This is a genomic window from Micromonospora sp. DT63 (genome assembly GCF_049841615.1).
Taxonomy (GTDB): Bacteria; Actinomycetota; Actinomycetes; order Mycobacteriales; family Micromonosporaceae; genus Micromonospora.
Map to the genome: position 1 here is coordinate 1 of NZ_JBNCKQ010000003.1, position 55358 is coordinate 55358.

General features: G+C 72.2%; 54 protein-coding genes, 3 tRNA genes and 1 pseudogene (1 of these 58 running past the window's edge). 31 read left to right on the plus strand and 27 right to left on the minus strand.

Translation table 11 applies throughout. The annotated features are described in order from the left end of the window. Positions 1-147: pseudogene (locus tag ACLQ27_RS12270) on the plus strand (non-reducing end alpha-L-arabinofuranosidase family hydrolase); the annotation flags it as partial. 68 nt (positions 148-215) lie between these two features. On the opposite strand, the gene ACLQ27_RS12275 reads toward ACLQ27_RS12270, so the two are convergent. The 4 genes from ACLQ27_RS12275 to ACLQ27_RS12290 form a co-directional block, all read right to left on the minus strand. Continuing rightward, a complete protein-coding gene (locus ACLQ27_RS12275) occupies positions 216-2687 on the minus strand; it encodes an ABC transporter permease (RefSeq protein ID WP_357491999.1) in 2472 nt (823 codons plus the stop codon). Beyond that, positions 2684-3442: an ABC transporter ATP-binding protein gene (locus ACLQ27_RS12280; RefSeq protein WP_234591262.1), complete on the minus strand. Its 759-nt coding sequence runs from the start codon at positions 3440-3442 to the stop codon at positions 2684-2686. The genes ACLQ27_RS12275 and ACLQ27_RS12280 overlap by 4 nt, the downstream gene beginning before the upstream one ends. Positions 3443-3553: 111 nt before the next feature. After that, positions 3554-4210 (minus strand): response regulator transcription factor, encoded by a 657-nt coding sequence (locus tag ACLQ27_RS12285; RefSeq protein WP_357491998.1) that lies wholly within the window; start codon positions 4208-4210, stop codon positions 3554-3556. Further along, entirely contained in the window at positions 4198-5424 is a 1227-nt protein-coding gene (locus ACLQ27_RS12290; protein ID WP_357491997.1) for a sensor histidine kinase, read from the minus strand. The genes ACLQ27_RS12285 and ACLQ27_RS12290 overlap by 13 nt, the downstream gene beginning before the upstream one ends. 169 nt (positions 5425-5593) lie before the next feature. Here ACLQ27_RS12290 and ACLQ27_RS12295 point away from each other — a divergent pair, with 169 nt between their 5' ends. Continuing rightward, complete coding sequence (locus ACLQ27_RS12295) at positions 5594-5812, plus strand: hypothetical protein (protein WP_357491995.1); 219 nt, start codon at positions 5594-5596, stop codon at positions 5810-5812. 49 nt (positions 5813-5861) lie between these two features. On the opposite strand, the gene ACLQ27_RS12300 is transcribed toward ACLQ27_RS12295, so the two are convergent. Together ACLQ27_RS12300 and ACLQ27_RS12305 are read right to left on the minus strand one after the other, a co-directional pair. Beyond that, positions 5862-6440: a DUF3455 domain-containing protein gene (locus ACLQ27_RS12300; protein ID WP_357491993.1), complete on the minus strand. Its 579-nt coding sequence runs from the start codon at positions 6438-6440 to the stop codon at positions 5862-5864. Positions 6441-6612: 172 nt separating this feature from the next. Next, the gene (locus ACLQ27_RS12305) at positions 6613-7473 is read right to left on the minus strand and encodes a helix-turn-helix transcriptional regulator (protein WP_357491991.1); all 861 of its coding nucleotides are present in this window, start codon (positions 7471-7473) and stop codon (positions 6613-6615) included. A gap of 85 nt (positions 7474-7558) precedes the next feature. On the opposite strand from ACLQ27_RS12305, the gene ACLQ27_RS12310 reads away from it, so the two are divergent. Further along, positions 7559-8320, plus strand: a complete 762-nt coding sequence (locus ACLQ27_RS12310; protein ID WP_425866846.1) for an SDR family NAD(P)-dependent oxidoreductase — start codon at positions 7559-7561, stop codon at positions 8318-8320. 67 nt (positions 8321-8387) lie between these two features. Beyond that, a complete protein-coding gene (locus ACLQ27_RS12315) occupies positions 8388-9881 on the plus strand; it encodes a sulfatase family protein (RefSeq protein ID WP_357491987.1) in 1494 nt (497 codons plus the stop codon). 100 nt (positions 9882-9981) lie between these two features. Here the strand turns inward: ACLQ27_RS12315 and ACLQ27_RS12320 are convergent, their stop codons facing one another. After that, positions 9982-10758, minus strand: a complete 777-nt coding sequence (locus ACLQ27_RS12320) for an AraC family transcriptional regulator (RefSeq protein WP_425866847.1) — start codon at positions 10756-10758, stop codon at positions 9982-9984. Between the two features lie 175 nt (positions 10759-10933). Here ACLQ27_RS12320 and ACLQ27_RS12325 point away from each other — a divergent pair, with 175 nt between their 5' ends. After that, positions 10934-11617, plus strand: a complete 684-nt coding sequence (locus tag ACLQ27_RS12325; protein WP_357491983.1) for an alpha/beta fold hydrolase — start codon at positions 10934-10936, stop codon at positions 11615-11617. Between the two features lie 17 nt (positions 11618-11634). Here ACLQ27_RS12325 and ACLQ27_RS12330 read toward each other — a convergent pair whose 3' ends face one another. After that, positions 11635-12066, minus strand: coding sequence for an SRPBCC family protein (locus ACLQ27_RS12330; protein ID WP_357491981.1), 432 nt, complete (start codon positions 12064-12066; stop codon positions 11635-11637). A gap of 39 nt (positions 12067-12105) precedes the next feature. Continuing rightward, positions 12106-12579 (minus strand): MarR family winged helix-turn-helix transcriptional regulator, encoded by a 474-nt coding sequence (locus ACLQ27_RS12335; protein WP_425866848.1) that lies wholly within the window; start codon positions 12577-12579, stop codon positions 12106-12108. Positions 12580-12905: 326 nt separating this feature from the next. Between ACLQ27_RS12335 and ACLQ27_RS12340 the strand changes: the two genes are divergently transcribed. Then, positions 12906-13235, plus strand: a complete 330-nt coding sequence (locus ACLQ27_RS12340) for a hypothetical protein (protein WP_357491978.1) — start codon at positions 12906-12908, stop codon at positions 13233-13235. 168 nt (positions 13236-13403) lie between these two features. Then, the gene (locus ACLQ27_RS12345; protein ID WP_425866849.1) at positions 13404-14477 is read left to right on the plus strand and encodes a hypothetical protein; all 1074 of its coding nucleotides are present in this window, start codon (positions 13404-13406) and stop codon (positions 14475-14477) included. A gap of 177 nt (positions 14478-14654) precedes the next feature. On the opposite strand, the gene ACLQ27_RS12350 is transcribed toward ACLQ27_RS12345, so the two are convergent. Together ACLQ27_RS12350 and ACLQ27_RS12355 are read right to left on the minus strand one after the other, a co-directional pair. Continuing rightward, entirely contained in the window at positions 14655-15752 is a 1098-nt protein-coding gene (locus ACLQ27_RS12350) for a M23 family metallopeptidase (protein ID WP_425866850.1), read from the minus strand. Beyond that, positions 15749-16276 carry a hypothetical protein gene (locus ACLQ27_RS12355; protein ID WP_357575769.1) on the minus strand — a complete coding sequence of 176 codons (528 nt, stop codon included), beginning with the start codon at positions 16274-16276 and terminating at the stop codon, positions 15749-15751. The genes ACLQ27_RS12350 and ACLQ27_RS12355 overlap by 4 nt, the downstream gene beginning before the upstream one ends. A 318-nt stretch (positions 16277-16594) precedes the next feature. Between ACLQ27_RS12355 and ACLQ27_RS12360 the strand changes: the two genes are divergently transcribed. Genes ACLQ27_RS12360 through ACLQ27_RS12395 form a run of 8 tightly spaced genes read left to right on the plus strand, consistent with a single transcriptional unit; the run spans position 16595 to position 24657 of the window. Continuing rightward, a complete protein-coding gene (locus ACLQ27_RS12360) occupies positions 16595-17023 on the plus strand; it encodes a hypothetical protein (protein ID WP_425866852.1) in 429 nt (142 codons plus the stop codon). Between the two features lie 11 nt (positions 17024-17034). After that, complete coding sequence (locus ACLQ27_RS12365; RefSeq protein WP_234591575.1) at positions 17035-17337, plus strand: hypothetical protein; 303 nt, start codon at positions 17035-17037, stop codon at positions 17335-17337. A gap of 31 nt (positions 17338-17368) precedes the next feature. After that, a complete protein-coding gene (locus tag ACLQ27_RS12370) occupies positions 17369-18115 on the plus strand; it encodes a hypothetical protein (protein WP_234591574.1) in 747 nt (248 codons plus the stop codon). Continuing rightward, on the plus strand, positions 18115-19404 hold the full coding sequence (locus tag ACLQ27_RS12375) for a hypothetical protein (protein WP_357575770.1): 1290 nt from the start codon (positions 18115-18117) through the stop codon (positions 19402-19404). The genes ACLQ27_RS12370 and ACLQ27_RS12375 overlap by 1 nt, the downstream gene beginning before the upstream one ends. Beyond that, positions 19401-20873: an SCO6880 family protein gene (locus tag ACLQ27_RS12380; RefSeq protein ID WP_357491966.1), complete on the plus strand. Its 1473-nt coding sequence runs from the start codon at positions 19401-19403 to the stop codon at positions 20871-20873. Before ACLQ27_RS12375 ends, ACLQ27_RS12380 begins: the two co-directional genes overlap by 4 nt. Positions 20874-20885: 12 nt before the next feature. Next, positions 20886-22349: an ATP/GTP-binding protein gene (locus tag ACLQ27_RS12385; protein ID WP_357575772.1), complete on the plus strand. Its 1464-nt coding sequence runs from the start codon at positions 20886-20888 to the stop codon at positions 22347-22349. Next, positions 22346-24148: a type IV secretory system conjugative DNA transfer family protein gene (locus ACLQ27_RS12390; protein ID WP_357491964.1), complete on the plus strand. Its 1803-nt coding sequence runs from the start codon at positions 22346-22348 to the stop codon at positions 24146-24148. Before ACLQ27_RS12385 ends, ACLQ27_RS12390 begins: the two co-directional genes overlap by 4 nt. Continuing rightward, entirely contained in the window at positions 24145-24657 is a 513-nt protein-coding gene (locus ACLQ27_RS12395) for a DUF4913 domain-containing protein (RefSeq protein WP_357491962.1), read from the plus strand. Before ACLQ27_RS12390 ends, ACLQ27_RS12395 begins: the two co-directional genes overlap by 4 nt. Before the next feature lie 33 nt (positions 24658-24690). On the opposite strand, the gene ACLQ27_RS12400 is transcribed toward ACLQ27_RS12395, so the two are convergent. Continuing rightward, positions 24691-25914: a hypothetical protein gene (locus tag ACLQ27_RS12400; RefSeq protein WP_425866855.1), complete on the minus strand. Its 1224-nt coding sequence runs from the start codon at positions 25912-25914 to the stop codon at positions 24691-24693. A 424-nt stretch (positions 25915-26338) separates the two neighbouring features. On the opposite strand from ACLQ27_RS12400, the gene ACLQ27_RS12405 reads away from it, so the two are divergent. From ACLQ27_RS12405 to ACLQ27_RS12430, 6 genes are all read left to right on the plus strand, one after another. Continuing rightward, positions 26339-26665 carry a hypothetical protein gene (locus ACLQ27_RS12405; RefSeq protein WP_357491958.1) on the plus strand — a complete coding sequence of 109 codons (327 nt, stop codon included), beginning with the start codon at positions 26339-26341 and terminating at the stop codon, positions 26663-26665. Positions 26666-26806: 141 nt separating this feature from the next. Continuing rightward, entirely contained in the window at positions 26807-28123 is a 1317-nt protein-coding gene (locus tag ACLQ27_RS12410) for a glycosyltransferase family 4 protein (RefSeq protein WP_357491956.1), read from the plus strand. Then, positions 28120-29448 (plus strand): hypothetical protein, encoded by a 1329-nt coding sequence (locus ACLQ27_RS12415; RefSeq protein ID WP_425866857.1) that lies wholly within the window; start codon positions 28120-28122, stop codon positions 29446-29448. The genes ACLQ27_RS12410 and ACLQ27_RS12415 overlap by 4 nt, the downstream gene beginning before the upstream one ends. Next, on the plus strand, positions 29445-30353 hold the full coding sequence (locus ACLQ27_RS12420; protein ID WP_357491951.1) for a hypothetical protein: 909 nt from the start codon (positions 29445-29447) through the stop codon (positions 30351-30353). The genes ACLQ27_RS12415 and ACLQ27_RS12420 overlap by 4 nt, the downstream gene beginning before the upstream one ends. A gap of 3 nt (positions 30354-30356) precedes the next feature. After that, on the plus strand, positions 30357-31778 hold the full coding sequence (locus ACLQ27_RS12425; protein ID WP_425866859.1) for a hypothetical protein: 1422 nt from the start codon (positions 30357-30359) through the stop codon (positions 31776-31778). A 27-nt stretch (positions 31779-31805) separates the two neighbouring features. Beyond that, entirely contained in the window at positions 31806-32375 is a 570-nt protein-coding gene (locus ACLQ27_RS12430) for an NUDIX hydrolase (RefSeq protein ID WP_425866861.1), read from the plus strand. 112 nt (positions 32376-32487) lie between these two features. On the opposite strand, the gene ACLQ27_RS12435 is transcribed toward ACLQ27_RS12430, so the two are convergent. Continuing rightward, positions 32488-32560, minus strand: a tRNA-Arg gene (locus tag ACLQ27_RS12435). A gap of 35 nt (positions 32561-32595) precedes the next feature. After that, positions 32596-32686: transfer RNA gene (locus tag ACLQ27_RS12440), tRNA-Ser, on the minus strand. Between the two features lie 461 nt (positions 32687-33147). On the opposite strand from ACLQ27_RS12440, the gene ACLQ27_RS12445 reads away from it, so the two are divergent. After that, entirely contained in the window at positions 33148-34308 is a 1161-nt protein-coding gene (locus ACLQ27_RS12445; RefSeq protein ID WP_425866863.1) for a hypothetical protein, read from the plus strand. Here ACLQ27_RS12445 and ACLQ27_RS12450 read toward each other — a convergent pair. Continuing rightward, positions 34269-35039, minus strand: a complete 771-nt coding sequence (locus ACLQ27_RS12450; protein ID WP_234582583.1) for a CPBP family intramembrane glutamic endopeptidase — start codon at positions 35037-35039, stop codon at positions 34269-34271. The two genes, ACLQ27_RS12445 and ACLQ27_RS12450, sit on opposite strands and share 40 nt — an antisense overlap. Positions 35040-35183: 144 nt before the next feature. Here ACLQ27_RS12450 and ACLQ27_RS12455 point away from each other — a divergent pair, with 144 nt between their 5' ends. Continuing rightward, positions 35184-36299: a globin domain-containing protein gene (locus ACLQ27_RS12455; protein ID WP_357491898.1), complete on the plus strand. Its 1116-nt coding sequence runs from the start codon at positions 35184-35186 to the stop codon at positions 36297-36299. A 69-nt stretch (positions 36300-36368) separates the two neighbouring features. On the opposite strand, the gene ACLQ27_RS12460 is transcribed toward ACLQ27_RS12455, so the two are convergent. Next, positions 36369-37898 carry a peptide deformylase gene (locus ACLQ27_RS12460; protein ID WP_425866865.1) on the minus strand — a complete coding sequence of 510 codons (1530 nt, stop codon included), beginning with the start codon at positions 37896-37898 and terminating at the stop codon, positions 36369-36371. Between the two features lie 332 nt (positions 37899-38230). Between ACLQ27_RS12460 and ACLQ27_RS12465 the strand changes: the two genes are divergently transcribed. Continuing rightward, complete coding sequence (locus ACLQ27_RS12465) at positions 38231-39013, plus strand: IucA/IucC family C-terminal-domain containing protein (protein WP_234582692.1); 783 nt, start codon at positions 38231-38233, stop codon at positions 39011-39013. A gap of 45 nt (positions 39014-39058) precedes the next feature. Here ACLQ27_RS12465 and ACLQ27_RS12470 read toward each other — a convergent pair whose 3' ends face one another. Then, positions 39059-40888, minus strand: coding sequence for a hypothetical protein (locus tag ACLQ27_RS12470; protein ID WP_425866867.1), 1830 nt, complete (start codon positions 40886-40888; stop codon positions 39059-39061). 211 nt (positions 40889-41099) lie between these two features. Between ACLQ27_RS12470 and ACLQ27_RS12475 the strand changes: the two genes are divergently transcribed. Next, the gene (locus ACLQ27_RS12475) at positions 41100-41810 is read left to right on the plus strand and encodes a class I SAM-dependent methyltransferase (RefSeq protein ID WP_357491892.1); all 711 of its coding nucleotides are present in this window, start codon (positions 41100-41102) and stop codon (positions 41808-41810) included. A gap of 64 nt (positions 41811-41874) precedes the next feature. Here ACLQ27_RS12475 and ACLQ27_RS12480 read toward each other — a convergent pair whose 3' ends face one another. Further along, positions 41875-42417: a YbhB/YbcL family Raf kinase inhibitor-like protein gene (locus tag ACLQ27_RS12480; protein WP_234582588.1), complete on the minus strand. Its 543-nt coding sequence runs from the start codon at positions 42415-42417 to the stop codon at positions 41875-41877. 143 nt (positions 42418-42560) lie between these two features. On the opposite strand from ACLQ27_RS12480, the gene ACLQ27_RS12485 reads away from it, so the two are divergent. Further along, positions 42561-42716, plus strand: coding sequence for a hypothetical protein (locus ACLQ27_RS12485; RefSeq protein WP_425866870.1), 156 nt, complete (start codon positions 42561-42563; stop codon positions 42714-42716). Between the two features lie 3 nt (positions 42717-42719). Here the strand turns inward: ACLQ27_RS12485 and ACLQ27_RS12490 are convergent. Beyond that, positions 42720-42809 (minus strand) — tRNA-Ser (locus tag ACLQ27_RS12490). A 332-nt stretch (positions 42810-43141) separates the two neighbouring features. Between ACLQ27_RS12490 and ACLQ27_RS12495 the strand changes: the two genes are divergently transcribed. Beyond that, positions 43142-44119 (plus strand): NAD(P)H-quinone oxidoreductase, encoded by a 978-nt coding sequence (locus ACLQ27_RS12495; RefSeq protein WP_425866872.1) that lies wholly within the window; start codon positions 43142-43144, stop codon positions 44117-44119. On the opposite strand, the gene soxR is transcribed toward ACLQ27_RS12495, so the two are convergent. Beyond that, complete coding sequence (gene soxR, locus ACLQ27_RS12500; protein ID WP_357491886.1) at positions 44102-44557, minus strand: redox-sensitive transcriptional activator SoxR; 456 nt, start codon at positions 44555-44557, stop codon at positions 44102-44104. The two genes, ACLQ27_RS12495 and soxR, sit on opposite strands and share 18 nt — an antisense overlap. A 45-nt stretch (positions 44558-44602) precedes the next feature. Between soxR and ACLQ27_RS12505 the strand changes: the two genes are divergently transcribed. Together ACLQ27_RS12505 and ACLQ27_RS12510 are read left to right on the plus strand one after the other, a co-directional pair. Then, positions 44603-45298: a transketolase gene (locus ACLQ27_RS12505; RefSeq protein ID WP_425866874.1), complete on the plus strand. Its 696-nt coding sequence runs from the start codon at positions 44603-44605 to the stop codon at positions 45296-45298. A gap of 5 nt (positions 45299-45303) precedes the next feature. Continuing rightward, positions 45304-46197 (plus strand): transketolase family protein, encoded by an 894-nt coding sequence (locus tag ACLQ27_RS12510; RefSeq protein ID WP_425866876.1) that lies wholly within the window; start codon positions 45304-45306, stop codon positions 46195-46197. On the opposite strand, the gene ACLQ27_RS12515 is transcribed toward ACLQ27_RS12510, so the two are convergent. After that, positions 46183-46890, minus strand: a complete 708-nt coding sequence (locus tag ACLQ27_RS12515; protein WP_234582594.1) for a glycosyltransferase family 2 protein — start codon at positions 46888-46890, stop codon at positions 46183-46185. The two genes, ACLQ27_RS12510 and ACLQ27_RS12515, sit on opposite strands and share 15 nt — an antisense overlap. Before the next feature lie 123 nt (positions 46891-47013). Between ACLQ27_RS12515 and ACLQ27_RS12520 the strand changes: the two genes are divergently transcribed. Further along, complete coding sequence (locus ACLQ27_RS12520) at positions 47014-49248, plus strand: glycosyltransferase family 39 protein (RefSeq protein ID WP_425866879.1); 2235 nt, start codon at positions 47014-47016, stop codon at positions 49246-49248. A gap of 66 nt (positions 49249-49314) precedes the next feature. Here ACLQ27_RS12520 and ACLQ27_RS12525 read toward each other — a convergent pair whose 3' ends face one another. The 6 genes from ACLQ27_RS12525 to ACLQ27_RS12550 all read right to left on the minus strand — a co-directional run bounded on the left by ACLQ27_RS12525 (position 49315) and on the right by ACLQ27_RS12550 (position 55141). Then, the gene (locus ACLQ27_RS12525; RefSeq protein WP_354857291.1) at positions 49315-49914 is read right to left on the minus strand and encodes a hypothetical protein; all 600 of its coding nucleotides are present in this window, start codon (positions 49912-49914) and stop codon (positions 49315-49317) included. A gap of 56 nt (positions 49915-49970) precedes the next feature. Continuing rightward, on the minus strand, positions 49971-51437 hold the full coding sequence (locus ACLQ27_RS12530; protein WP_425866881.1) for a histidine kinase dimerization/phospho-acceptor domain-containing protein: 1467 nt from the start codon (positions 51435-51437) through the stop codon (positions 49971-49973). After that, complete coding sequence (locus tag ACLQ27_RS12535; protein ID WP_425866883.1) at positions 51430-52122, minus strand: response regulator transcription factor; 693 nt, start codon at positions 52120-52122, stop codon at positions 51430-51432. The genes ACLQ27_RS12530 and ACLQ27_RS12535 overlap by 8 nt, the downstream gene beginning before the upstream one ends. Positions 52123-52215: 93 nt before the next feature. Continuing rightward, positions 52216-52728: a hypothetical protein gene (locus ACLQ27_RS12540; protein WP_234582600.1), complete on the minus strand. Its 513-nt coding sequence runs from the start codon at positions 52726-52728 to the stop codon at positions 52216-52218. 111 nt (positions 52729-52839) lie between these two features. Then, on the minus strand, positions 52840-53853 hold the full coding sequence (locus ACLQ27_RS12545; protein ID WP_357575791.1) for an aminoglycoside phosphotransferase family protein: 1014 nt from the start codon (positions 53851-53853) through the stop codon (positions 52840-52842). Between the two features lie 115 nt (positions 53854-53968). Beyond that, positions 53969-55141 carry a thiolase family protein gene (locus tag ACLQ27_RS12550; protein ID WP_357575792.1) on the minus strand — a complete coding sequence of 391 codons (1173 nt, stop codon included), beginning with the start codon at positions 55139-55141 and terminating at the stop codon, positions 53969-53971. Positions 55142-55259: 118 nt separating this feature from the next. Here ACLQ27_RS12550 and ACLQ27_RS12555 point away from each other — a divergent pair, with 118 nt between their 5' ends. Further along, a protein-coding gene (locus tag ACLQ27_RS12555) for a PH domain-containing protein (protein WP_234582603.1) crosses the window boundary here: on the plus strand, positions 55260-55358 show its 5' end (the start). It continues 330 nt past the right edge of the window; the window shows 99 of its 429 coding nt (coding positions 1-99); the start codon lies at positions 55260-55262; its stop codon lies off the right edge, out of view.

A 55358-nucleotide genomic window follows, 5' to 3' on the forward strand; every position in this document is an offset into this window, starting at 1 on the left:
GAGCTGATCCGCACCAGCGCCGACCAGACCTTCACCGTCGACCCCTGCAACCTGCAACTGCTCTACCAGGGCCGATCCCCGTCCTCCGGCGGTGTCGACTACGGCCTGCTGCCGTACCGACCGGGCCTGCTCACCCTGCGCCGCTGACCTCCACCGCCTGACGACTCCGGGGCGGGTTCGGCATCACGCCGAACCCGCCCCGGAGTCACGCGGCCCTACTCCCGCGTGCCGATGTCGTCGATCGGCGGGACCCGGAGCAGTCGCCGGACCGGCCACACAGTGGTCGCCAGGGCCAGCACCGTCGCGCCGCCGAGCACCGCCGCCCCGCCGAGCGGCGGCACGTACGGGATCGGGCTGCCGGTCAGCGCGTTGACGAGCGCACCCAGGGTCAGCGCCGCTATCGTCGCGCCGATCAGCACCGCCGTACCGAGCAGCCCGGCCTGTTCGGCGTGGACCATCCTCCGGATCTGCCGGCGGGTGACCCCGACCAGCCGCAGCAGCGCCAACTCGCGACGCCGGGCCAGCGCGGCCAGCACCATCGTGGTGGCCGCCGCCAGCGCCGCGTACCCCACCATCACTCCGATCAGCAGCCGGTTCAGCCAGGCGCTCAGCGCCAGATCGGTGCCGATCAGACGCGTACGGGTCGCGGCGTCGAGCACAGCACTGCCCGGGTGCCGGGCCGACCAGGCGGCCAGCGCGGCATCGGCGTCCGGGCCGGCGCGGACCAGGATCTCGTCGTCGGTGACCCCGGCGGTGTGCCCGGCGACCGTCTGCGCGGCCAGCGTGACGTCACCGAAGCCGAGGCCACGGCCGTAGATCGCGACGACGGTCAACCTGCTCGGTGTGCCATCGCCCAGCCACAGGTCCGCCTGGTCGCCGACGTGCCAACCGGACGCCGACGCCTGCGTCGCGGACAGCGCGACAGTGCCCGCGCGCAGGTCGGCCAGGTCACCCTCGTGCACCGCCAGGTCCATTGTGGAGGTGATCCCCGTCGGGTCGACCGCCTGCGCGGCGACCGGCGCGATCCCGTCGAACGACCGCACCACCACCTGCGTACGGCGTACCCCGGTGGCCGCCCGCACGCCGGTCAACTCTCGGACCTCCCGCGCCGCGTCGGGCGACAGCCCACCCTGCGCGACCAGCAGCCGCTCGGCGAGCGTGCCCGCAGCGCTCTGCGCAATGGTCTGCCGTTCCTGATTCGTCTGCAGGAACCAGACCGAACCGCCGAACCCGACCGCGAGCACGAGAGCGGTCAGCACGGTCGCCATCCCCTGTGCGTTCGCCCGCAGGTTGGCCGCGGCCAGGTAGCCACTGACCCGCCAGACCCGCGACAGCACGGGGGTGAGCAGCCGGGCCGCGTACGCGTTGATCCTGGGCGCGAGCAGCGCCACCGCAATGACGAACAGGTAGAGCATGCCTACCGCGCCGGCCAGCGCGGCGGTCGGTCCGGTGCCGCCGATCGTGAACGCACCGGAGGTGACGGCCGCGGCGAGGGTCAGCACACCGGCGACCAGCCGCACCCGGCCGCCGCGCCGAGGCTCCACCGCGATCTCGCCGAGCGCCTCGACAGGTCTGATCCCGGCCACCCGCCGGCCGGCGATCAGCGCGGCGAGCACGGCCACCAGCACCGCCGTACCCACGGCGGCCGGCACGGCGAACAGGCCGCCGGTCATCGGGAAGCCGGCCGGGATGAACCCGCGGTCCACCAGCTCGCCCTGCACCCAGTGCGCCGCCAGCACACCTGCCGGCACTCCCACCACGGAGGCGACCAGGGCGAGCAGCGCGGCCTCGCCGATCAGCAGGCGGCGGATCTGGCCCGGCGTGGCCGCGACCGCACGCAGCAACGCCAGGTCACGGCGACGGTGCCGCACGGACAGACCGATCGTGCCGGCCACCACGAAGACGATCAGCAGGACGACGTACCCGCCGAACGCCGATCCCGCCTCGATCAGCAGCTCGCGGGCGGCCAGGTTCGCGGACTGCTCGACCGCGCCGCGCTCCGGCCCGACGTACGTCGTGGCACCGGCCGCCGAGGCGAGCTGGCGGACCGCGTCCCGATCGGCGCCGGGCGCGAGTCGTACGCCGATCGCGTCCAGCCGACCCGGGTGTGCGGACAACCGCGCGGCCTGCGCGTCGGTGAAGTACACAGCGGTCGTACCGGTGTCGGCGACCGCGCTCACCCGGTACGACCGGCTGACCCCGTTGACGACCAGGTCGACGCGCTCGCCCGGGGCCGCGCCGAGCCGGGAGTCGGCCAGCACCTCGTCGTCGGCACGGGGCGCGGCGCCCGCGATGATCGGACGACCGGAGAAGGCGTACGTGGCCCAGCCGTGCCCCGTGGCGGCCGGCACGCCGATCTCCACCCGTTCGTCGCCGGCCACCGCCGTGACGCCGGGCAGCCGCCGGATCCGGTCCACCAGGGCGGCGTCCACGGTGCCGCCCTCGGGCAACGCGACGGTGCTCGTGGTGGTCTCCCCGTCGAACTCCCTGAACGTGTGGCTGACCGTGCGGTCGGCGACGACCAGATCGGCCGCCGCCCACAGCCGGGGCTCCGGACGGAAGCGCAGGCCCGACTCGACGAGCGTGCCCATGGCGACCAGGATCAGCACCCCCGCGATCAGGGCGAGCAGCGTGGCGGCTGCCGGGCCGGCGCGGTGCCGCAGCAGCCGGGCGGCGAGCGCGGTCATCGGGCGACCCGCCGATCCAGCGACGCCAGCTGCTCGGCGATGCCGGCGGCCCCCAGCTGCGGCAGGTCGGCGACGATCCGACCGTCGGCCAGCACGAGAACCCGGTCCGCGTACGAGGCGGCCACGGGGTCGTGGGTCACCATCACCACGGTCAGCCCGTGGTCGTCGACGACCGCGCGCAACAGCGTCAGCACCTCGGCCGCGGCCCGCGTGTCGAGGGCCCCGGTGGGCTCGTCACAGAAGATCACCTCGGGGCGGGTGGCCAGCGCCCGGGCGATCGCCACCCGCTGCTGCTGGCCGCCGGAGAGCGCGGCCGGCCGGTGACGCAGCCGGTCGGTGAGCCCGACCCGCTCGACCACGCGGGCCAGCCAGGCGCGGTCCGGACGGACGGCGGCCAGCCGCAGCGGCAGGACGATGTTCTCCTCGACGGTGAGGGCACCGATCAGGTTGAACGCCTGGAAGACGAACCCGATGCGGGTACGCCGCAGCTCGGTGAGACGGGTCTCCGACAACCCGGACAGGTCGGTGTCACCGATCAGGACCCGACCGGAGCTGGGCCGGTCGAGTCCGGCGGCGGTCTGCAACAGCGTGCTCTTGCCGGAGCCGGAGGGCCCCATCACGGCCGTGAAGGTGCCGCGACCGAAGCCGACGTCGATTCCGGCCAGCGCGGTCACCGGGTTACCGCCGGCCGCGTACACCCGGGTGAGGTGTTCGACGCGTACGGCGTCGTTGGTAGGTCCCGGATACTCGGGCATTCTGGTGGCCTCTCTTCGAGTCGGCGACAGGATTCGCGCGCACCAGAAACGCTATTGAGCTGGGAGAACGTGGGCCATCCAACGGGCTGCCCAGTCCGGGTACAGCAGGCGCTACCGCTGGTCGCCGTCCAGGTAGCGCAGCACCGCGGTGACCCGGCGGTCGGCACGGTCGTCGGGTGGGAGCTGGAGTTTCGCGAAGATGCTGCGGATGTGCTTGTGCACCGCGCCGTCGGTGACGAACAGCCGCTCGGCGATCGCCGTGTTGCCGAGCCCTTCGGCCATCAGCCCCAGCACCTCACGTTCGCGGGGCGACAACTCGGCCAACGCCGTGTCCGGCCGGCGGTTGCGGGCGAGCAACTGCGCCACCACCTCCGGGTCGATCACGCTGCCGCCGGCCGCGACGCGGCGCAGCGCGGCGAGGAACTCCTCGACCCGGCCCACCCGTTCCTTCAACAGATAGCCGAGCCCGACGGCGCCGACCGAGAACAGTTCGGTGGCGAACGCCTGCTCCACGTACGCCGACAGGACCAGCACCGCGAGGCCGGGCTGGCGCCGCCGGGCCTCCACCGCGGCCACGATGCCCTCGTCGGTGTGGGTCGGCGGCATCCGTACGTCCACGATCGCCACGTCGGGCGCGTGCTCGTCGACAGCGACCAGGAACTCTCCCGGAGTGCCCGCCGTGGCGACCACGTCCAGTTCCTCAGCCCGCAACAGCAGCGCCAACCCCTCCCGCAACAGCGGGTCGTCCTCGGCGATCACGATCCGCATGGCAGCTCCACGTGCATCCTCGTCGGCCCTCCCGATGGGCTGGTCAGCGTCATTCGCCCGTCGTACGCCTCGACCCGCCGGCGGATGCCGGTGAGCCCGGAGCCGCGTGCCTCGTCGGCGTCGCCGCGGCCGTCGTCCTCGATGGTGACCAGCAGCCGACCCTGCTCGCGGCGCACCGCGACGTCCACCTGGCTCGCCCCGCTGTGCCGGACCACGTTCGTCAGCGCCTCGGCCACCACGAAGTACGCGGTGGCCTCGACCGACGCCGCGCAGCGGACGGCCACGTCCACGGCGAGCCGGCACGGAACCGCGCAACTGCCGGCCAGGCCCGCCAGCGCCCCGGCGAGACCCCGATCGTCCAGCACGGGCGGCAGGATGCCGCGCACCACCGTACGCAGTTCGCCGAGCGCCTGTTCCGCCGCGTCCTGCGCCTGCCCGAGGATCTCGTCGGCCCGGTCCGGGTCACGCCGTACCGCCCGGCGCGCGGCGCCCAGCAGCACGTTGACCGCGACCAGCCGATTCTGGGTGCCGTCGTGCAGCGACCGCTCGATGCGGCGCAGCTCCAGGGCGTGGGCGTCCAGCGCCGCGGCCCGGGTGGCGGTCAGCGCGGCGACCCGCAGCGACAGGTCGACCCCCGGCGGCGGGGGCAGCAGCCACCGGCCGGGCCAGGACTGGAAGCGGGCCAGCGCCGGGCCGAACGCGACCGCGGCGACCAGCCAGCCCACCCCGAGCAACCCGACCAGGAGCGCCTCGGACAGCCCGTCGATGCGCCACCAGCCGATCCCCGGAGCGCCGGTCTCGGGCGGAACCAGTCGATACCACAGCGGAAACGTGATGTCCTGCAACGCGTTGATCGGCAGGGTGAGGCCGACCAGGCCGGACACCAGGCCGGTGATCGAGTGGAGCGTGACCCAGCCGAGCTCCCGGCGGACGAACGGGTCGCGCATTGCCTCCCGCAACTCCTCCGGCACCGGCCCGGGAACCGGGATCGTCGTGCCCCGACGGGACAGCCGGGCGCGCTCCCGATCGGCCACCGCGCGCACCGTCCGCAACGCGCCAGGCGCCAGCCGCAGACCCACCCCGACCAGGCAGGTAAGTGCCACGACCACCACCCAGAACAGCGCGCCCAGCGCCAGCAGCGCGGTGCCCAGCCCGCCGACGAGGTGTTCGAGGGCGTCGACCGAGGCACGCACCCGGCCCCGCACGTACGCCATCGCCGCCCACCTCCCGGGCCAACATAGGCCACCGCGAGCACGGCCGGCAGCGTCCGCGGCGGAAAGTACAGCCTGCTGTACGCCTGTCGTCGCGCTGGCGGGATCGTCTCCGCCGGGGTCGCCCACCTAGCGTCGATGGTGTCGTCGAAGCTCACCGAGGGAGACAGTCATGACCGACCCGTACCGCATCACCCAGGCCCCCGCCACCGCGCCGGAACGGCCCGGTGGCCTGCTACGTCCGCTGCTGTGGCTGGCGCTCTTCGTCAGCGCGGCGATCAACGCCGTGCTATCGAACGCCCTGGACAACCCGTGGATCGGCTCGGTGTTCGGCCTGGTCGCGCTGCTCTGCGGTGCGGCGCTGATCGTCCACCACCGCCGCAACCGGTGACCCGGCAACGCGCGTCCCGTGGCGGGGACCCCGCGACGGGACGGCGCGGTCACCGCTTCGCCGTCCAGAAGACGTAGAGGGCGCCGTACGGCACGGACGCGGTCGCGCCGTCGGTGCAGGCGCCGCTAGGCGCGACACCACCCGAGGTCAGCAGACGGCTGACGTACTCGACGGTGCCGAGACTGCCGCTGCCGGAACGGGTGTCCACCGTCAACAACAGCTCGGGGATCGTCCCCGCGCGCGGGCTCTCCGCGGTCTTCTTCGCCGTGACCGACGAGCCGTCGCGCTCGGACTGCCAGCTCGGGCCCCTGAAGTGGTGGACCCGGCCACCCGTGCCGATCAGCTGAGCCTCCGGTACGGACGCGCCGGTGAACACCCCACCCGTGCACGTGTAGGTCTGCGTTCCCCGCGCGACGACGTACGCGCCGACGGGGCGGGATCCGGCCGGAGGCCTGATCGCCGAGGCGATGCGGGGGACGTCGATCCGGCGGGCGTCGGCGCCCAGGGTCGCGCCCTCGGCCACCTCGGCGGCCGACGCCGGGCTGGCCACCAGACCGAGCGCCGCGACCACACCAGCCGTTCCGACGAGCGCAAGCGCCCGGACCCGGGAGCGGGACATGCTGATCATGCGATTCCTCCGTCCAGGGGCGGGCGTGCCCACGCCCCCATGGATCCGCACGGACAGAACACGCTCGGCGATCAATTTCCGGGCGAATTTGAACGCTCATTCACCCGGGTCCACCAACCCGGCGCGGCCACCCGAACAGCAGCACTGGACCGGGTAGCGGGCGTCCGGACGGTCAGTGCCCGGTGGCGCTGACAGTCATGCGCTGGGTGCCGAGCACCGAGAGCAGACGCAGCGCCTCCGCGGAGGGTGAGCCCGGCACCGCGGTGTAGATGACGAGCCGCTGGTCGCGGTCGGCGATGTCGAGGACGTCGCAGTTCACGGTCACCGGCCCGACCAGTGGATGCTGGAAGGTCTTGATCAGGGTGTGCTCGTCGCCGACGTCGTGCGACCCCCACAGGTCCCGGAACCGCTGGCTGCCCGCGAGCAGGTCGCGGACCAGCGCCGCCACCTCGGGGTCGTCCGGATAGCGGGCGGCGGTGGCCCGGAGTCGCCGAGCCGAAGCGCGACCGAACTCGTCGACGTCGGACACCCCGTACAGCACCCGACCGTCCGGGTGCGGGCCGAGGAAGGCGCGGCGGACCAGGTTGCGGTCACGCCGGGGCAGCGCCGAGAAGTCCTCCATCAACGCCGCCGCGAGATCGTTCCAGGCGATCACCTCGTAGCTGGCCGACGTCACGTGGGCGGCCGCCTGGGGTAGTCGCTCGATCAGGTCGAGGATGCTCTGCCGTACCTCGCGCGGCGGCCCGGCCGGCGGGGCCGGTGGCCTGCCGGCCAGGTGGTGCAGGTGGTCGCGCTCGGCGTCGGAGAGGCGCAGCGCGCGGGCCAGGCCGGCCAGCACCTCGGGCGAGGGGTGCGGGGCGCGGGCCTGTTCGAGACGGGTGTAGTACTCGATGGAGATGAACGCCAGCCGGGACACCTCCTCGCGGCGCAGCCCGGGCGTGCGACGCCTGGTGCCGGCCGGCAGGCCCACCTCGGCCGGGGTGATCCGCTCGCGCCGGCTGCGCAGGAAGAGGGCCAACTCCTGTCGGTTCACCCCTCAAGTGTGCGCCGCCGAACGGGCTCAGCCAGGTATCGACGATGCCTGGCTACGACCCGGACGCCGGACGCAGGCTGGCCGCATGACACCACTGCTCAAGGACAAGGTCGCGTTCGTCAGCGGGGCGGGACGGGGCATCGGCGCCGCGGCCGCCCGGCTCTTCGCCCGCGAGGGGGCGCGCGTGCTGCTGGCGGCCCGGACGGAATCCCAGCTCCGAGCCGTCACCGACGAGATCCGGGCGGCGGGCGGCACGGCTGATCACGTGCTGTGCGACTTGGCCGACCCGGACAGCGTTCGGGCTGCGGTCGACCGGGCCGTCGCCCTGCACGGACGGCTCGACGTGGCCTTCAACAACGGCGCGACCATCACTCCACCGGGGCCCGTCGACCGGGTGAGCCTGGCCGACTTCGACCGGCTCTACCAGGTCAACCTGCGGGGCGTGTGGCTGGCCATGATCGCCCAGGTCGCGGCGATCCGGGCCACCGCCGGCCAGGGTGCGATCGTCAACAACTCCAGCGTCGGCAGCCTCACGGGCAATCCGGCGCTGCCCGCGTACGGGGCGATGAAGCGTGCGGTGAACAGCCTGACCGAGTCGGCGGCGATCACCTTCGCCCCGGAGGGCATCCGGGTCAACGCGATCGCTCCGGGCAACACCCGTACCGAGATGATCAACAGTTGGCAGGAGAACTCGCCCGGCCTGGTGGAGCGCCTGATCGCGGCCACACCGCTGGCCCGCCAGGCCGAGCCCGAGGAGATCGCCGAGGCGGCCGCGTGGCTTCTCAGCGACCGTTCGTCGTTCGTGACAGGCGTCGTGCTCCGCGTCGACGGCGGGGCACGAGCCTAGGAGCCATTGATCGGATCATCACCACCTGTTCAATAGATGCTGACAAATTCCGACCAGTCTTGGCGACATGGCTATCACCCAGCGACGCCTCCTCGCCACCACAGTCGTGGCCGGGCTGGCTCTGCTCGCCGCGTGGGCACCGGCACGCGCCGCGGAGCCCGCCCCGGCGACCACCGCCAGCGCCCCCAACATCATCTTCGTCCTCGTCGACGACCTCGCGTGGAACCTCGTGCCGTACCTGCCGCAGGTCCGACAACTGCAGAGCGACGGGGTCACCTTCACCAACTACACGGTCACCGACTCGCTGTGCTGCCCGTCCCGCTCGTCGATCCTCACCGGCCAGTTCCCGCACGACACGGGTGTGTTCACCAACGGCGGGGCCGACGGCGGTTTCGCGGTCTTCAAGGGCCGGGGCAACGAGAACCGCACCTTCGCGACGGTGTTGCAGGGCAAGGGCTACCGGACCGGCTTCCTGGGCAAGTACCTCAACGGCTACCTGCCGGCGGACACGCAGGGAGGTGCGCTGCCGTACGTCCCGCCGGGCTGGTCGGAGTGGTACGGGGCCGGCAACGGGTACCCCGAGTACAACTACGACCTCAACGAGAACCACACGGTCGTCCACTACGGCAGCCAACCGGCCGACTACCTGACCAACGTGCTGTCCCGCAAGGGCAAGGACTTCATCCAGCGCTCGGCGGCCGCCAACACGCCCTTCCTGCTGGAGGTGTCGACCTTCGCCCCGCACAGCCCGTTCACCCCGGCCAACCAGGACCTCGACGACTTCCCCGGGCTGACCGCCCCGCGCACCGCGGCGTACGACCGGCTGCCCACCAACCCGCCCTCCTGGCTGGCCGGCAACGGACCACTCACCGCGCAGGAGAAGAGCACCCTGGACACGAACTTCCGCAAACGTGCCCAGTCCGTGCAGGCGGTCGATCGGCTGATCGGCAACCTGCGCGCCCAGCTCACGACCAGCGGAATCGCCGACAACACCTATGTCGTGTTCAGCTCCGACAACGGCTTCCACATGGGCGAGTACCGGTTGACCGGCGGCAAGCAGACCGCCTTCGACACCGACGTGCGGGTGCCGCTCGTCGTCGCCGGGCCGGGCGTCGTCCCCGGATCGGAGCGCCCCGAGATCGTGCAGAACATCGACCTGGCACCGACCTTCCAGCGCATCGCCGCCGCCGACGTCGGCACGCACGTCGACGGGCGCAACCTGCTACCGCTCGCGCAGGGCGAGGCAGCGCCGAACTGGCGCACCGGGGCGCTGATCGAACACCACGGCCCCAACCAGGCCGCCGACGACCCCGACGCCCAGGACCGCCGCAACGGCAGCCCGGTCACCTACGAGGCCCTGCGGACCGCGACCTACACCTACGTCGAGTACTCCAACGGCGAACGGGAGTACTACGACCGGACCGTCGACCCGCACCAGCTCGACAACATCGCTGCCGGCCTCTCGGCCACGCGACGGGCCGCGCTGCACGATGCCCTCGCGTCGTACGTCGCCTGCCACAGCCACTCGGCGTGCTGGACGGCCGGTCACGTGCCGGCCTGACGACAGGCTCGGCGGGGCTGCTCGTCCGACGGGCGGCCCCGGTCGGCAATCCCTGGAACGCTTGCTCCGCGTCGACCTCGACATCACCTTCTGGACGCGATCACCGGCGGGGTGACGGTGTGCGGCCGGCCCGGTAGCGACCTGGCGTCGTTCCGATGATCGCGCTGAACGCCGCGATGAAGCTGCTGGGATTGGCCCAACCGCACGCGTAGGCCGTCTGGGTGGTGTCCCGACCGTCGGCCAGCAGCACGAGTGCGTGGTAGACGCGCAGCTGCGTCCGCCACTCGTAGAAGGTCATGCCAAGTTCGTCGTGGAACAGTCGACTCAGGGTACGAGTGCTCGCTCCGATCGTCCTTCCGAGTTCGGAAAGCGTGGCGTTGTCGGCAGGCGTCTCGTACAGCAGCCGGGCGATGGCCCGCAGGCGGTCGTCGCGCGGCTCCGGCAGGTGCAGCGGCTGTTCGGGTGCCTCGCGGAGTTCGTCGACGAGCACTCGAAGCAGGCGGGAGCGCGCCGCGCGGCTGTAGCCAGGCGTCGTGTCGTCGTAGTTGCCGGGGCCGGTCAGGGCGAGCAGGACCTCGCGGGCGAGGTCCGAGGCCAGGAACACGGCGGGGCGTTCCGGTAGGAGCCGGGCGAGGGACGGCGCGAGGAACACGATCCGCATGTCGGTGGCGCCGTGCGCCCGGTGGTCGTGCGTGAATTCCGCAGGGGTCCAGGCGACCCGGTTCGCGGGAACGATCGACGCACCGCGTTCGGTGTGCACGGCCAGGATGCCGCTGGCCGCGTACACCAGATGCCCTCGGGCGTGCGTCTGCGCGGCGCTCGTTCCCCCGGCCGGCCAGAGGTGGCGGCCGCCCGAGGGCCAGAGGTGCGACGTCACTCCGGCGGCCGGACGAGATTGGCGGGGAACGGGCATCGACTGGCTTCCGGTCGGTAGTAAGCCACTCCCTGACCTGGCGACACTACCTGCGGGCGGTGAGCCGCGGCCGTCCTGACGCGACCGCCCGGCATCGGGTGGCCTGCCCCGACGCCCAGGCTGAAGAGAGGAAAAGCGCATGACGACGTACGTCCTTGTGCCCGGCGCCTGGAAGGGTTCCTGGTCGTTCGAAGCGGTGGTCCCGCTGCTGGAGCGGGCCGGTCATACCGTGCACGCGCTGACCCTGACCGGTCTGCGGCCGGACGACGACGATGCGACAGTCGCGACCGCCAATCTCGACACGCACGCCGACGACGTGGTGCGGCTTCTCGACCGCGCCCACGTCGCCGACGCGACGCTTGTCGGCCACAGCTACGCCGGAATGGTGGTCGCCGCCGCAGCGGACCGCGCCGACGGCCGGATCTCGCGACTGGTGCATCTCGACGCCTACGTGCCGCTAGATGGCGAGTCGTGCTGGTCGGCGACGAACGAGCACTTCCGGAAGGTGTTCGCCGCGGGAGCTGCGGGCACCGGCTATTCCGTTCGGCCGCCGGAGGGCGGCGATCCCCGCCGTCGTCCCCACCCCCTCGCCTCGTTCCTGCAGACGATCCGGCTCACCGGCGCCGCAGCCCGGGTCCCACGACGCGAGTTCGTCTACTGCTCGGGGTGGGCGGACCGGACGCCGTTCGCCCAGCTCCGCGCCCGGGTCGACGCCGACCCAGAGTGGCAGGTCCACGACCTCCCCACCGGCCACGACGCCATGCACGAGGCCCCCGAGGCGGTCGCCGCGCTGCTGCTCGACGAAGGAGGCTCATCGCGCTGACGGTGACGGGCGGCCCGCTACTCCAGGAGTTGTTTCAGCGTGCCGAGGTTGTCCCGCATCCCGGTCTTGAAGAGCCTCTCGGCAAGCGGTCCGAGGAGTGCGACCGGGCCGGTGAGACCGGCCGCGCTGATCGTGCCCTCCAGGATGAGTCTCGTGGTGCCGTCGGACGGCCGGACGAGGTAGCGGTAGGTGAACGGGGTGGGCCCGGCCAGCGAGGTGAAGGTGACCTCCTCGCCCTGGGCGTACGCGGTGATCGACACGTCGTTGCGGGCGGGCCCGCCGGGCAGGTCTCGATACACCTCGTACCGGGTTCCCAGGCCGCCGACGCCTCCGACGCGCTCCACGCGTCGCACTGCCGAATACCACCGCGGCATGGTGGTGAAGTCGGCGACGAAATCGAACACGCGCCCTGCCGGGGCCGCGATGTCCAGGTCGAGGTGGAAGGTCATGGTTGCCCCCTGTGTGCGTGCCGCACCCCGACGACGCGGTCAGTCCTTCTGCTTCTTCTCGGCAGCGAGGCGGTTCGCGAGGGCGAGTCCGGCGGGTGATTGTCGGGTGAAGCCGTGCAGGAAACCGATGAACGCGTCGACGTCCGTTCCGGCACTGGCCTGGTCGAGCAGGTCGTACAGCTGATTTTCGATCTCCGCGACGCGGCGGGCCTTGTCCCGGCCCGGCGCGGTGAGCGCGAGCCGGACCTGCCGCCGGTCGTGTTCGCTTGTGGTTCTCCGCACGAGGCCCGCCGCGACCAGTCGGTCGACGATGCGACTCGGGCTGGTGCCGGTGTCGCAGACGAGCATGTCGCCGAGTTCCCGGAGGGCGAGCGGTCCGTGGTCGCCGATGATGCGCAGTGCCTCCGATTGCGCGGGCGTGACACCGATCTCGGACAGCAGCACGGTGAGCTGGCGGTTGCCCTCTCGTTGTGCCGCGAGAATGAGGTAGCGGAGCTGCTCGGCTGTTCTCACACCCGCATCGTGCCGTGTCCACGCAGAGCCGTGGCCAGGAGCCCGGCCGCCGCGGGGTCGATCTGGACGGTGCCGGTGCTGACAACCGTGACCTGCTTGATCGGTGCCACCGCGAACTCCTTAGATGTCGCGACATCGATGTCGTGACACGAATTAGACGTTCAGAGCACTCTTCCTGTCAAGCCTCAGCGTCCAGCCGTCCGTGCGTCCGATCCGGCGGTGCGTCCGATCTCGACTGTGCTCCGGCGATGACGGATGTCCATGGGCGGGCAGGCCGAGAGCTGCGCCGCCGGTAGGGTGGGACGCGGCACACCTGGGGAGGAAACGTGATCAAGCGCTGGGGATCCGCCGGGCTGGCACTCGGGCTCGCCCTGCTGGCGGCCGGGTGTGGCGACGATCCGTCGCTGACCGGCACGTGGATCATGGCGGACAACCAGGCCCGCACGATGACGGTGCGCGACGACGGCTCCGTGTCGGCCAACATCGACGTCCCCTGCACCGGCACCACGAAGGACGAGGGCAACCGGGAGTACCGGCTCGAGCTGGACTGCGGCATCACCAAGATATCGGCCGACGGCGTCCTGAGCACCGACGGCAGCACCCTCACCGTCAAGGACCCGAGCACCGGCCAGGACGCGGTCTGGAACCGCAAGTAGTCCATCGGGCAAGCCACGCCGCGGACGGCCCGTGACCGGCACCTGTCGCCCACGCGCGGGGCTGCGCCGCGTCGATACCGCGCGATACGGTGCCAGACGTGCCGCCCGGCTGTCCCGACGTCGCCGGCACGCGATGTCACATCACCCGGTTGCGGCGGAGGCGGACACGTGGCGGTTGCGGAGGTCGCGGGCGGCGTTGTGCAGCTCCTGACGGCGATCATGGAGTACCGACGGTTCCTGGCCGAGCAGCAGCAACAGCAACTGCTGCAGCAGCGTGCGGTGACCGAGCGGCAGATCGAGTTCGCCCAGGCCGTCGGCGACCGGCAGTTCGACGTCCGCAGTGAGCTGGCCGAACAGGCTGCCGGGCTCGACCCGCACCGCACCCGGGAAGTGCACGACCAACTGCACGCGCAGTACCGCCAGGACGCGGCGACCTGGAACCGCGCGGCGGACCCGCAGTGGTGGCAGAAGGCCACGAACGCCGACATCGCCGAGGTGTGGCGTGCCTCCACCGCCTGGCAGGCTGTCGACCCGGCTGCCGACATGGCGCGTCGGGCCGCCGGCGAACGACTCGCCGAGACCGGCGTACGGGTGCCGGCCCAGGGCGGGCGTACCCACACGGGCGACGCACTGTCCCGGGCCGTGCGCGGCGCCGCGGAACGGCAGGGGCAGGCCGCCGGGCCTCGCACGACGACGTCGGCGGCGCAGCGCAGCGCGACCGACGGCCGTGGGCCTGCGGACCGTTCGTCGCAGCAGCGGGAGGCCGAGGGCCGCCGAGCCGGTGCCGACGCCGACGCGACCTGGCATCGGGCCGCGGCCGCCGACGACCGCCATCTCGCCGGTGAATGGCGCGACGTCCGGCTGGACGCCGAACAGGGGCTCGCGGCCGGTACCGACATGCCCGCCTACGCCGAGGCGCGCGCCGATCACGCCGACGCGCGGGAGCAGGACTTCACCGCCGAGGCAACCCACCACGAACAGATGGCCGACGCGGCCGGGCAGTCTGCGGCCGTCGCCGGCCAGGCAGCTGCGCCGGGTCAGGCCGCCCCGGCCGGAGCCGCCGCTCCGGAGACCGCGGAGGGCAGGGGCGCGCAGGCCGCGGCCAAGGCGTACCCCCGACCGACACGCGGTGCGGTGGGCCGCGGCGCGGACCGTTCGGCCGCCGCGCGGGGCGCGGCGGGCCGGGGGCGGGTGCAGCCGCAACGCGTGCCCACCCGGGCGCCGCACTCAGCCGCCCGCTGAGCAGCTCCGGCGCGGCACGACCACGAGTCCTCTGGGCCGCACCGCGTCTGCTCGACCGGCCACCGCGGCAGGTTGCGGCTGCCGGCACGACCCGCCGGGCGTCCCCGTGGACACCGCCCCCACCCCCTGTCTCGCGGGGCGCAGGTGGTGGGCGGGTGGAGTGGGCCGCGCCGGCGGTCAGCCGCCCAGCGGCGCTCCGACGCCTGCCATGAACGCGACGGGGTCCACGGAGTTGCCGAAGCTCAGGCTCTGGCCAGGAGCGACGCCCCGGTGCACCTCGTAGTGCAGGTGCGGCCCGGAGGAGTTCCCGGAGCTGCCGCTGAGGCCGAGGACCTCACCAGCTGCGACCCTCTGCCCGACCCGGACGAAGGGCTGATGGATCATGTGGCAGTAGCGGGTGGCGATGTTGCCGGCGTGGCGGACGTCGACGTACCAGCCACATCCGCCGAGGCCGGGGTATCCGTCGGTGTCGCAGCCGTGCCAGGCCGGGGCGTTGCACTTGCTTGTCGACACGACGCCGGCGGCGGCTGCCCGGATGGGCGTCTCCTTCGCGGCACCGAGGTCGACGCCGGCATGCCTGTGGTCGCCCCGGTCCTGGCCCCACGGTGCGACCACGCCAGCCCGTACCGGCTGCACCCAGCCGCCCGGACCGACCGGGACGGGTTCGAAGGCGCCCGGCCCGCACGGCGCACCCGGTGCTCCCCCACCCAGGTCGTCGATGCTGCCGACCTTCAGGATGGTGGCGGCCAGGACGTTGGCGTCGTTCTCCCACTGCTGGTAGGCCTCGGGAGTGCCGGAGCGCTGCACGGCCTGGGCCGCGTCGGTCAGCCGCATGCCCTGCCAGCCCTCGACCTTCAGCAGCGACGTGTAGAACTTGCCGGCGGCGTACCGGGGGTCGGTCAGTTGTGCCACGGTTCCCCAGCCCTGGCTGGGACGCTGCTGGAAGAGACCCACGGAGTCGCGGTCCCCGTAGTTGAGGTTGCGCAGCGTGGACTCCTGCATGGCGGTGGCCAGCGCGATCACCAGGCCACGGGCCGGCACCTTCATCTCCTGGCCGACCGCGACGATGATCGCGGCGTTGGCGACCTGGCTCTCATTCCAGGTGGTGGTGCCCTTGCCGCCTCCGGACGGCACCGAAACGGGGATCGGCCCGCACGGCGAGGCGCTGGCCGCGCCGCCCATCAGGAACAGCGGCAACCCGATGACGCAGCCAGCCAGCAGCAGGATTACCGCGACGACCGCGCCGATGAGACCTTTCGTCTTCTGGTCGGTCACTGCCCGGCCCGTTTGAAGTCGTTGCCGGTGACCAGCCAGCGGCCCTTGATATCGGCGACACTCACCAGCAGCGTCCCGCGATCCGTGGGGATCGCGAACTGCCCGCCGCCGTCGCGGACGGGGTAGGTCGCCCTGGGCGGGCCGGTGATGCGCGACGCGGGCAGGTTGGCCGGATCGACGGTGCGCAACTGCTCGGCGAACCGCGGGACACACAACTGCCTGACGCCTTCGAGCCAGCCTGCCGCGTCGAGCCCTGGCCGGGCCCACGCGGCGGCGAAGGCGGCAGCGGCGGGCGCCGCCTTGGCGACCGGCGCTGTGGGGCCCTCGTCGTCCTCGTCGTCACGGCCGAGGGCCTCCGGCGGTGTGGCGCTGGCGACCGTTCCGGCGACGGCCGGTGCGGGTCCACCATTTCGCGGCACCTCGCCGCCGGCCGGCCCGGATCGGAAACAGCCGGACAGCGTCACGAGCAGCGTCGGTATGGCGACAGTGAAAACCGCCACCCGTACGGCGAGTCCATAATGCACGGATCCGCCTTCTTCCTTATTCATAGCCGCATTACCCCCGTGCTGCCCGCTTGCTTCGTATCCACTGTGAACCGTCTGGTCAGGAGTCAGCTCTGCACGTCACGATGTGGATTCACCATATCGATAGCCGTGCAGCCGGGTGCTACTGTCTGCCGCGAAGGTACGTCAGGTACGGGGGAAATCACATGCACGGTCGAGCGCAGGGCGATTCTTGACGTGCCCTCGGTCAATGCGCAGATTCGTACGCGGTACGACACACTGCCAGGTCTCTCGGCCGTACCGGTGCCACCGCAGGCTGTTGCCAACGGGTGGCCTCCGGTGTGGTGGGTCGGCTGCCACGGCGGCAGCGGTGCCACCACGCTCGCGACGTTGACCCAGATCGGCTACGACTACGGGCCCGTGTGGCCGCAGTTGCCGCCGAACTCTCCGATGATCAACGTCGTGCTGGTCTGTCGAGCCAGCGCCGCCGGAACGTTGGCGGCGGCCGGTGCGGTGGAGCAGTGGCGTCGGCGAGCCATCCCGGTGCACGCCCAGGTGCGGGGAATCGTCGCGGTCGCCGCGTCGCCGCGCCGACCACCCAAGATCGTCAACGAGCGTCTGCAACTGCTGGCTGGCTGGGCACCGAATGTCTGGCGCGTCGGCTGGCAGGAGGTTCTGCTGGCCGCCGACAAGCCCGTCGATCTGGGCGTCCCCCCACCCGACATCGCCGCGCTACGCGATTCCATCGTGGAAGCTGTCTCGATCTAGGAGAAGGATTCATGTCGTTGTTGCTGCAACTGCACGACGCGGTCACCAGCGTGCAGGACGCTGCGACCGGTGTCATCGCCGCACCGAACCCGGGCAACGTCGCACCCCCCGGCTCGGACAAGATCCTGACGATCCTTGGTTGGGTGAAGTGGCTCGTCACGGCCGTCGCCGTTGGCGGCGCCATGTTCATCGGCGCCAAGATGGCGATCGCCCACCGCCGTGGCGACGACACCAACACCTCTGCGCTGGGCTGGTGGCTGGCCGGTTGTGTGCTACTCGGCGTGGGGCCTCAGTTGGTCGACGCGCTGACCTGAGCACGGCGATCACCGGGGGGAAAGAAGCGCCATGCGTTCGAAGAACTACCAGGCTGACTACGCAGAGGAACCGTCGCCGTGGACGCGGCCGGGCTTCGTGCTGGCCGCGGCGCTGCTGCTGGTGATCGTCGCACTCGGAGTCGTCGTCGCCGTTCGGTCCGGCGACGACGCCGAGCCCAGCTCGGTGGCACCCACGGTGTCCGCGGAGAGCGCGACGCCGCAGCCGGAAGCCACGGGCAAGCTGCCCACGGCGGTCCCGGTGACCGCGCCAACGGGCGTCACCTGGCAGGTCGTCCGTGGCACCGCGTTGCCGTTCAGCGACCGGGCCGGGCCCCGGGAGCGCAGCGACAAACAGGCCAAGGGCTTCGCACGCACGCCCGAGGGCGCGCTGATCGCCGCCGCGCAGCTGGTCAGCCGGGTGGGGGCCGCCGCCGGCCGGGCCTCGTGGGAACCGACCCTGACCCAGCAGTTCCTGCCCAGCACCGACCGGGACACACTTCAGGCAGCGCTCGCGGCGGAGCCGGAGCAACCGGCGCAACCGGGCGATCTCGCGCCGCTGGCGGGCTACCTGTACCTGACCTACACGCCGGACACCGCGGTGATCGGACTGGCCTACCGGTCGGTCAACGGCACCACCGCACGGTGGTTCATCGTCACGACCACGCTTCAGTGGCGCGACGGTGACTGGAAGATGGTGGCGCCGCCCGGCGGCGCCTGGACCTCGTTGAGCCGCACCGTTACCGACCTGAACGGCGTCGTGGAATGGGGGGCCCGCTGATGTGCAATCCGATCACGCAAGCCGACTGCAGCCTCGCGGACGCGGCCGGGGACCTGGTCGGCGGCGTCACCACCTCGTTCGCGGACTCCATGCTCGAGGGCCTCGCCAAGGCCATGGGCGAAACCGCGGCCTGGGCCTTGAAGACCCTGATAGCCGGCTGGATCGCGGTGCCGTCCCCGGTCCTCACCGGGGGAGCCGTCGATCGACTGCGCGAGTACACCTACTGGATCACCGGTGCCGTCGCGGTGTTCTCACTGCTCATCGCGGCCGGACGAATCCTGTTGGAGCGCAACGCGAAGGCCGCCACCGACGCCGGACGCGGCCTGGTGCAGCTGACGCTCATCAGCGCTGCGGGCGTACCGACGGTCGCGCTCCTCAGCGAGTTCGGCGACGGTTACTCCAAGTGGATCGTGGACGCCTCGACCGGCGGCGATCTCGGCGAACGCCTGGTGATGTTCGCTCCCGCTGCCGGCGTGGCCGCCTTCAACGGCCTCACGTCCATCGCGCTGATCGCCATCGCGTTCATGCTTCTGCTCATCTCGTTCGCGCAGATCCTGCTGAGCATCGGCATCGCCGCGATCAAGGTGCTGCTGTGCGGACTGATGCCTCTGGCCGCGGCGGCGGCGATGACCGGCACCGGACGCGCGATGCTGGCGCGCTACATGAGCTGGCTGATGGCGGCGCTGCTCTACAAGCCGGCCGCGGCGACCGTGTACGCGGCCGCGTTCTGGATGATCGGTGACGGCAAGGACCTCACCACCGTGCTGACCGGCATCGTGCTGATGTGCATGGGCATCGTGGCGATGCCGGCCCTGCTCAAGTTGCTGGCCCCGGCGACCAGCCAGATCGCCATGGGCGGCGGCGGAGGAGGGGGCCTGGCGGCCTCCGGAGCCATCGCCAACGGCGCCATGCTGCTCAACTCCACCCGCGGTGGCGGCGGTGGCGGTGGCGGTGGCGGTGGCGGTGGACAGAGTGCTCCCGTACGCCCCTCCGGCTCCGGGCCCGGTCCCACTGCCGCACCCGCACCGACCGGCGGTGGGCTACCCGCCGGCGGGCCGGCGATGGCCGGAGGTGGCGGCGGTGCCGCGGCCGGCGGGGGTGCGGCAGCCGGCGGAGGTGCCGCAGCCGGCGGGGGTGCCGCAGCGGCTGGCGGACTGGCTGCGGCTGCCGGACCGATCGCCGCCGGCGTCGTGGTCGGGCAGGCCGCCGCGAAGGCCGGCCCGGACGCGATCAGGAAGATCGGTGGTGCTGCTGCGGGCGCGAGCGGACCGACAGGAGCTGAGCAGTGACGACGACCGCAGCGCCGCCGAACCCGTCGCAGCAGCGCGCCTACGGCAACTGGCGCCGCGGCGTGTCGGCCGGGCTGTTCGGCCTGGGCACCATCGGCACGCTGATCATGTTCGGCCTGGCCCTGCTGACCGTGTTGATGCTCGCCGTGTCGCTCGTGGCCGCCCTGCTGACCGCGCTGTGCGGTGCTGCCGTCCTGGTCCCGCTGGCCATCCGCGTCAACGGGCGCACCGGACTTCAGGTCATGGCGGCACGGTTCGCGTGGTGGCGGGGGCGTTCACGACGACAGCACCTGTACCTGTCCGGCGTGGCCTCGAAGGTGACGCAGACACACCAACTGCCGGGCATTCTGGCCCGTTCGCAGATCTACGAGGTCGAGACGGGCCGCTCCGGGCGCATCGGCGTGGTGGTCATCCCCCAGTCGCGGCATTACACCGTCACGCTGCGCTGTTACCCCGAGGGCATGGACCTGGTCGACCAGAGCGCCATCGACGCGCGCGTGGCGCACCTGGCCGCCTGGCTGTCCAACCTCAGCCGTGAACCGGGCCTGGTGCAGGCCGCGGTCACCGTGGAGAGCACCCCGGACCCGGGCACGCGGCTGGCCACGGAGGTCAACGACACCATGTCGCCGCAGGCGCCGGAGCTGGCCCGCCAGGTCCTCCAGGAAGTCGTACGCAGCTACCCGGCCGGGTCGGCGACCGTGGAGACCCGGGTCTCGCTCACCTACACGCTGCCTCCGAACCGGCGGCAGCTCTCGCACGAGGACATGTGCCGGGAGGTCGCCGCGCGGCTGCCGAACCTGCACTCCGGGCTCTCGGCCGCCGGCGGCGGCGGTGTACGCCCGATGATGCCGCGGTCGCTGGTCCGGGCCGTACGCGCCGCGTACGACCCCGGCACGAGCATCGAACTGTCGCGTACCCCCGACCTGGACCTCACCTGGGAGAACGCCGGCCCGGTCTCGGCGCGGGAGAGCTGGGACTACTACCGCCACGACTCCGGGGTCTCGAGGACCTGGGGCATGGTCGAGGCTCCCCGCGGTGTCACCTTCGCCAACACGTTCGCCCGGCTGACCGACCCCGACCCGCAACTGCTGCGCAAGCGGGTGTCACTGATCTACCGGCCGTACTCGCCGGCCGAGTCGGCCAAGCTCGTCGAAGCCGACAAGCGCGACGCCCGGTTCAACGCCACGAAGAAGTCCCAGGCCACCGCCCGGGACCTGGCCGACCTCAACGCGGCCGAGCAGGCCGCGCAGGAGGAGGCTTCCGGTGCCGGCGTCGTGCGCTTCACGGTGCTGGTCACCGCCACCGTCTCCTCGGTCGAGCAGCTCGACGAGGCGACCCGGATCATCGACTCGCGGGCCGCCGAGGCGCGGCTCATGCTCCGCCCGATGTACGGGGCCCAGGCGGCGACCTTCGCCGCGACCCTGCCGACCGGGGTGGTGTTGCCTGTGCACGCCACCGTGCCGTTCTAGGAGGCGGACCTGATGCCCCGATCCGTCATCCCGATCCGACGTCCCACCCGGTTCGGCTACGCCGGCCCCGGCGGCGGCCGGGTGTCCTGGGTCGAGTCGCCCACCGAGTACCGCGGCACCACGGTGCAGGTGTGCGGCTTGTGGCCGTTCGGCACCGGCTCGTCCACCCCGACGATCGGCGCCCCGCTCGGCCGGCACCGTTACACCAACGCGACGGTGTGCTTCGACCCGATCTCCTGGTACGAGCGTGCCAAGCTGATCAACAACCCGTCGGTGTGGATCCAGGCGGAACCGGCCATGGGCAAGTCCACAAGCGTCCGGCGGATGCTGCTGAGCCTGGTCGGCCAGGGCGTGACCCCGCTGATCCTGGGCGACCTCAAACCCGACTACGCCGAACTGGTCGCCGCGCTCGGTGGGCGGGTGCTGCGCGTGGGTCCCGGCCTGCACCGGATCAACCCGCTCGACATCGGCCCGTGGCAGCAGGTGCTGGCACACGTGCAGGACCCCAAGGAGATCGAGCAGCTACGTGCGGAGATCGTCGACCGCCGGCTCAACGCCGCCCTGGTGCTGGCGACCCTGACCCGGGGCGCTCCGCTCGCATCGGACGAGATAACCGTGCTGGCGGCGGCGCTGCGTTTCCTGACCGAGCGGGAGAGCACCGCCCAGCCGCTGCTGTCGGACGTGCTGCGGGTCATCGAAGAGGCACCCATGCAGGTGCGGTGGGTGACCCTGTGGCACGACGACCACGACCTGGACCGGTACCGCCTCGAGACGGAGAATCTGCGGCGTACGCTGCGGGCGCTTATCCACGGGCCGCTCGGCTCGACGGTCGAGGGCCACACCACCGCCTCGATCGAGCTCGACACCACCGCGCTGTGCGTGGACATCTCCGGCATCAGCGAGACCAACCAGGCCCTGACCGCCGCCACCCTGGTCACCACCTGGGCGGCCGGCTTCGGTCAGGTCGAGGCCGCGCACCGGATGGCCGACCTGGGACTGGCCCCGCCACGGCGATTCTTCCTGGTCCTGGACGAGATGTGGCGTGCGTTGCGGGTCGGGCACGGCATGGTCGACCGCATCGACGCGCTGACCCGCCTGAACCGTTCGAAGGGCACCGGCACCGCGTTCATCACCCACTCGCTGGGCGACCTGCAGGCTCTGCCGAACGAGGAGGACCGCGCCAAGGCCCGCGGCTTCGCCGACCGGTGCGCGGTGCTCATGATCGGCGCCTGCTCGGAGCAGGAGCTCGACGCCGTCGCCCGCGTTCGGCCCCTGTCGCAGGCGGAACGCAGCGAGGTGCTGTCGTGGTCGGCGCCGCCGTCGTGGACGACCGGGCCGGAGGACGAAGAGGTCCTGATCGGCCGCGGGAACTTCCTGATCAAGGTCGGGACCAGGCCCGGCATCCCGGTGCACCTGGAGCCCACCGAGATCGAGAAACAACTGGGCAACACCGACTTCCGTTGGAAGCGCACATGAGCCGAGCAGTGGGACCTGGCGGAAGCAGCGACTCCTCGGGCCTGATCGCCGGTGGCCTGGCCGTGCTCGCGCTGGCGGCGGCCGGGGCGGTGTGGCTTCCGTTGCGGCTGACCGAGCCACCCGGCTATCACGGCGAGGGTCTGTTCAGCGCCGCCGCGGCGCTGATCTCGGGGCGGATCACGTGGACCGTCGCGTGCACCCTGGTGGCCGTCGGAGAGGTGCTGGTGGTGGCGGCGCTGGCGACCGGTGTGCTGCTGCTGACCAAGGGACGCCGGCTCCGGGGCAGCCGGGTCGACGAGGCCGCGCGGCACATGGCCCGCCGCGGCGATCTGTTGCACCTGAGCCCGGACGGGGTCACCGCGTCCGCGAAGCGGCTGCGGGCCAGCCTGGCCGACGCCGGCTCCATCGCCCCCGACGACGCCGGCGTCCTCATCGGACGCACCGTGGCCGGCGGTATGGAGCTGCGGCAGTCCTGGGAGGATATGGCCGTCGACATCTGGGGGCCCCGCACCGGTAAGACGACAGCCCGTGCGATCCCGGCCACCGTCTCCAACCCCGGGCCGACACTGGTCACCAGCGTCAAGGGCGACATCATCGACGCGACCCGGGAACTGCGCGCGACGCGCGGCGAGATCTGGGTGTTCGACCCGCAGCAGGTCTGGGGTCAGCCGCAGCAGCTGTGGTGGAACCCGCTCGGCGGGATCGCCACCATCACCGACGCGCGCCGGCTGGCCGAGCACTTCGCCTCGGCCGAGCGTGAGCCCGGCATGCAGCGCGACGCGTTCTTCGACCCCAGCGCCGAGGAGCTGGTGGCCAATCTGCTGCTGGCGGCCGCGGTCGGCGGCCGGTCCATCCTCGAGGTGTACCGATGGGCGGTTAACCCGCGCGACGAGTCGCCGGCGGACATCCTCACCGGTGCGGGCTTCCAGTTGCCCGCCGACTCGATCATCGGTGTGGTCAACATGCCGGACCAGACCCGCGGCGGCGTCTACGCCGGCGCGCAGAAGATGCTCATGTGCTTGACCGAGCCGAGTGTCACCGCCTGGGTCAGCCCGCCGGCCTCGTCGACGATCCGGGAGTTCCGCCCCGAGACCTTCGTGGCCACGTGCGACACCGTCTACCTGCTCAGCCAGGGCGGTCCCGGCTCACCGGCGCCACTGATCGCCGCGCTGACCGACGCCGTGTTGCGGGCGGGGGAGCTGCGCGCCCGCGCCTCGCCGGGCCGGCGCCTCGACCCGCCGCTGATGTCGGTGCTCGACGAGGCGGCAAACATCTGCCGCATCCGCCAACTGCCGGCGCTGTACTCCTACTACGGCTCGCACGGGCTGCCGATCATCACCGTGCTGCAGTCGTACGCTCAGGGCATTGACGTGTGGGGTCGCGAAGGGATGCGCAAGCTGTGGTCGGCGGCGAACGTGCGCACCTACGGCGGTGGCGTCGCGGACCCGGAGTTCCTCGAGGAGCTGTCCCGCCTCATCGGTGAGCACGACGTCATGACCCGTTCCACGTCGACAAACGGCTCCGGCTTCGGTCAGCAGTCCGTGTCGCGGCAGACCCGCCGCCAGCGGGTGCTCGACGTCGCGGAGCTGCACGCGCTGCCCCGGGGCCGGATGGTGGTGTACAGCTCCGGTGCGCCGCCGGTGCTGGCCCGCACCGCCCCCTGGCAGACCGGTCCGTACGCCGAGGCCATCAAGGCATCCATCGCCCGTTGGGACCCGGACAGCCGGAACGACTGGAGTCTCAAGGCCGACAACCCGCAAGTGCAGTCGTTCGACAACCCCGTGCAGGAGCCGCGATGACCACGCCCACCGGCCAGAGCGATTCGGAGAGGGCCGTGGCCGAGCTGTCCGCACTCCTGGAGCAGTTGTCCGGTGCCCTGCCGCGCGGCGACACGCAGCCCGAACCGCAGGCAGCCGCGGGCGCTGCCGCACAGCCGCCGCAGGCCGCCGACGAGGTGCCGGAGCCGGCGTTCCGCAACCTCGACGACTTCATGCGGCTGTATCTGGCCGAGGTCGTCGAGCGCCGCGTCCTGAGCGGGCCCAAGAGCGGCATCTACTGGTGCGACAGGTGGTGGGCGCACCCGGAGGCGATCTCGCGCTTCTACGCGATGTGGCGCGAGTGGGAGAAGGCCCGCATCGACGACACCATGAGCACCTGGTGGCTGCACCACCTCGATCCGCACCTGATGACCATGACGACCGAGTACGGGCCGTTCGCCAAGTGCGAACCCGGCCGGCACACCGAGCCCAAGACCCTGCCGGCCGTCGCCGCTCCGCGTTCGGTCCTCGATCAGCTGCCCGAGGGCTGAGCGCCGGGACGGCCCCACCGGGCCCCGTACCGGCTAGCCGAGGGCCGGGTGGAACGCCAGCGCGGTGCTGTCCGACGGGTCTGCGGCGAGGCCCCCGTGAGCCGTGACGGCCACCGGAGCCACCCCGGGCGACACTTCCCTGTCCGTGCCGGTGCGCGCGTCGAGGACCACTGCGGCGTCGTTCACCGTGCCGTAGACCGCGCCGTGCCACGCGGCTGTCATCCGCGGGGCGCGGCGACCCGTCGCGGGCAGCTGCCACAGGTCGTCTCCGGTGGTGGAGTCCAGGGCGAACAGCGGCTGCGAGTTGCCGATCGCGCACACCGTGACCGCTGCCTCGTCGTAGGAACAGCGCAGCCCCGCCCCGTACTCGCCCTTCGTGCGGTTGACCAGAGTGCCGTCCTTCTTGATGAGCGTGTAGAAACGCTTGCCGTCGGTCTGCTTACCCACCGCGACGATGAAGGACGGGCCGCCGGCGGCGAGTTCGGCGTCGGCGACCGAGAGCGCCGACCAGCGCTTGGCGCCGTCGAGCATCGCGAGTCCGGTGATGGACCGGCGGTAGCCGGTGTCCGGGGCGGTGAGGCCGACGACGGTGTCCCCCAGCAGTGCCGAGGCGTCGAAGTCGTTGTCGCGCCAGAGGGTGCTGCCGGTGCTGACGTCGACGGCCACTGTCACCTGCTTGCCGATGCCGAGCACCACGGCGGAGCCGCGACCGCCGATCGCGCGGACGTGGTCGCGGGCGACCAGGCTGAAGTCGCCCTCGGCCGGTTTGGCGTCCACCGTGATGGTCTTCGTCAGCCGACCGTCGGTCGCATCGATCACGAGCAGCTCGACGGCCTGCCGGGCCGCGACGGTGCCGGAGGCGGGGATCTCCACCGCGTACGGCACGACCACCGCGGGCCGTCCGGAGAGGTCGAGCAGCACCGGCCGGTGCCCGGCGGCGGCCGGGTTGCGGGTGATCGGTGACTGCTGGGGCGTGAGCACCGACAGGCGGCGTCCGCTGCTCACCTCCACCACTGTGGTCTGGGCGTCGCCGGCCATGAACGCTGTGGTGCCGTGCAGGAGCACGTCGCCGGGGCGGGCCTCGCCCAGCGCGGTACCGGTGGGCGAGAACCGGGTCGGCGGGTCGAACGTCGGCATCGAGGGGGTGGCGGCGGGGGCCGATGCGGCCGGCGGTGACGGCGGGTCGTCCTTGCTGCACGCGGCGGTCGTCGCCGCGAGCGCAACAATCACCGCCGCCGTCTGGAGCCGCACTCTCACCACTGGATCCCCGTCTCCCGCGATCGTCCCCGGCGCCGAAGCATAGCAACGGGCATCGATCAGAAGGGTGTTCGCCGAGGTCCGCTGCCGTGTCGGCCGGTCGACGAGGGCCGGATCGGCGGTTACGCCGTTGCGCCGGCTTTCCGGCCTGTCGTGAGTGGACAGGTCGATCTATGCTCAGCTCTGCACGCACCGTGAGCGGATTCGGCAGCTGCCACCGCAGGGCGTGCCGGTGCAGTCGTGCGTTCGGGGGAGGGCGCTGCATGAGTCTGCTGTGCGTGGACCGCTGGGGCGCCACCGGTGCTGCCGCACGCCGCCAGCCTCGTCCTGCCAGTCGCGTCGACGAGCGTCCCATGAGCTACGAGGCCATGACCTTCCCCACTGGCGTAAGGATGTTGGACATGGAGGCAACAAGGTGACGAAGGTGTCGGATTCCTGGGGATGCATGCTCAGCACGCACCGATACCGCTGGAACGAGCGGGACGAATCGGTACGGGAAAACCTCACCTTCGCTGAACAGGCCGCCCTGTCCCGCAGGACGCTGGCGGGCGAGGGCGACGCCGAGCCACCGCGATCCGTCGAGATCGCCAGCACCGAGGCGCTCGTGGCCGCGTCCCTGCTCCGGGAGTTGTCGGCCCGGCTCCGCCACGACGTCACCACCGACGCGGTGAGCACGGACGCCGTGCAACTGGCCGACGTGGCCGACGAACTCGTCGCCCGGCTCTACGCAGCGACGGGAATGCGTGGCTGACCGTCGCCACCACCGCGCGCAGGTCCCGCGCAGATTGGCGTACGCCTCGGCGACATGGATCCGGCGCGACCGCGCGCCGGACGGTTCCGGTGCCCTGACCGCCGACCAGGTATCCGCAGACACCAGAAGAGGGCAGCAGAGATGACAGTGCCATTGCCGCCGGCCCGGGCGGAGGCGCAGACCCGGCCGTTGAACGTGCTCACGCTGTGCGACAAGTGGATCGGCGGCGGCCCGATCGCCGTCAACCGGGAGATCTCCATAGCGCTCGCGGAGCTCGGGCACCGGGTGACCACCCGGGTGAGTGTCCCTTCGCCGTCGCATCCCCTGGTCGACATCCAGGTGCTCGACCCGGTCCCCGGGGTGTCCGACACGCGGGCTCAGTTGCTCCGGGCGGACCGGCTGCCGGCGGACGTCGACGTCATCATGGGCCACGGCCGGTTCTCCGGTGGGGCCGCCTCCTACCTGCGCGACAACTTCTACCCGCACGCGAAGGTGGTGCACTTCGTCCACGTGACGGCGGACGAGATGGACCGCGGCCGCGGCGAACCGTTGGAGTCGAACCAGCACACCGAGACCGAGCGCGCCCTGGTGTCCCGTGCCGACCTGGTGGTCGGGGTGGGCCCGCTGCTGACCGACGAGGGCCGCCGCCTGGCCCGGATGTGTGAGAAGCCGCCGCCGGTGGTGCAGATGACCCCCGGGGTGATCCTGGAGACGCCACCCCGGTACGACCCCGAGCAGACCCGGCTGAACCTGCTGGTCTTCACGCGTACCGACGACCGCCTCAAGGGGGCCGACATCGCCGCGGCCGCGGTGGGCGAACTGCACAAGCGCGGCATGGACGTACGGCTGACGATGCTGGGGGCGCACAAGTCCGACGTCGCGGAGCAGGAACGCGTGCTGTCCGACATCGCCGGCTTCCCGGTCCGGGTCCGGGGTTACACCTCCGACCCGAGCGTCATGGCCGCCGAACTCCGTGGGGCGGACATGGTGATCCACGCGGCACGGCACGAGGACTTCGGCCTGGCCCCACTGGAGGCGGCCGGGCACGGTGTGCCTGTCCTGGTCGGGAACCACACCGGAGTCGGGATGTTCCTCGGCGACCCGAAGGAGGTGCCTGCGGCTCTGGGCGCACCGTCGGTGGTGAACACGCGGGGAAGCTCGGAGGCGACACTGCCCACCGTGTGGGCCGACCACGCCGAGGCCGTCCTGAAGGATCTGCCGGAGGCCCGGCGTCGGGCCACCGACCTGCGGGAGCACCTCGGGCAGAACCACACCTGGCGGCACGCCGCCGAGGGGGTTGTCGAGAACATCCGGACCCTGGCGCCACCCACGCGCAGCACCACCGCCGCCGCGACTGCCGCGTTGCAGGTCGCTCACCAGCAGGCTCGTCCGCCGGCCGTGGCGCCCCGCCGGCCGCAGGGATGGCAGGAGGCCTTCCGGCCGGGACGCGGCCGGTGAGCGAGACAGGAGCCGCTGGCCGCGACACGGTGAAGCCGTGGCTGTTGCTCGACATCGACGGGGTCCTCAATCCCACCGGGGACCATGCCGACCGTGGCTTCACACCCCACGACCTGGACGGCCACCAGGTGCAGCTCAACCGCGAGCACGGCGTCATGCTGAACGCCCTCGACCGTGAGGGACTTGTCGATCTGCGCTGGGCGACGACCTGGAACGATGCCGCGAACGCCTACGTCGCGCCCGTCGTCGGCCTGGCTGACCCGCTGCCCGTCCTGGTCATCGACCGGGCTCTGGCCGGCCCGGTGCCGTTCGGCGTGAACTGGAAGGCCGCGAGCGTGCTGGCCGAGGCGGACGGCATGCCGTTCGCCTGGCTGGACGACTTCTTCACGGACCCCGACCGGCGGTGGGCCGAGGCGCGTGTCCTCGACACGGGCGTACCCACGCTGCTCGTGCCGATCGACCCGGCCGTCGGGTTGCTCCCCGACCACCTCGATCAGGTGCGCTCATGGGCCCGAAGCGCCTGCGGTCCCGGAGTCCTCACCGGCGCGGACCTTCTGGAGCGTACGCCGCACCTGGCTGCCGATCCGGTGTCGCGGGAACGGGCGGAATGGTTCGCGCGCACCTGCAACGCCCTGCCCGGCGAGGCGGCCGGCCTCGACCGGAGGGACCTCACCGTCTCGCTGTGGGACCGCTGCGCGACAGCGGTCACGGCCGAGCACAGCGGTGAGCCGCACGGGGTACGCCCCACCGACGAGTTCGTTCGCCAGTCCTTTCGCCGGTTCCTTCGCGGCGACGGCGCGGCAGCGATGGTCTGGGCCGACCGGGCGGCCCTGCGGGCCACCCACCCCGAGCGTGGTGCCGTGGCGCACGCCCAGGACTCGTACCGTCTCGTTCTCGAGGACCCGGCCGACCGCGACGCCGGCCGGCGGATCCAGCTGCTTGTCGATTCCGCAGTGGCCGACCTCGGCATCAGCCCGGACATCCAACGCACCCACCGCTCGGTCCTGATCGGATCGCCCGGCCCGCTCGTGCAGGTCTCCGTCCGCGCGGACCGCGACGACACCTCCAGTGACCTGACCGTCGCCTTCGGTCACGGCGGTCGCGCCGAACGGGTCCCGTACGATCAGCTGCTACGCGACGGTCCGGACGCTCTGTTCGAGCGGGTCGCGGGAGTGGCCAGGTCCGTGGCGGAGATGCAGGAGCGCCGGCCCGCCGCCGTCGCCTACCTGCCCAGGCCCGTCGCGCGCCGGCAGCAGCAGCCGCACCAGTCGACACCGGCGGTGCGTCCACAAACGTCACCACAGCCATCAAGGGGCAGGCGATGACATCGGAAAGTCCGAGGCACGAGGGCGGTGCCATCGATGAGGCCCGGCAGGACTACGAAGCTCTGAGCACGGTCGGCGAGCTGTTCCCCGGCACCGCTCTGGCGGAGAGCAGCAGGCAGCTCGGGCAAGGCGGTGACTGGCCGGAGAACCTGAGCGAAACCCCGCTCGTCATCGACGCCGCCTCCGCCTGGGGGCCGGGCACCGTCCTCGCGGTGGCGGCCGCCGCGCGTGCCGTTCCGCAGCTCGCCCTGGTGCTGGTGGCCGACGAGCCGGCCCGGTCGGCGGCACGTCGCCTCCTGGACGCTGCTGGCCGCGCCGAGGTCACTGTCGTGAACCGGCCCCCCGACGTGTCGTCAGTCGTCCGGTCCGCCTGCGGCGACAGCGGGCAGCCGATCCGCTGGGTCAGCTTCGGAGAGCCTCTCCGCCTTGCGCAGCTGATCCAGCACGATCCGGATCTCGCCGGCCGGTTGCGTGTCACGCAGGCTGCGGGCAGCGGAGTGCCGGCGAGCGCCACGGCCGCTCGTACGGTGCTGAACGCGGTGCGGGAGAGGCGGCTCGCCGCGCTCGACCTGGTGCTCACCGGGCCGGGAGACGCCGGGCCGTCCATCGACGGCAGCCGCCGCCAGGCCATGGCGCTGGCCGAGGCGCTGGACGACACTGTCGACAGGTCGGATGCGGCAGCCGTGCTCAGCGACTCCGTCGCCCTGAGCGCCGCCGTGATGTTGCCCTTCGTCGACGTGGATCAGGCGGGCACCGAGGTCGACGGCGAGGGCGTCTTCCAGCGCGGCCACGACGGGGTGCGCCTGTGGTGGGGGACCGTCGAGGAGTACGACCCGCTGGTCCGCTGGCTCACCCGGGTCGTCGAGCCGTCGTCAACGGCGTCGCGGCCCGACCGAGGGGAGTGACAGGTGTCGGCCACCGAGGACTTCTCCGGCCTCGACGCAATCTACGAGGCGTACGGGCTGGAGTCGGCGAGCGACCGTTCGGCGGTCGCGGAGGCGTACGCCGTCTTCCGTGAGCACCACGGGCCCTATGTCACCTCCATCGCCGCGGAGATGCTCGATGACCTGCGGGCCTCCGTCGACGCCGACCCGAACACGCGGGTCGTCTTCGTGGGACGGGACGGCTTCAGCCTCGGCGTGGCAGTTCGTGCGATGGACCCTGACTTCTTCGACGCGCACTGCCACAACGTGGTGCTCTCCCGGGCACTCGCCGAGGCCGCGGTCCAGGACAAGGAGAAGAACAGCGGGGCCGAGTACCCACAGCTCCAGCCGTACCGGGAGATCTCCAAGTCGGTCGACGACCGGGACATCGACGGCGCCTACCAGCGACTCACCCGGTACCTGCGGGGCAACGGCATTCCGGTGGGCAAGGAAGGCAGCAGCGTCACCTTCGTCGACAGTTGTCTGAAGGGGACGATTCAGGAACTGTGCGCCGCGGTCTACCCCAAGACCGAGTTCACCGGCCGGTACATGTTCTACAAGGGCATCGAAGGTGATCCGCATCCCGGGAGCAAGAAGGGATATGCCCTGCACCTCGAGGGTGGCATCGGCGGAGGCCTGAAGACGCTCCCGGACGATCCCGCTCTCACCTTCGCCAGCATTCCGGCGATCCGTGTCATCGAGAACGCGTTGCAGGGCCCGCTGAGTAGTCCGAAACGGATCAAGGACGATGCGCCCGACCAGACACGTCTGATCGACACCCCGGACCGGACGTGGGGATGCAATCCCGTGCTGATCGCCGAGCCCTACCGCACTCCCGCCGTACGGGAAGCCAGCAAGGTCGCGGCGTTGCTCGCCGTCCACGACAGCGCGGTTGACGTCAGGAACGGCACCCCGCTCGACAGCGCGGCGGTGCGTGAGCAGTTCACCATGCAGGTGCGTTCCTGGATCAACCGCAGTGACGATGTGGAGCCGGGACTGAACCGGATACTGGACAGCTTCGTCCACCGCGACGACCACCGCCTCGTCCGCCGCCTGGACGACCTCATGCACGAGGCACGTCTTCCCGAGGACACCCGGACCCAGTTCTGGACGAAGTTCGACGAGGTCACCTCGATGGACGACAAAAAGAACTTCATCGAACAGTTCCGGAACGTGACCCAGCGGGGTCCTGACGTCGGCCCGCCGCGCGGGGAGATCGACGCCCCGCACCGCCGCGCCGAGAAGGGCCAGCCGTGGCTGCAGGGCATCGCACCCGTGGCGGGCGGCGCGGTGTCTCAGGTGCCTCCCCAACGGGCACGGCCGTCCGGCAGCAACGCTCCGGGGCGGATCTCCGGCGGTACGCCGCACACCGGGCGGCCCCGGCGGCCCGACGCTCCGAGCCGCTGACCGCCCCGGCAGAAAGAAGTCCCGCCAATGCCTACCGATTCCGGCCTCGCCGCCGCGTACCCCCGGCTGTTCGCCCCACAGCGGTGGGAATGGGGTGGCCTCGACGCCCAGTTCACCACCGAAGCGCCGGCGGACGCGCTGGTCACCAACGTGCACGTCGTAGGGTTCAGCGGCGACCAGGTGATCCTGTGCCGCGACGACCGCGACGTGTGGTTCCTCCCCGGGGGCACGCGCGAACCCGGTGAGAGCGTCGCGGACTGCGTCGGGCGGGAGCTGCTGGAGGAGGCGGGCGCGGTCCTCACCAGCCCGCTGACCGTGGTGGGCGCGCACCACTGCGTCACCGACCGTCCGCTGCCGTACCGGCCGCATCAGCCGCACCCGGAGAAGGCGTGGCTGTGGTGCGTCGCGGACGCCGCGATCGTCCAGGCGCCGACGATGCCGGAGGACGCGGAACAGATCGTCGAGGTCCGCGCGGTGCCGGTCCCCGAGGCCGCCGTGTTGCTGCTCACCGATCAGCCCTGGCTTCCCGACCTGCTCATGCTCGCCGTGGAGACGCGTAGGCGCACTGAGCATGGCGGTGATGTCGCCGCCCGATAGCGCCGTCCCGTGCGGTACACGTAGCCCGCGAGCGGCAGGCGGGCGCACACAGAACAGCCCCCTGGTCGACGATTGTCGATGATCAGGGGGCTGTTTAACTGCTCAAACTCTGTGCGCCCGAAGGGACTCGAACCCCTAACCTTCTGATCCGTAGTCAGATGCTCTATCCATTGAGCTACGGGCGCTCGTGCTCAGCCAGTGTACACACCCGGCTTTCGCGCGGAGACTCCGGGATTCGAACCCGGGAGGGGCTTTAAGACCCCAACCGCATTAGCAGTGCGGCGCCATAGACCAGACTAGGCGAAGTCTCCCTGGTGATCCGCAGACCACCGCGCCCGAGGATACAGGTCGCCACCCACCGGGAGCAAAACGACTTCCGGTGTACGACCGCCAGCGCTCCCCGCCGCCTGTGCCGCCTCCCTGTGCGACGGTGTGATCGGGACTACGCTCCATCGATATGCAGGAGCAGCAGCCGCCCAGCGAGCCGACCCGCCAAGAGCCTGCTGACCGAGTGCGCAGGCGCTCTCCGCGGGCCACTTTTACGCCGCCCGCAGCCGCCGAGCAGACGGCGGAGAAGACCGAGCCGACGTCCGGGCCGGCGGCGGCTCCCGCGCCACCTGGGCAGCGTCCTCGACGGCCCCGACCCGCCCCGGCGGTGCTTTTCCAGCCACCGGAGCCGGAGCGGGTCCTGCCTCGACAGCCGGGCAGCAGCGAGCCGGTTCCGCCGGCCGAGGTGACAACACCGACCGGGCCGACACGTCCACCGCAGCCGGTGACACCGCCCGTACCGGACGAACCGGCCGGGACCACCAAGCCGGCCGCGACGCGCCGGCCGGACGAGGCGTCCGGCGCGGCGCAGAAGGACGGGCCGGCGCCTGGAGCCGGCCCACAGCAGCCGGCGAACCCGTCGAAGCGGACGCCGCGCGCCACCTCCGCGCGTCCGGCGAGCACCCGCAGGAAGGCGCCGGCCGGCGATGTGACTGCCACGACACCGCCCCCGGCCACCCCCGCCCCGACGACCACCCCGACCAGACGCACCGCCGCACCTGCCAGGAGCACCGCCACACCGGCAGCCAAGAGCACCGCCGCACCGGCCAAGAGCACCCCCACACCGGCCAAGAGCGCCGCCGCACAGGCCAAGCGCGCGGTCGCCCCTCGCAAGACCGCCGTCTCGAAGAAGGCAGCACCCCCGGCCGAGCAGTCGCCCCCGATGATCGCCACCGCCCCGGCGACGGGGCCGTCGATGGCGGTGCCGGCGTCGGGGCGTACCCCGGAATCGGACCTGCGGGCGGTGATCGCCCGCCTGCGCGACCACCCGGGCTTCGCACCGGAGCTGCTGGCTCTGGAGGCGGTGCGGGCGCTTGGTCCGGGCGCCGCCGAGTGGGCCGAGCGGCTGCGGGCCCGCTATCCGGACGCTCCGGCGGACGGCGTGGCCCGGCTGGCGACCCGGCGGTACGTCTGGGCGGCGGGCGCGGGTGGGGCGGCGTCCGCGCTGGCGGGGCTCTTCGCGCCGCTGGCGGAGTTGGGCTCGGTGCTCTGGACCCAGTCGAACCTGGTGCTGCACCTGGCGGCGGCGTACGGCCGGGACCCGGCGCATCCCGACCGGGCGGCCGAGCTGCTGGTGTTGACCCAGGTGCATCCGGACGCGGCGAGCGCCGAGGCGGCGTTGGCCGGTGCGCGGGCGGCGCACGAGCCGGTGGAGGGGACGTGGCCGAGGGCGGCGGAGGCGGCGTGGCGACTCGCCGCACCGCTCACCGCGCAGGCCGGAGGGTGGCTTGCGCTGCGGTTGGCGTCCCGGTTGTTGCCAGGCGCGGCGGTGGTCGCCGCCACATTGGGCGACGCGGCGGCGACCGATCGGCTCGCTGCCCGCGCGATCGCTGCCTACCGGCCGCGTCAGAGCCAGCTGAACCAGTCGCGGGGCAGCAGCGCGTAGCCGACGAAGGCGACCACGTCGAGCACTGTGTGCGCGATGATCAGCGGTAGCACCCGGCGGGTACGCAGGTAGAACAGGCTGAAGATCACGCCCATGATCGCGTTGCCGACGAACGCGCCGAAGCCCTGGTAGAGGTGGTAGCTGCCGCGCAGCAGCGCGCTGGCGGCGACGATCGCGGCGAGCCGCCACTGGAGTTGGCGCAGCCGGGTGACCAGATAGCCGACCACGATCACCTCCTCCAGCACGGCGTTCTGCACTGCGGAGAGGATCAGCACCGGAACCGCCCACCAGACGTGCGGCAGGGCCGCCGGCACCAGCGTGGCGTTGATGCCGAGCTGTGCCGCCGCCCAGAACAGCGCCAGGCCGGGCAGGCCGATAAGCGCGGCCAGGCCGGCACCCCGGGCCAGGTCCTGGCCGGGCCGCCGCGCGTCCAGGCCGAGGGTCCGCGCCGGGTCGCCGGGGTCGCGGCTGAGCAGGTGTACGGCGAGCAGCACGGGCAGCAGCGCGAAGACGATGCCGAGGAGCTGGTACGTCAGGTCGAGCCAGGGTCGGGCCGACGCCGAGGTGTTCAGTGCGGCGGTCTGCTTGGAGAGCGGCCCCTCGGCGGTCAGCTTCGCGATGATCGAGACCACCGCGTAGACCGCGGACTGGCCGAGGGAGAGGCCGAGGACCAGCAGCGTCTCGGTCCCCAGTACTCGGCGGGACACCGGGCGGGTCAGCTCAACGGTCACCGCACCACTCTGCCCGACGGACGGCACCGGGGGCACGGCCGATCGGCCGGCGTGAACCGATCGCACATTCTGTGCGACCGGTGAGCACGCTCCGTGGAGATTCTATGAGCGCCCGATCCGCTGCCGTCTGGAGAAGGAGCACCGGTGGACAACGTCGCACGGTTGCTGAAGGAGAGCTGGACCCTCGTCGAGGAGGACCGGGAGCGGCTGAGCGGGCACTTCTACGCCCGGCTGTTCCTGCTCGACCCCGCCCTGCGGCAGCTCTTCCCGGTGCAGATGAACGGCCAGGGTGACCGCCTGCTGGAAGCGATCATCACGGCGATCCACACCGTGGACGATCCGGAGAGCTTCGACGAGTTCCTGCGTGCGCTGGGCCGGGACCACCGCAAGTACCACGTCGACGACAAGCACTACGCGACGATGGGCGTCGCGCTGCTGGACGCGCTGCGCAGCACCGCTGGCGACGGCTGGAATCTGGAGTACGACCAGGCGTGGCGGGACGCGTACGCGGCGATCGCGGCGAAGATGACGGCCGGGGCGGCCGACGACGACAACCCGCCGTTCTGGCACGCCGAGGTGCTGACCCACGAGCGGCACGGCCCGGACATCGCCGTGCTGACCTGCCGGGCCCTGCAACATCCGCTGTCCTGGCGGGCGGGCCAGTACGTCAGCCTGGAGCTGCCCCGCTTCCACCCGAGGGTGTGGCGGAACTACTCGGTGGCGAACGCCCCGAACGACGACAACGTGCTGGAGTTCCACGTGCGGAGCCCGGGCGCGGGTTGGGTGTCCGGGGCGCTGGTGCGCCGCGTACAGCCGGGGCACCTGCTGCGCCTGGCGGCACCGATGGGGTCGATGACCCTGGACCGCTCCTCCGAGCGGGACATCCTCTGCGTGGCCGGTGGCGTCGGGCTGGCGCCGATCAAGGCGCTGGTCGAGGAGTTGGCCAGCTACAACCGGACGCGCTGGGTGCACGTCTTCTACGGCGCCCGGCACGCGACGGACCTGTACGGGCTGGCTGGCCTGCAGGAGTTGGTGGCCGCGCACCCGTGGTTGTCGGTCACGGCGGCGTGCAGCGACGATCCCGACTTCGACGGCGAGTTGGGCGACATCCCGGACGTGGTGGCCCGGTACGGCCCGTGGACGACGCACGACTGCTACGTCTCCGGTTCGGCGCAGATGGTTCGGTCGACACTGCGGGTGCTGGCCGCCGACGAGGTGCCGCCGCCGAACATCCGCTACGACACGTTCGGCGATCTCTAGACGTTCCTCCCCCCACACCGGGGCGCGTGCCCCTGCCCCCTGGGGCACGCGCCCCGGCCCCCGCCCTGGTCAGTAGCGCCAGGGTTGGCCGGTCTCCCGGTATTCCTCCACCGGCACCAGCGGCACGCCGGGTGCCATCCGGTCGACGTAGAGCCGCCCTTCCAGGTGGTCGATCTCGTGCGCGACGAGCCGGGCCATGCCGAACTCGAACGACGTGATGATCCGGCTGCCGTCCCACCGGGCGTGTTCCACGTCGAGTCGCAGCGGTCGGGGCACCAGACCGCGATGGTCGAAGAAGGAGAGGCACCCCTCGTACTGCTCGTCGGTCTCCGGGTCGGCGTCCACCACCCGGGGGTTGAGCAGGACCACCGGTTCCGCCGACCGGTCGGGGGGTCGGACCACTGCGGCGGCACGGCCGATGCCGAGCTGCGGTGCGGCGATGCCCACTCCCTTGCTGAACGGGTGCAGCTCGTCCAGCCGGGACAGGGCCATGGTGAGTCGGTCCACGACGTCCCGGGCCACCTGTTCGTCGCCGGGCAGGTCGAACTGCCGGACCTGCTGGCGGAGGAGGTCGGCCCCGCGCTGGACGATGCCGATCCCGCGCATCCGCTCGCTGGGGCGGACCCGGGTGCCGCCGGGGCCGACGTCCGGGTCGCTGTCCGGCCGGGCCCGGAAGCGCCACTGCATCCGGTAGCGGGCGTTGAGCGGCGGGGCGTCGGTCTGCCAGTCGTAGATCGCCCGGTCACCCTCGTCGCGACGCTGCGGCGCCGTCCGAAGCGGGCCCTCCTCCGCGGAGAGCGAGGTCTCCACGCCCCAGACCTGCGGGTCGAGGACCGCCGGCAGGTCCAGGCGTACGGCGAGGTGCCGGGTGGGCAGCCGGACGGCCCGCTGGAACCAGGGGCCCCACTTCTCGTGCCCGACGCTGTACGCGTACTCGATGATGGCCCGGTCCCCGGGGTAGAGCGGGAAGCGCCGTTCCCCGTTCTCGAAGAGCAGCCAGATCTCCTTGAACGCGTCCCGGTCGTGTTTCGCCCGCCAGTGCATCGGCTCCGGGTCGCCGGCGTCGTCGTCCCGACGGGCCTGTAGTTGCAGCTCGGCGAAGGTGAGCGGGTGTTCCCGGTGGTGCCGGTTGGAGCGACCGGGGTCGTTCGGGTAGCGGTCCACCGCGACGCGGACGAGGTAGCGGGTGACCGGTTCGGTGCCGGCGTTGTAGAGCTCGCGGCGGATGACGCACCGGTAGGCGTCGTCGGTGTGGGTGAGGGTGGCCAGTTCCCGTTCGACGACGAGGCCGGTGCCGGGAGGCAGCCACTGACCGGGCAGCGGGGGCTCGCGGTGCGGTTGGCCGGAGCGGGCGTGCCGGAGGTCGTCGTACTCCCGGAAGCGCTGCCAGATCGCGCCGCTGGCCTCCAGGACGGCCTCGGCACGGCGGGCGAAGTCCTCGGTCGGGCGGTGTCGGCGGCCCTCGACGTGGCTGACGTAGGACGGGTCGAACCCCATCAGGATGGCCAGCTGCTTCTTGGACAGGCCCCGCCCGGCGCGCTGGCGGGCGAGCTCGGCCGCGAAGGAGTCGGCAGCCCGTTCGAGGGGTGACGTCGTCATCGGCTTCCTCGTGGCCGGGAGTATCAGTTTCACGTTCCGTGGCGAAGCGCACACGCATCTGCCACCTTGTCGACACAACGCTTGACAATCCACCGACGGTGATCGATCCTGCGGCGGCGTTTTCGGAGGCCGGGTGCGGGTAGTACGCCGGGGCGCGGAGCGCTGCTCCCGCCGGGAGCCGGAGTGACCCGGGCCTCCCGATCCGACCGAGGCAAGGCTTCCCTTAGGCCGCCAGGCGTGGTTAGGCTAGCCTTAGCTCAGGACGGCGCTGGTCGTCCGCCGGGGCGTGCTCCCCGGTCACGCGGACGGGGGATGACACGGTGACAGCGGTGATGCCGAGGCGGGACGTGACCGCCACGCCGCTCGCCCCCGTCACCGCGGCGCTGCGGGCCATGTTCGGCACCGACGACCTTCCCGGTCTCGCCCGCGGCCTGCTTGTCGACGACGAGTTCGGTTGGGCGCCCGCCACCACCCTGATCGACGGCACCCGCCTGCCGGAGCTGCTGCACGCGGCGAGCGTCCGCTGGGGCGGTACCCCACACGCCTGCGCCGCGCTGGCCTGGAAGTCGTACAGCTACTGGACGGCCCTGCCGGTCGTGCTCGGCTGGGCCTCGGCCCGCCGGGTGCCACTGCTCGACCCGTCCGACGTGCTGATCCACTTCGAGGACCACCGGCCCCTGCTCACACTGGGCCTGCGCCACGGCACCACAGTGGCCGTGCTGCCGAGCGACCCGCTGGCGCTCTCCGGCCTGCCGGAGGTACGCGTCGTCGCCGGCGAGGCCGAATTGCTCGCCGAGCTGCGCGCCTCCCTGCTCGACGCCCACCTGGCGCCGCTGATCGCGGCGATCCAGGCGGAGGTGCGGGTGGGCACCCGGACGCTGCTCGGCTCGGTCGCCTCCGGCATCGCGCACGGCATCCTCCGGGCCGCGGACGCCCTGCCGGGCTCGACGGTGCAGAGCATCGACACCCTGCTCGGCGCGCTCGACCTGGCGGATCTGGTCGAGCTGGTGCCCGGCCCGACCGGTGAGCCGAGCGTGCAGCGACGCACCTGCTGCCTGGCCTTCACGCTGCCCAGCCCGAAGGTCTGCCAGGGCTGCTGCGTCCGCCAGGGCTGATCCCGCGCGTCCGACAAGGCTGATCCCGGCGCGTCCGACCCCCGCTCAGTCGGTCAGCGGCCGGACGTCCCACACCCAGACGCCGCCGGTGAAGACCGGTTGGATCCCGGTCAGCTCGGTCATTCCACGCCGCAGTTCCAGCTCGTGCTCGTGCGGCCCGAGGATCACCACGCCGGCCCGCCAGTAGCGCAGGTCGTCGACCGCGTTGACCCGACTCTGCGGGGTGATCGGCGGCACCGCGCCGGTCCGTCGGATGGTGGCGAAGAAACTGCTGGTCGGTCGGGGTGGCGCGGTGAACAGCGCGACCTTCGGCGGCTCCGCGCCCGGGCGGGTGTCCGGTCCGAGGAAATAGCCCCGGGCCAGCGGCATGTCCAGCCGGGTCGCGGCGGACCAGCGCAGCGGCTCGGCGTAGTTGGTGTCCGGCAGCGGCAGGGTCACCACACTGCGCCCACCCGCCACGTACGGCCGCCAGGCCCCGCTGGTCACGAAGGTGGGGACCGGGTCCAACTGGACCACCGGCAGCGGGGTGGGCAGGATCGGCAGCAGGGCCATCGTCAGCACTGTCGCGGTGGCGAAGCGGATCTGCGGGCGGGCGGCCGGGCGCGTACGGGCCAGTTCGCTGGCGCGTTCGGCGCCGTAGGCGAGCAGCACCCCGATGATCGGGGTGATCGCCAGCGCCCACCGGGTCGGCACCACCGAGTGCAGGATCGGCAGGTTCTCCAGCGCGGCCCAGGGCCCCGGCACGCCGGTGCCGTGACCGGCGAAACGGATCTCCCGCCCGAGTGAGAGCACCGTGAAGAGCAGCCCGAGCCCGGCCAGCGCGAGCACCACCACCGAGCGCCGCAGCCACCAGATGAGGGCGACCACCAGCACGAGCAGCGACCAGCCGAAGAAGCTGTTCTCCTCGGTCGGGTTCTTGGCCAGCCCGGCGGCGGTGCGCGGGCTGCCGGCCAGCGATTCCCGGGAGTACGCGACGAACGAGGCCAGGTCGCTGGAGTAGCCGCGGATCAGGCTGGACAGCCCGGAGTAGGCGCCGGGTCCGAAGAACTGCACATACAGCGGGTACGCCAGCAGCAGACCCGCGACCACTGCGGCGACGGCCAGGCCCGCGAGGAAGGACCGGGCCCGTGACCGCAGGGCGGGGCGGCCGATGGCCAGCGCGCCGACGATCACGCCGAGCCCGATCGCGGTCATCAGCAGGATCTCCAGGTTGAGAAACGCCTGCCAGACGACCACCAGAGCGAGCAGCAGCCCGTTGCGCAACCAGCGGCCGGGGTCGGCGAGCCGCAGCGTACGCCAGATGATCAGTGGGACGACGAACTGCGACACGATGTTCGGGTGCCCGTTGGCGTGCGACACCATGGCCGGCGCGAACGCGCAGAAGCCCGCACCCAGCCAGGCCGGCCCCCGGGCTCCGATCAGGACGCGGGAGAGCAGGAAGTACCAGGCGGTGGCGGTGGCGATCATTCCGAGGGTAAGAAAGAGCAGGAATGCCGCACGTGGCCCGAACAGCAGGGTGATCGGCGTCATTGGCAGCGAAATGGATAATACGGACGTATTTGCCATGAGGTTGACACCGTCCGGCACGTTCATCTGATCGGAATGGAACGGGTACGCGAAATGCGTGACCACTCGCGCACCGTGCGCCATCATCCATTCGAACTGTTGCTGGTCGGAGCGGTTGTCCCGCACTCCACTGCCCGGGTCCAACCAGAGGCGGCCGGTGACCCAGAAGGCGAGCACCACGAAGCTCAGCACGGCGGCCAGATCGGTCCACTTCCCGTTGCGGCGCAAGCGATCGCCGCCGCCGGCCCCCTCCACCGGCGACGCGGTGGCCGGGCCGTCGCCGGGCGCGTCCGGTTCGGGAGTAGTCATGACAATTCATAGGGTAGTCAGCGTATGGCGGCACCGTGACATGTTTCGGGGTACTGCCGTACTATGTGCCGGGTTCGCCGACCGCCGATCACGTGCCCACCCCCCGACCGCAATTCGGCCAACCGCTCCCCCGATTCTTCTGCCATCCAAGCGGATGATTCACTCTGTCGGTCCAGGCACGGGTCGAGTTCATATCGTGAGGAATCGACGCATGGCAGAAATCACTGGGGATCAGCGCGTCCAGTCCGAGGTGCTGGAGGGCCTGGCAACGGCCGTCAACCACCGCCGCTGGTTCGTCGAGCTGGCGGTGCCGTACCTCGGTGACGACCCGATCGAGATCGGCAGCGGCCTCGGTGACTACGCGCTGGAATGGTCGCAGCGGCTGCCCCGGTTCACCGCCACCGAGGCCGATCCCGACCGGCTGGTGCAGCTCAAGGAGCGCCTCGCCGAACAGCCCGGCATCGACGTCCGGCAGATGCTGCTCCCGCACAGCGACCGGGGGGACTACAGCGCCGCGGTCTCGTACAACGTCCTGGAGCACATCGAGGACCACGTGGGCGCGCTGCGCAGCATGCGCGACCTGGTCCGCCCCGGCGGCGCGGTGATCATCATCGTGCCGGCGTTCCAGTTCGCCATGAGCCCGGCGGACATCGCCACCGGCCACGTCCGCCGGTACACCAAGAAGACGCTCGGCACGGCCATGACCGAGGCCGGCCTGACGGTGGAGAAGATCCACTACGCCAACGCACTCGGGTTGATCGGCTACTTCATGGCCACCAAGGTCTTCCGGCTGATGCCGAAGGAGGGGCCGATGGTCAAGGTGTACGACACCCTCGTCCTCCCCGCCACGAAGGCCGCCGAGCAGGTCGTCCGACCCCCGTTCGGCCAGTCCGTCTTCGCGGTGGCCCGCGTCCCCGCCTGACCCACCCCGCCCCGCGATCTTGCACTCGACCGTGCACGGACAGTGCAAGATCGCGGGGTACGGCTCACTCCTTGATCTGGTACGTCGGGCGGATGACCGCCCTCGCCAGGGTGTGGAACGTCAGGTTGAAGCCGACGTAGGCCGGGCTCGCGTCCGGGGTGAGGTCCAGGCGGTCGACGTCCAGGGCGTGCACCGCGAAGACGTACCGGTGCGGGCGGTCACCGGGCGGCGGCGCCGCCCCGCCGTAGCCCTGCTCCCCGTAGTCGTTGCGGACCGAGAAGGCCCCGCCGAGGTCGGTGCCCGCCGCGCCGCCCGCGCCGCTGGGCAGCTGCGTGACGTTGACCGGCACGTTCACCAGCACCCAGTGCCAGAAGCCGCTGCCGGTCGGGGCGTCGGGGTCGTAGCAGGTCACGGTGAAGCTCTTGGTCTCGGCGGGGAAGTCCGACCAGGTCAGCTGCGGGGAGACGTTCTCACCACCGGTGCTGCCGTGGGCGTGCCGGGCGTCCATCGGCTCGCCGTTCTGCACGTCGTCGCTCGTCAGCGTGAACGAGGGCACGGTCGGCAGCAGCTCGTACGGGTCCGGGGCGATCGGTCGTTCGAGGGTCATCGGGACGGCGTCCTTCCGGTCTGGGCAGATACCTGCCCTTCATACCCCGTTCCGGGCCGACCAACGACCAGATGCGTCGGTTGTCCGGCGGCACCGGCCGAACGCTATGGTTGGCAGCCCGCAACTTTCCACGGGGGGAATACTTGCTAGGGATCTGGCGCGACTTCCTGGTCGCCGTCGTCACCGCGCTGCGCAAGCCGGACGAGCGGGCGCTCGCCGAGGAGCGCCGACGCGCGGTCGAGCGGCTGGCCGACGAGACGGTCCGTGAGAACCGGCGGACGGTCGACCCACCGGAGTAGCGGTGGCGGAGGGTGTGGGATTCGAACCCACGAAGGCATCGCTGCCTTACCGGTTTTCAAGACCAGCGCCATCGGCCACTAGGCGAACCCTCCCGGACCGCCACCCGCGGGTGTACGGCCGTGGACAGTCTGCCACGACACCCGCCGGCCGGCTCGGCGTCCCTCCCCGAAGCGCCGGTCAGGCGGCGGCCGTAGCGTCCACTGTGGCGGGGATCGCCGCCACCCGACGGAAGTCGGGACACGCGTCGCAGCGTGCAGCGGCGTGATCGACTCGGATTCCATGAAACCGGGGCATCGGACCGTCACAGACACCCCGGTTTCATGGAACCCGGGGCCGAGCGCCGAGCGCCAGGGCCGAGCGCCGACGACCGGAGTGCGCCGGGGTGCGTCTGCGGCCCACGGGCGCGTCGGGTAAGACTGAGGCCATGCGAGCCATCACCGTTCCGCAGCCCGGTGGACCCGACGCGCTGGTGTGGGCCGAGGTCCCCGACCCGGAGCCCGGCCCGGGCGAGGTGATCGTCGCGGTACGGGCCAGCGGAGTGAACCGCGCCGACCTGCTGCAACGGCAGGGGCACTATCCGCCGCCGCCGGGTGCGCCCGCCTACCTCGGGTTGGAGTGCTCCGGGGTGATCGACGCGATCGGCCCGGAGGTGACCGGTTGGGCCGTCGGCCAGGAGGTCTGTGCGCTGCTGGCCGGCGGCGGGTACGCCGAGCGCGTCGCAGTGCCCGCCGGGCAGCTGCTGTCGGTGCCGGCCGGCGTCGACCTGGTCGACGCCGCGGCGCTGCCGGAGGTAGCCTGCACGGTCTGGTCGAACGTGGTGGGGGTGGGCCGACTCGGTTCGGGTGACACGCTGCTGGTGCACGGCGGGGGCAGCGGGATCGGCACGTTCGCGATCCAGTTTGCGGCGGCCCTGGGCGCCACGGTCCTGGCGACCGCCCGCGCGGCCAAGCACCCCCGCCTGCGCGAGCTGGGCGCAGCGCACACGATCGACTACCGGGAGCAGGACTTCGTCGAGGAGGTCCGCAAGGTCACCGACGGTCACGGCGCGGACGTCATCCTCGACATCGTGGGCGCGTCCTACCTGGGCCGGAACGTCGCCGCGCTGGCGACCGGCGGCCGGCTCGTGGTGATCGGGATGCAGGGTGGTCGCAAGGCCGAGCTGGATCTCGGGGCATTGCTGGCCAAGCGGGCGAGCGTCGCGGCGACCGCGCTGCGCTCCCGACCGCTGGCCGAGAAGGCGGAGATCGTCCGGGGCGTACGCGATGAGGTGTGGCCGTTGGTCGAGGCCGGCGCGGTCCGCCCGGTGGTGGACCGGCGGCTGCCGATGGCCGAGGCTGCCGAGGCGCACCGGCTGGTCGAGTCGAGCGACCACGTCGGCAAGGTGCTACTCACCGTCGGGTGAGGCGCGGGGCAGCATGAGGCGTGCGCCGGGGCCCTCGCCGGCCAGCGTGTCCTCCGGGTTGTAGAGGGTGCAGCGTTGCAGGGACAGGCAGCCGCAGCCGATGCAGCCGTCCAGGTCGTCGCGGAGTTTGGTGAGCAGCCGGATCCTCTCGTCCAGGCGGCCGCGCCAGCTCGCGGAGAGCCGCTCCCAGTCCTGCGGGCTGGGCGTACGGCGGTCGGGCAGCGACTCCAACGCCTCGCGGATCTCGTCCAGCGAGACGCCAACCTGCTGGGAGATCCGGATGAAGGCGACCCGCCGCAGTTCGGTGCGGGCGTAGCGGCGCTGGTTTCCGCCGGTGCGGTTGGCGCGGATCAGACCGAGCCGCTCGTAGTAGCGCAGCGCCGACGGCGCCACGCCGGAGCGGACGGAGAGTTCGCCGATGGTCAATGAGTCCTGCATCACGGTCCTTGAAATGAAGTGCACTTCAACTCACACGCTAGTGGCATGGCAACCACACTCACCACCGACAGCAGTGCCAGGCTCCCCGGCCTGATCCGGCGGTTGACCGGCGACGAGAGACACGCGCCGAGCGCCCACTCGACAATCGACGTGATCCAGGTCCTCTACGACCGGGTGCTGCGGGTCACCCCCGACACCGTCGACGACCCGGACCGGGACCGGTTCCTGCTCTCCAAGGGGCACGGGCCGGCCGCGTACTACGCGGTGCTCGCCGCACACGGGTTCATCCCGGAAGCCTGGCTCGACGACCTGGGCGGGCCGGACAGCCGGCTCGGCCACCACCCGGACCGGGTGCTGGTGCCAGGTGTGGAGATCAGCTCCGGCTCGCTCGGCCACGGGCTGGGGTTGGGCGTCGGCACCGCCCTCGGCCTGCGCGCGCAGGGCCTGCTCACCCCCCGGGTGTACGTGCTGCTCGGCGACGCCGAGTTGGACGAGGGCTCCAACCACGAGGCCATCGCGTACGCGGGGGCGACCGGTCTGGACAGCGTCACCGCGATCGTGGTGGACAACTCGTCGGCGACCCACGGCTGGGCGGGTGGCATCGCCGGTCGGTTCACCGTCAACGGGTGGACCGCCGACACGGTCGACGGCCGGGACCACACCGCCCTGTACGCGGCGCTGACCGGGCACCGGCCGGGACAGCCGCACCTGGTGGTCGCCCGCGTCGAGAGCAAGGGATGACAGTCATGCGTACCGCCTTCATCGACACCACCACTGCCCTGCTCGACGAGGACCCTCGCACCGCCCTCGTGCTGGCCGACATCTCGGTCAGCCAGTTCGCCCCGGCGGGCCGGCGGCACCCGGACCGGGTGCTCAACGTCGGCATCCGGGAGCAACTGATGATCGGCGTGGCCGGCGGCCTCGCTCTGACCGGGCTGCGCCCGATCGTGCACTCGTACGCGACGTTCCTCGTCGACCGGGCGTACGAGCAGATCAAGTTGGATCTGGACCACCAGGGCGTGAGCGCGGTGCTGGTCAGCATCGGCGCCTCGTACGACGCCGCGGAGGAGGGCCGCACGCACCAGTCACCAGGTGACGTGGCGCTGTTCGACTCGCTCGGCGACGGCTGGACCGTGCGGGTGCCCGGTCACCCGGACGAGGTCGCGCCGCTGCTCCGGGACGCCGCGGCGGGCGACGATCCGGTCTACCTGCGGCTCACCGAGCAGCGCAACGCCGAGGCGTATCCGGACGCCGACCGACTACGGGTGCTGCGGCGGGGCGGGCCGGACGCACCTCTCGTGGTTGCCGTCGGGCCGATGCTCGACACCACGCTCGACGCGACCGAGGGAATGGACGTGACGGTCGCGTACACCCACACCCCCCGGCCCTTCGACACGGCCGGGCTGCGGGCGCTCGCCGGGACGGACGTGGTGCTGGTCGAGCCGTACCTGGCGGGGACGTCGAGCGCGGTCGCCGGGCACGCCCTGGCGGACGTGCCGCACCGGCTGCTCACGCTCGGGGTGGGCCGGACCGATCTGCGGCGCTACGGCGATGCCGCCGACCACGCCCGCTGGCACGGCCTGGACGCCGCAGGTCTGCGGCGGACGATCGGCGCGTTCCTGGGATCAGCGCGCGGATGACACGGCGGGACGGCGGCGAGCGCGCTCGCGACCGAGGATCCAGATCGCCTCGACGCCGTCCTTCCAGGTGATCTTCTTGCCCTCTTCGCGGCCCCGCGCCCGGTAGCTGATCGGCACCTCGTACGGGCGGATCTTGCGGCGCAGCAGCTTGCCGGTCACCTCGGCCTCCATGCCGAAGCCGCGCGAGCGCACCTCCAGCGACCGGTAGAGCTCCACCGGCATCAGCTTGAAGCAGGTCTCCAGGTCGCCGATGTACGAGTTGAACAGCACGTTGGCCGCCATCGTGACGCCCTTGTTGCCCATCACGTACCAGAAGCTGTAGGCGCTGTGGCTGCCGAAGGTGCGGTTGCCGTAGACCACCGTGGCCCGCCCGTCGAGCACCGGGTCGAGCAGCTTCGGGATGTCCTGCGGGTCGTACTCAAGGTCGGCGTCGAGGATGACCATGAAGTCGCCCTCCGCGCTGTCCACCGCAGTCTTGATGGCCGCGCCCTTGCCCGCGTTGCGCGGGTGGGTGATGACCCGCAGGCGGGCGTCGTCGACGCGACCGAGGACCTCGCCGGTGCCGTCCCGGCTGCCGTCGTCGACAACGACCAACTCGATCTCGCAGGGGTAGTCAACCGCCAACGCCTGCTTGAGGGCGTCTGCGATGCGTTCTTCCTCGTTGTAGACAGGCATGAGGATCGAGAGCTTCACGGGAATCTCCACGGGGGCGACGACACGTCGGGCATAGCCTAGCCCGACTGGTCAGGCCGACGGTTGCCGCCACCGTCGGACAACCGGCGCGACGATTCAGCCAGATGGTGTTTACTTCCGGCCATGTCGGCTGCCGGCTCCCTGCTCGCGGTGCTCCCCGCCGCCTCGTTGCTCCTGCTCACGGTCGCGACGAAGCCCTGCGGGGTTGACGCGGTGGGGCCGTCACGGCTCGCCGTGGTGCGCGCGGCAGTGGTCGCCGGGGCGTACGCGGTGCTCGTCGTCGAGGTGCTCGGCGCGCTGCACGCGCTGACCCGGCCGGCGTTCGTCGCCGCCTGGCTGCTCTTTCTGCTCGCCACCGCGACGGCGGTGGGCCTGCGCTGGCACCGGGACACTCCGCCCGCCGAGGTGCCCGCCGAGATGACGGCCGCGACGGCCCGGCGGGTGCCGGTCGGCGCGGCGGTGACCGCCGGCGCGGGCCCGGAGACGTCCGTCCCGCTCGCCGACCGTGGCCCGTCCGGCGGGCGCGACGCCACGCCGGTCCGGACCGGTGAGGTACGCGCCGGCCTGCGCAGAGCAGCCGAGATCTGGCGTACGGCGAGTCGGGGCGAGCGACTGCTCGGCGGTGGCATCGGCGGGCTGGTGCTGCTGGAGTTGCTTGTCGCGCTGCTGGCCGAGCCGAACAACTTCGACTCGCAGACCTACCACCTGCCCAAGGTCGAACACTGGGTGGCCCAGGGTGACCTGGACTTCTGGCCCACCGCCATCCACCGGCAGGTGACCATCCCACCCGGCGCGGAGTACCTGCTCCTGCACCTGCGCCTGCTCACCGGCTCCGACGCGCTGCACAACCTGGTGCAGTGGGCCGCCGGGGTGCTCTGCCTGCTGGTGGTCGCGCGGATCACCGCGCAGCTCGGCGGCGGCCGGCGGGCTCAGTTGATCACCGCATTCGTGCTGGCCACCACGCCGATGGTGGTACTACAGGCGACCAGTACGCAGACCGACCTGGTCTGCGCGGCGTGGGTGGCGTGCGCGGCGACCCTCGCCCTGGACGGGCTGCGTCGGCGGACCGGTTGGGGCACGCTGCTCGGCCTGGGCGCGGCCACCGGGTTGACGGCGGTGACCAAGACCAGTGGTCTGCTCGCGGTGGGCCCGCTGCTGCTGCTGTGGGGCCTGGCCCAGCTCCGGCTGGCCCTGGCTGACCGCGCACCGGCCGCCGACCGGGCACCGGCCGCCGGTCGCGCACCGGCCGCCGGTCGCGTTCGGTCGATCGGTTCGGTGGTTCGCGTCGTCGGTGGCTCGGCGCTGATCCTGGTGGTGGCGGCGCTGGTGGTCGGCCCGTTCCTGACCCGGGTGACCGCCGAGTTCGGGAATCCGCTGGGCCCCCCACGGCTGCGGGAGTCGATCCCGATGGAACGGCACGATCCGGCGTCGATCCTGGTCAACGCCCTGCGGATCGGGCACACGGCGTTCGACACGCCGCTGGCGCCGCTGCGCAGCGCCAGCGCGGACGCGATCATCGAGGGCGCGGACGTGCTGGGTGTCGACCCCCAGGACCGGGCGATCACCTTCGGTCGGGAGGTCTTTCCGGTGCCCGCCTGGTACCCGGACGAGGACCGGGTGGCGTTCCCGATCGCCGGGGCACTCGCGGTGCTCGGCACGCTCGTCGCGCTCGTCCGCCCGCGTCGGCTCGACCTCGGGCCGGTGGGGCCGCTGCGCTCGTACGCCGTGGTGGTGCTGACCACCGTGCTGCTGCACACCTCGATGCTCAAGTGGCAGCCGTGGGGCAACCGCCTGCTGCTCTACGCCCTGGTCCTCGCCGTGCCGCTCGCCGGCCTGTGGCTGGACGCGCTCCTGCGCCGCCACACGAACCCGGAGCCCTCAGTGCCGGCACGGCGGCGGTCCGTGGCCACCGTGGCGACCGTCGCCGTGTTGGCCACCTCGGCGCTGGCCGGGGTGCTGGCGCTGTCGTACGGCTTCCCGCGCCGGCTCGTCGGCTCCGGCTCGGTCTTCACCACCTCGGACTGGGACACCCGGTTCCTGCGCCGGCCACAGTGGGCCGACGAGTTCCAATGGGCCGCGACAGCGGTCCGCGACAGCGGCGCGCGGCGGATCGGGCTGGTGGAGCAGAACGACAACTGGGAGTACCCGTGGTGGCTGCTGCTGCGCCAGCCGGACGGTGGCTCGCCGAACCTGGTGTCGTTGCAGTCGGTCCTGCCCGAGCGGCCGCCGGCCGACCCGGCCTCGATGGACGCGATCGTCTGCACCGGCAGTCAGCCGGCCTGCGCCAAGCTGGTCCCGGCCGGCTGGCGGTTGGAGTTCCGCGGGTACGTGGGCTACGCCCTGCCGCCCGGCCGCTGATCGCCTGCCGCTCGGGCGCAGCCGCGCAGGGACGGGCCCCCGGGCGTGCACCCGGGGGCCCGTCGCTCACTTGTCGCGCGGGATGAGGATGAGCCGGGCGACGCCCTTGTCGCCGTCCTTGGCACCGGCGACGCCGAGCTTCGCGCCGACCTTGACCTCGCTCGGCTGCACCGTCGCGCGTCGCTCGACGACCCGCAGGTCGTCGCCGAAGGTCCAGGTCATCGTGAACCCGTCGGTGGACTTGACGGTCATCGAGTCGCCGTCGATGGCGGTCACCTCGCCACGCTGCACGGCAACCGTCTGCGTACCGTTGTCCTTGGTCTGCACCACCGCCTCGCCGTGCAGGGTGTTCTTGCGCAGCTGCACGCGGGCCTGGTGGCGCTTGCGCCACTCCTCGCCGCGCTTCTGCCGGTCCTTGTCGCGAGCCGTCGGGGAGGCGCCCGGCGTCGGAGTGGCCGGGGCGGCGACGGTCTGCACGTCCAGGTCGGTGGCGTCGAAGCCCATCGCGGTAAGCGCCTGGCCCTCCACACCCATCGCGGCGGCAACCTCGACCGCGGCGTCCCGCGCGGGCTGGCTGGCCACCTCGGCCGCGCCGCAGCCGCTGACCCCGAGCGCGACCGCCGCGAGCAGTGCCGTGGTGCCGGTGACGAATCCCCAACGTGGCATGACTCTCCCTCTCGTCCGTGGAGCCCTCAGCCTTCCCCGCGCGGACGAGCGGACCGTCAGGCCGATGTTCGGGTCAGGTAAGGATCACCGGGCAGCCGGACCGTGAAGGCGGCGCCGCCCTCGGGCGCGTGGCCCGCGACGATCTCGCCGCCCAGCCGCCGGACCAGCCCGGCGGCGAGTGCCAGGCCCAGCCCACTGCCCACCTTGCGCACCCCCCGGTAGCGCTCGTGCAACGCCCCCCGCTCGAACGCCACCGCCAGGTCGTCGTCGGTGAAGCCGGGCCCGCCGTCGCGGACCTCCAGCACACCGCCGGCCGCCGGGTCCGCACCGACCGGCCGGACCGCGAGCACCACGGGCGCCCCCGGGGGTACGACCCGCAGCGCGTTCTCCAGCAGCCCGTCCAGCACCTGTCGGATGCGACCCGGATCGGTGTACGCGGACACCGGCTGACCGGGCGCCTCCACGCGGAACGACACACCCACCGCGGCGCACCGACCCGACCAGGTCGGCTCGGCGTCGGCGGCCAGCCGGGTCAGGTCGACAGGCACCGGCTCCAGCGGAAAGTCGGCGGCCTCCAGCCGGGCCAACGCCAGCAGGTCGCCGATCAGGCGGTCCAGGTGCTGGGCCTCGGCCAGCATGGTCCGGCCGGTGTCGGCGGTGCCGTCCGCGTCGATGACGCCGTCGGCCAGCGCCTCGGCGTACCCCCGGATCGCGGTCAGCGGGGTCCGCAGCTCGTGCGAGACGGAGAGCAGGAACTCACGCTGCCGGCCCTCGCTGGTGGTCAGGGCCGCCGCCAACCCGTTCAGCGCCTCGGCCAGGTCGGCGACCTCGTCCGGCGGTTCGACAGGCACCCGGACGGCGCGGTCTCCGGCCCGCAGTCGGGCGGCGGCGGTGGCCGCGACGCGGATCGGTCGGGCCAGTCGGCGGGCCAGCAGGAGACCGGCCACCACGCCGGCGGCCAACCCGGCCAGCAGCGGCAACCAGAGGCTGAGCAGCACCTGCGCCCACAACCCGTTCGACGAGGCGCGGGACAGCACCACCCCGTTGCCGCCCGGCAGCGCCCGGCCCTCCACCAGGGCGCGGTGGCCGTTGACCGGGCGGCGGGCCGACACGTTGCGGCCCTGCCCGATCCGCTGCACCACGCGCGGCGGCAGGCCCGACCGGTCGACGGTCCCGCGCCGGATCAGGTACGCGTCGATGCCCTGGTCGCGCAGTTGCTGGATGAGCCGCTCCTCGTCGACGGTGCGACCCCGGTCCAGCCGGGTGCGCAGCACCTCGGCGGCGAGTCGGGCCTGCGCGGCGAGCGCCTGCTGGTCGCGTCGCTCCGCGCCGCGGATCGCCAGTGGCACCGCGACGATTGCCGTGACGAGCACCGACACCAGTGCCACCGCGCAGGTGACCAGCACCGCGCGGGCGGTAAGCGTGCGGCCGAGACGGCTGCGCCGGGGTGCGGCCGGCGGGCGGGCGCCGACCACCGGCAGTGCCATGGTCGGCGACTCGGCGCGCACCGGCTGCTCAGGCATCGACCGCGTACCCCACGCCCCGGTGGGTACGGATGACGCTGGCCGGGCCGAGCTTCGCCCGCACCTGCGCGACGTGCACGTCCACCGTGCGGGTCCCGGCGTGCGCGGCGTAACCCCAGACGCCGGCCAGCAACTCCTCCCGGGTGAAGACCCGGCCCGGCCGGGCCATGAGATGCGCCAGCAGGTCGAACTCGGTGGAGGTGAGCTGCACCGGTACGCCGCCGGCGGTGACCGTCCGCCGGGCCGGGTCGAGGGTCACCGGGCCGACGATGCGCTGTCGTTCCGCGCCCTCGGGGCCACCGGCGCTGCGGCGCAGCACCGCGCGGACCCGGGCGACCAGCTCGCGCGGACTGAACGGCTTCGTCACGTAGTCGTCGGCGCCCAGCTCCAGGCCGACGATCCGGTCCACCTCGTCGTCGCGGGCGGTGAGGAAGATGACGGGCGTCCAGTCACCGGCCTCGCGCAACCGGCGGCAGATCTCGGTGCCGGAGAGACCGGGCAGGGCGATGTCCAGGACGCAGGCGACCGGCCGCAGCCGGCGGGCGGCGCTCAGGCCGGCCTCGCCGTCGCGTTCGAGGTGGACGCCGAACCCGTCGCGGGTGAGGTAGAGCCGGACCAGGTCGGCGATGGCCGGCTCGTCCTCGACCACGAGGACGAGCCCGCGGTGCGGCGGTTCGACTGTCACCGGCCCATGATTGCCGACCCGGTCGGTTCGGCGCGATCGGTGCGTGTTCGAGTTCGGTAAAGGAGACGTGAACGGCGACCGGCCCGCCGGGCGTCAGCGCGCCACGGCGGGGCGGAACGCGCTGGGTCGGACGGCGGCCGGCGCGTCACCGATGGTGGCGACGATCCGCTCGCGGGGTGCCCGCAGGCGGGTCCGGAACGCGTGGTTGAGCAGCGCGTCGAGCTGCCACACCTGCTTCGGGTGGCTGGTGCGGATGAGGAACCGCTCGCGGATCCCGTCGATCGCGGTGGCGGCCAGCTCGACCGACCCCAGCCGGGGGTCCGGGCTCCAGGTGACGTTGCTCAGCTCGCGCAGCTCGGTGTTGAGGTGCAGGCGCAGCCGGTGCAGGAGCCTCGTCTGCTGGGTCACCACCAGCCGGCGGTGGGTGAGCAGCAACAGGTAGTCGCCGGTGACCGGACGGTCGGGGCGGCTGCACCGGGTGACCAGGATGGTGGCGTCACCCGAGCCCACGCAGCGGCGGAAGACCGGCATGTGCCGGCTCACCGTCTGTACGGCCAGGCCGGCCTCGGTGGCGGCCGGGAGGAACGTTCGAGAGAAGACGTCCATGACCTGCCCAACGACCTCCCCGCACCGGTGACGTGGGTCACGTCGGAATTTTGGAAGTTCCACGCGCCGCGTCGCACCGCCTGTCCGACTTCCGACCGGGACGGATGTCGGTCAGCCTTCGGGCGCAAGAGGGGAGGCGGCGAACAGTTCGGCAAGCCATCCGGGCACCGCCTCGGCGTACTCCGCCCGGGCCGGGTCGGCCGTGTCCAGGGCCCGCCGCCAGGAGAGCGACCGGCTCACCGCGCCCAGGTTCATGGCCAGGTCGGCGGCCTCGACGAGGGTACGGCGGTCGTAGCGGTCGGTCCACGACTCCAGGTAGACGTCGCGCAGCCGGGCGAGGCTGGCGTCGTCCGCCGACAACGCGCTGGCGTACCGGATGGAGCGCAGGGTCACCAGCAGCGTGCCGAACGGGTGCGCCACCGAGGCGTCGCCCCAGTCGAAGTAGCGGTACCCGGCCGGCCCGGCGAAGACGTTCCCGTCGTGCAGGTCGTCGTGCTGCACGGTGGCCGGGATGCCGATGTCCGCGAGCCGGCGACACCGCTGCGCGTACGCCGGAACCTCCGCCCGCAGCCGCTCGTACGTTTCGACGGCGAGCCCGCCCTCCGCGCCGACGCGCAGCGAATCGCGATCGTCGAGCAGTTCGGCGAGCAGTCCGGGCAGCACCTCCGGGCGGTGGTCCGGTACGCCGAGGGCGACCAGCTCGTCGGCGTGCGGTGTGGTGGCGAGTTGAAGGGCCGCGTACCCGGGCAACGCCCGTTCCCAGTGCGCCAGGTCGGGGTCGCGGCCCAGCACGTCACGCAGTGACTCGCCGCCGTCCGGAAGCAGCGACCAGCCCCGCTCCCGGTCCACGGCGATCGGGGTCAGCACCCGCTCGGGCGTCAGCCCGGCCAGCATCGCGATGAGGACCGCCTCGTGGACCGTGCCCCGGTTGTTGGCCTTGAACCAGACCGGCCCACCGTCGGTCGGTACCCGCCAGACCAGCGACCACGGCCGGACTCGGGGCTCGACAGGCCCGGTGGCCCGGCGACCGGCGTTGCCGAGTTGCTCGTCGACCCAGGTTCGGGCCTCCTGCTGCCACTGCACGCTGGACCAGTCGGGGGCGCGCTCGTCGGCGATCGTCGTCACGATGGGCACCCTAGGCGGCGTGCCTGACCGGGGCGAGACCATTTCCGCGGTGCTCCTCGGGCTGGCGGCCGAACCGCCGGGTCAGACCGGCGCGACGGTTCCGGCCGGCGGCGGGTCAGACCAGCTCGACGATCGTGGCGTTGGCCATGCCGCCGCCCTCGCACATGGTCTGCAGGCCGTAGCGGAGCCCGTTGTCCCGCATGTGCTGGAGCATCGTGGTCATGATCCGGGCGCCGGAGCCACCGAGCGGGTGCCCGAGGGCGATCGCGCCACCGCGCGGGTTGAGCCGCTCCGGGTCCGCCTCGGTCTCCGCCAGCCAGGCCAGCGGCACCGGGGCGAACGCCTCGTTCACCTCGTACACCCCGATCTCCTCGATGCCCAGCCCCGCGCGGCGCAGCGCCTTCGCGGTGGCCGGGATGGGCGCGGTGAGCATGGTGACCGGGTCGTCGGCCGCGACCACCGCGGTGTGGATGCGGGCCAGCGGGCGCAGACCGTGCCGGCTCGCCCAGTCGGACGTGGTCACCGCGAGCGCGGCGGCGCCGTCGGAGATCTGGGACGCGGACCCGGCGGTGACCACGCCGTCGGCGCGGAACGGGGTGGCCAGTTCACCGAGCTTGTCCAGCGAGGTGTCCCGACGGATGCCCTCGTCGGCGGTGAACTTGCCACCATCGGCGAGCGGCACCGGTGTCAGCTCGGGGTCGAACGCCCCGGCGTCCTGCGCGGCGGCGGCCTTCTCGTGGCTGGCGAGCGCGAACTCGTCGAGCTGCGTACGCGAGAGGCGCCACCGGCGGGCGATCAGCTCGGCCCCGACGCCCTGGTTGAACGGCAGCGGCGCGTCGTCGGCGAAGCCCTCGACACCCCGGTAGCGGGCGCGGAGCTGGTCGCTGAACGGCATGCCGCCGGCCACACTGGAGCCCATCGGCACCCGGGTCATCGACTCCACACCGCCGGCGACCACCAGGTCGGCCTGGCCGGAGAGGACTGTCGCGGCGGCGAAGTGCAGGGCCTGCTGGCTGGAGCCGCACTGCCGGTCCAGCGTGGTGCCGGGCACCGTCTCGGGCCAGCCGGCGGCGAGCACCGCGTTGCGGGCGATGTTCCAGGACTGCTCGCCGACCTGGGACACGCAGCCCCAGAAGACGTCATCGACCTGCGCCGGGTCCAGGCCGGTGCGCTCGGCGAGGGCGCGCAGCACGTGCGCCGACAGGTCGACCGGGTGGACACCGGCGAGGCTGCCCTTGCGCCGCCCGACCGGGGTGCGTACCGCGCCGACGATGACCGCGTCACTCATGTTTACTCCCCGGTAACTTGGGCTGCCCCGATCCTACGTCGTCCGTGGAACCCTCGTCCGCCCACGGGCCGAGGTGCCGCTACTCCCGGCATCCGCCGACCGCTGGCATGCTGGGCGGGTGGACGAGATCTCCCCGGTGCGGCAGTGGCGGGTGCCGACGAACCTGCCGGTGGCCAAGCTGGCCGGCGCGGTCCTGCTGGTCGCCCTCGGTCTGCTC

What these genes read in the sequence shown, in the direction of transcription:
- ACLQ27_RS12275 (WP_357491999.1), bottom strand. Translation starts at nt 2,687, where the DNA reads ATGACCGCGCTCGCCGCCCGGCTGCTGCGGCACCGCGCCGGCCCGGCA.
- ACLQ27_RS12280 (WP_234591262.1), bottom strand. Translation starts at nt 3,442, where the DNA reads ATGCCCGAGTATCCGGGACCTACCAACGACGCCGTACGCGTCGAACAC.
- ACLQ27_RS12285 (WP_357491998.1), bottom strand. Translation starts at nt 4,210, where the DNA reads ATGCGGATCGTGATCGCCGAGGACGACCCGCTGTTGCGGGAGGGGTTG.
- ACLQ27_RS12290 (WP_357491997.1), bottom strand. Translation starts at nt 5,424, where the DNA reads ATGGCGTACGTGCGGGGCCGGGTGCGTGCCTCGGTCGACGCCCTCGAA.
- ACLQ27_RS12295 (WP_357491995.1), top strand. Translation starts at nt 5,594, where the DNA reads ATGACCGACCCGTACCGCATCACCCAGGCCCCCGCCACCGCGCCGGAA.
- ACLQ27_RS12300 (WP_357491993.1), bottom strand. Translation starts at nt 6,440, where the DNA reads ATGATCAGCATGTCCCGCTCCCGGGTCCGGGCGCTTGCGCTCGTCGGA.
- ACLQ27_RS12310 (WP_425866846.1), top strand. Translation starts at nt 7,559, where the DNA reads ATGACACCACTGCTCAAGGACAAGGTCGCGTTCGTCAGCGGGGCGGGA.
- ACLQ27_RS12315 (WP_357491987.1), top strand. Translation starts at nt 8,388, where the DNA reads ATGGCTATCACCCAGCGACGCCTCCTCGCCACCACAGTCGTGGCCGGG.
- ACLQ27_RS12325 (WP_357491983.1), top strand. Translation starts at nt 10,934, where the DNA reads ATGACGACGTACGTCCTTGTGCCCGGCGCCTGGAAGGGTTCCTGGTCG.
- ACLQ27_RS12330 (WP_357491981.1), bottom strand. Translation starts at nt 12,066, where the DNA reads ATGACCTTCCACCTCGACCTGGACATCGCGGCCCCGGCAGGGCGCGTG.
- ACLQ27_RS12365 (WP_234591575.1), top strand. Translation starts at nt 17,035, where the DNA reads ATGTCGTTGTTGCTGCAACTGCACGACGCGGTCACCAGCGTGCAGGAC.
- ACLQ27_RS12370 (WP_234591574.1), top strand. Translation starts at nt 17,369, where the DNA reads ATGCGTTCGAAGAACTACCAGGCTGACTACGCAGAGGAACCGTCGCCG.
- ACLQ27_RS12375 (WP_357575770.1), top strand. Translation starts at nt 18,115, where the DNA reads ATGTGCAATCCGATCACGCAAGCCGACTGCAGCCTCGCGGACGCGGCC.
- ACLQ27_RS12385 (WP_357575772.1), top strand. Translation starts at nt 20,886, where the DNA reads ATGCCCCGATCCGTCATCCCGATCCGACGTCCCACCCGGTTCGGCTAC.
- ACLQ27_RS12390 (WP_357491964.1), top strand. Translation starts at nt 22,346, where the DNA reads ATGAGCCGAGCAGTGGGACCTGGCGGAAGCAGCGACTCCTCGGGCCTG.
- ACLQ27_RS12395 (WP_357491962.1), top strand. Translation starts at nt 24,145, where the DNA reads ATGACCACGCCCACCGGCCAGAGCGATTCGGAGAGGGCCGTGGCCGAG.
- ACLQ27_RS12410 (WP_357491956.1), top strand. Translation starts at nt 26,807, where the DNA reads ATGACAGTGCCATTGCCGCCGGCCCGGGCGGAGGCGCAGACCCGGCCG.
- ACLQ27_RS12420 (WP_357491951.1), top strand. Translation starts at nt 29,445, where the DNA reads ATGACATCGGAAAGTCCGAGGCACGAGGGCGGTGCCATCGATGAGGCC.
- ACLQ27_RS12430 (WP_425866861.1), top strand. Translation starts at nt 31,806, where the DNA reads ATGCCTACCGATTCCGGCCTCGCCGCCGCGTACCCCCGGCTGTTCGCC.
- ACLQ27_RS12460 (WP_425866865.1), bottom strand. Translation starts at nt 37,898, where the DNA reads ATGACGACGTCACCCCTCGAACGGGCTGCCGACTCCTTCGCGGCCGAG.
- ACLQ27_RS12465 (WP_234582692.1), top strand. Translation starts at nt 38,231, where the DNA reads ATGCCGAGGCGGGACGTGACCGCCACGCCGCTCGCCCCCGTCACCGCG.
- ACLQ27_RS12470 (WP_425866867.1), bottom strand. Translation starts at nt 40,888, where the DNA reads ATGACTACTCCCGAACCGGACGCGCCCGGCGACGGCCCGGCCACCGCG.
- ACLQ27_RS12475 (WP_357491892.1), top strand. Translation starts at nt 41,100, where the DNA reads ATGGCAGAAATCACTGGGGATCAGCGCGTCCAGTCCGAGGTGCTGGAG.
- ACLQ27_RS12480 (WP_234582588.1), bottom strand. Translation starts at nt 42,417, where the DNA reads ATGACCCTCGAACGACCGATCGCCCCGGACCCGTACGAGCTGCTGCCG.
- ACLQ27_RS12495 (WP_425866872.1), top strand. Translation starts at nt 43,142, where the DNA reads ATGCGAGCCATCACCGTTCCGCAGCCCGGTGGACCCGACGCGCTGGTG.
- soxR (WP_357491886.1), bottom strand. Translation starts at nt 44,557, where the DNA reads ATGCAGGACTCATTGACCATCGGCGAACTCTCCGTCCGCTCCGGCGTG.
- ACLQ27_RS12505 (WP_425866874.1), top strand. Translation starts at nt 44,603, where the DNA reads ATGGCAACCACACTCACCACCGACAGCAGTGCCAGGCTCCCCGGCCTG.
- ACLQ27_RS12510 (WP_425866876.1), top strand. Translation starts at nt 45,304, where the DNA reads ATGCGTACCGCCTTCATCGACACCACCACTGCCCTGCTCGACGAGGAC.
- ACLQ27_RS12520 (WP_425866879.1), top strand. Translation starts at nt 47,014, where the DNA reads ATGTCGGCTGCCGGCTCCCTGCTCGCGGTGCTCCCCGCCGCCTCGTTG.
- ACLQ27_RS12525 (WP_354857291.1), bottom strand. Translation starts at nt 49,914, where the DNA reads ATGCCACGTTGGGGATTCGTCACCGGCACCACGGCACTGCTCGCGGCG.
- ACLQ27_RS12530 (WP_425866881.1), bottom strand. Translation starts at nt 51,437, where the DNA reads ATGCCTGAGCAGCCGGTGCGCGCCGAGTCGCCGACCATGGCACTGCCG.
- ACLQ27_RS12540 (WP_234582600.1), bottom strand. Translation starts at nt 52,728, where the DNA reads ATGGACGTCTTCTCTCGAACGTTCCTCCCGGCCGCCACCGAGGCCGGC.
- ACLQ27_RS12550 (WP_357575792.1), bottom strand. Translation starts at nt 55,141, where the DNA reads ATGAGTGACGCGGTCATCGTCGGCGCGGTACGCACCCCGGTCGGGCGG.